Raw genomic sequence first — 57083 nt, 5'->3', positions numbered from 1 at the left:
CATGTGATTGCACGCGATGACGATCCGCGCGTGGCACTTTCCGCGTTCAAGACGGCCCGCTTTGCCTACAATGATGCGATGTCGCAATCGGGGTGGGCCGCGTTGGCGTTGGAGGCACCAGAGGTCCTGCAAGGACCGCGTCTTTGCACCGGCGGGCATCGTTTGTCCGCCATTGCGGTGCGCCAGGGCGACGCCGATTTCGCAACGATTGATGCGGTGACATGGCAGCATCTGGATGCGGCAGGTGAAACCGGGGGCCTTAAAATCCTGCACAGCACGTCTCCGACACCGGGGTTGCCCTATATTACTTCTAAATCGGGCCCTGTTGACGCGCTCTTTGCTGCGACCGCGCAAGCAATCACGGCGCTCCCCTCTCAAGACCGGGCAGTTTTGCACCTAGAAGGGCTCGTCGCACTGCCGCCAAGCGCCTATGCGCTGCCCTTGCCCCCGCCAGCAGAGGCAATCCGCAGTTGACGTAGGGTTAACCCAAGTCTGACCGTTGCAAATAACTCAAGAATCGGCACTACTCTGCGCGAAACAAGAAAAGTGGCCCAAGTGACCGACGCTGCCCCCGTTATTGAAATTCGTGACCTACACAAAGCCTACGGCGACCTTGAGGTGCTCAAGGGCGTTGATATCGTGGCCCCTGCCGGGCATGTGGTGTCTTTGATCGGCTCCTCTGGGTCGGGTAAGTCGACGCTCTTGCGTTGTGCCAATCTGTTGGAAGACAGCCAGCAAGGTGATGTGCTCTTTTGCGGCGAACCAGTGAGCTGGAAAGGGACCGGCGCGCACCGCCACCCCGGCGATCATGCGCAGATGATCCGCATCCGTACAAACCTGTCGATGGTGTTTCAGCAGTTTAACCTCTGGGCGCATATGACCATCCTGCAGAACGTCATGGAAGCGCCAGTAACGGTGCTGAAACGTGACAAGGCCGAGGTCGAAGCCGCCGCCCGCAAATACCTTGCCAAAGTGGGCATTGGGGACAAATGCGATGTCTACCCAGCCCAGCTTTCGGGTGGGCAACAACAACGGGCCGCCATCGCGCGCGCCCTGTGCATGGAACCCAAGGCGCTGCTCTTTGATGAGCCGACAAGCGCCCTGGACCCCGAACTTGAGCAGGAAGTTGTGAAAGTGATCAAGGATCTGGCCGCCGAAGGGCGCACCATGATTATCGTCACCCACGATATGCGACTGGCCGCTGATGTCAGCGATCATGTCGTCTTTCTGCACCAAGGCAAAATCGAAGAGGAAGGCAAGCCTGCCGATCTCTTCGGCAAACCAAAGACCGAGCGCTTGCAGGGCTTCCTGTCCGCGACGGTTTCATAAATCATCAACTCGGGAGAAAACTGATGAAAAACCTAGTCCTCACCACGGCAGCGCTCGCTGTTGCAGGTTCCATGACATTTGCCGATGGTCATTCCGTCGTGCGTCTGGGCACCGAAGGTGCTTACCCTCCATATAACTTCCTCAACGACGACGGCGAAGTCGACGGCTTTGAGCGCGAAGTCGGTGACGAGCTTTGCGCCCGTGCAGAGCTGACCTGCGAGTGGGTCACAAACGAGTGGGACAGCATTATCCCCAACCTCGTCTCTGGCAACTACGATGTGATCATCGCTGGTATGTCCATCACGGATGAGCGTGACGAAGTCATCGATTTCTCTGAGGCCTACACACAGCCTGATCCATCCGCATACCTGGCATTGTCCGCTGATGTGGACCTCGCCGGTGGTGTTGTTGCGGCCCAAACGGGCACAATTCAGGCCGCATTTGTTGCCAATACTGGTGCGACACTGCTTGAATTCGCAACACCTGACGAAACAGTTGCAGCTGTCAAAGCCGGTGAAGCAGACGCGGTTCTGGCCGACAAATCCTTCCTTCAGCCGATTGCAGACGCAGACGGCGAAGTGATGCTGCTGGAGCAAGAAGAGCTGATCGGCGGCGGTGTTGGTCTTGGCGTGCGTGAAAGCGACGGCGAGCTGCGCGATGCGCTGTCGGCAGCGATTGCTTCGATGAAAGCAGATGGTTCGCTGAACGTACTGATCGAAAAATGGGGTGTTGGCGCAGCTTTCTAAGGTGCCAAAACCTATCAAAGACAGGGCCGTCCCAATGGGGCGGCCCTTTTTTTGTTCAACTCTCGATAAAACGGCCAGGGCGGTACGGTGCCAACATCGCGCTTTCTGCATTGCTCAGCATGCCTGCAATGTCGGTTGCGATCAGCTCGGCGACGACAGGCCCCAGCGTAATCCCCGAATGCAGCACCGCCACATAAAGCCCCTCGGCAAGCGCGCCTACAATCGGAAGGTCATCCGCTGGCACGGGGCGTTCGGCCCGCAAGGTCTCTGCCCATTGCACCTCATCCAACCCGTTTATCAGCCCTCGTAACCGCAACATGGCATCATCAGCTGCCGCGACCGGCGATTGGGTCAGCATCTCTGAACGATCGCCCTGATGTCCAACAGCCATCGGCATCAACAACTGCCCAGAGGGTTCCTGCCTGATCTCACCCTCCGGGGTGGCAAGGATATGATCAAGCATCGGCGGCAGGGGCGTAGTCCGCATGATATAGGCCGGGCGCGACACCAGTGGGACAGTGGCGCCCATGCTTTGGGCCAGCCGGGAACTGCCGGTGCCTGCCGCGACGATCACCTGATCTGCGCTGATCACCCCGGTGGCGGTCTCAACCCCCACCGCGCGGTCACCCTGCATCGCGATCCCGCTAACAGTGACGTTATTGATCAGTTGTACGCCCAGCGCCTGCGCCGCCGTCAAAAGTTGTTGCGACAGATCGGGCGAATGCGCGGCCCCTTCATTGGGAAAGAACAACGCCTGTTTCGGGCAGGTCCGCAGTGACGGCTCAAGTGCTGCAATCTGCGACTGCGATAGCACCTTAACCGGGTAGTCAAAGGCGCGGAGCTTGGCGAATGTCGCTTCAACATCCACGTCCCAGCACAAGCAGCCCGGCCAAGTGACACTGACAGGCACGGCCGCTGCAAGCCGGTGCCACGCAGCAATTCCCGCAGCCCGCAGATGATGATGATCATCGTCGATGAAAAAGCTGGCGTTGACCCAGCCAAAGGCCGCATGGGTGGCATCGGGCACCCCAGCACTGATCACCCGGACAGAATGACCGGTCTTTGCAAGTTGCAGCGCTGTGGCGGCACCGATAATGCCCGCCCCGACAATTACGACAGACTGCGTCATGTTCAGTCGCTCCTCAATTGCCACAACATGAAAACGACCTGGCAATATTGGAGACTATACGTTGACACGCAAGCGCATTTGTTGGACGGATATTCTCAAGTGCGCAAAAGGCAATTGATGTTCAGCTTCTGTACCGATCCGGCAAGCCTTGAAGGCGCGAAATGGCTTAGTTGCTACCTGACCACCGTCAAACATATGTCGATGTATTATGCCGTGGTGACGGTGTTGTTGCTATTGGCGATTACGGCGCCGACGGCATTGGCCTTTGGTTTTGTTGGTGCCTCTGCTGCGCGCAGCCAGATTGCCCCCCTGCGTTGGGTCGGCAAAACCTATATTGCCGTAGTGCGCGGCATCCCCGATATCGCTTTCTTTTTGTTCTTCGTGATCGCATTGGATCAGGCGTTTGAATACATCCGCCACCGGATCAAATGCCCTGATTGGGAAGAACCGGTGCGGCAGGGCAATGACTTCATCGTCTGCACGGCGGCCAAGCTGCCCTTAGGAAATTCCCCGCAATGGATGCATGAAACCTATGGGTTCATGCTGGCCGTGCTGACTTTTGCAATCGTGTTTGGGGCCTTCGCCGCCAACGTCCTTTTCGGGGCAATGCGTGCCGTGCCAAAGGGCCAGCTGGAAACGGCAGAGGCCTATGGGATGAGCCGTGGACAGACATTCTGGCGCGTTCTGGTGCCACAAATGTGGGTCTATGCCCTGCCCGGCCTATCAAACCTTTGGATGGTCCTGATCAAGGCGACACCGCTACTGTTCCTGTTGGGCGTCGAAGATATCGTCTATTGGGCGCGCGAATTGGGCGGTGCCAAGCAGCCGCAGTTCACCGAGTACCCGCACCCAGACTGGCGGATGTGGTACTTCGCAGCGCTGTTGATCTTCTACCTGTGCTTCACAAAAGTATCCGAGGTTGTGCTTGACCGGATCATGGCCAAGCTGACCCACGGCCAAGCGACAGCGGCTGGCGAAGCCCAGCGGAAGGCGGCGGCATGAGTTGTTGGGACACCATCGCAGATTACGCATTGCGCAGCCAAGGCATTGGTGAACGGCTGCTGCCGCGCACGGATTTCACGCTGTGCCAGCAGTTCACGTTGATCGGCTCTGGCATGATCTGGAATATCTACTTTGGTGTTGTGGCACTCCTCTCGGGGTTCTTTCTTGCCACGGCTGTGGCGATGGGCAAAGCGGTAAGCAATCCGTTGCTGCGTAAGCCGTCAGAATGGTTCATCTTCATTTTCCGCGGCTCACCGCTCTTCATCCAGTTTTTCTTTGCCTATTTCGTCTTTCTCAGCCTCAAGGGCGCCTATCCGTTCTTCAGTCCGCTGACATCCGCGTGGGCCGGGGCTTTGGTCGTGCTGTTCCTGAACACTGCCGCCTACTCCGGTGAAATTTTCTACGGCGCGCTGCAATCCATCCCAAAGGGTGACACTGAAGCCGCCGATGCCTATGGCCTGTCCGGATGGTCGCGCTTTCGCCGGGTGATCTGGCCGACGATGCTTCGGCTCGCGTGGCCAGCCTATACTAACGAGGCGATCTTTCTGTTTCACGCGACAACGCTGGTCTTTTTCTCTGGTTTTCCGGCCACGCAACAGCGCGGCGACGCGCTTTATTATGCCAACTATTTCGCGGATAAGACGTTCAACCCGTTTGTGCCTTACCCCATCCTTGCGGGGTATTTCATCATCCTGACATTGATCGTGATCAGCGTCTTTGGACTGGTCAACGCCCGCCTTAACCGCCATCTTCCGCAGGAACGGCGCAAGCCCATCAGAGTACGGCCGCAGATCATCAGATGAGCTGGCTCGACGATCATCCCGAGATACGTAACCTGCGGTGTGGTGCCGCTGACCTTAACGGTCAGGCGCGCGGAAAGCGTATGCCGCGCCGCTTTGCAGAGAAGTTGGAAAAGGATGGCACCCGCTTTCCGCTGTCGGTGCTGAACCTCGACATCTGGGGCGAAGATATCGACGACAGCCCGCTGGTTTTTGAGACCGGAGACGCCGACGGTCTGTTGTTGCCAACCGAGCGTGGCTATGTCCCGATGCCCTGGCTCAGCTCGCCTACGGCTCTACTGCCGCTCTGGTCCTTTCTTGACGATGGCACGCCTTTCTCTGGCGATCCCCGGCATGCGCTTGCGCGGGTGTTGGAACGCTATAAGGCGCGCGGTTTGACACCGGTGGCCGCTACCGAGATGGAGTTCTATCTGGTTGATGACTCTGGCCGCGAAATCCGCCAACCCAAATCACCACGGTCGGGCAAACGCCGCGCAGGCGCTGAAATCCTGTCACTGCGCGCGCTGGACGCATTTGATGCGTTCTTTAACGACCTCTACGATGCATGTGACGCGATGGATATCCCCGCAGAGGCCGCGATCTCGGAAGGTGGTGAAGGCCAGTTCGAGGTGAATCTGGAGCACGTGCCAGACGCGCTGAAGGCTGCCGATGATGCCTGGCTCTTCAAGATGCTGGTGCGCGGGTTGGCGCGCAATCACGGGATGGCGGCCAGCTTTATGGCTAAACCCTATGAGGACTATGCAGGTAACGGGCTGCACACGCATTTTTCGGTTCTGGATGCCGCTGGAAACAACGCCTTTGCCAATGATACCTTTGACGGCACGCCGCTGCTGCAAAACGCCATTGCAGGGTGTCTTGCAGGCATCCCTGATCTGGCGCTGATCTTTGCCCCGCATGGTAACAGTTATGAACGGCTGGTACCGGGGGCGCATGCGCCGACAAATATCTGTTGGGCACATGACAATCGCACGGCCACTGTGCGTGTGCCCGGTGGCAGTTTTGCCGCGCGCCGGATTGAGCACCGCCTTGCAGGGGGTGATGTGAACCCCTACCTTTTCCTTGCTGCTGTCCTTGGCTCTGCCTTGATAGGGATTGAAGACGGCATGACCCCGCCCGCCCCGATCACCGGCAACGCCTATGATCAGAAACTGCCGCAGGTGCCCAGCAAATGGGACGACGCAATCAATGCGTTTGAGTCCAGCGCGCTTGCCCGCCGCATTTTTGATCCGCAACTGGTCGACAATCTGATCCGCACCAAACGCCAAGAGATGGCGCATTTCGCCGAGATGACGCCGGAAGAACAAATCGACCACTACCTTGATCTAGTGTAAACTTGCACCCAGACCATCCATCAAAGAATGAGACCGCCATGAAGATCGGTATCCTGCAATCAGGCCACGCCCATAAGCTCCTTAAGCCTGTGACGGGCGACATCGATGTCCATTTTGAGCGGATGCTGGATGGCAACGGCTTTGAATTCACGACATTTGGCGTGGTCGATATGGAGTTCCCAACCTCGATCAATGACTGTGACGGCTGGATTATCACCGGCTCCAAACATGGGGCCTACGACGATCTGCCGTTCATCGCACCACTTGAGGCCTTTATCCGCGATGTCTATGCGGCCAATATCCCTCTGGTCGGGATTTGCTTTGGCCACCAGATCATTGCGCAGGCCTTGGGCGGCAAGGTCGAAAAATTCAAGGCAGGGTGGGCCGTCGGCCGCACCCAATATGATTGGAACGGAGAAACGCTTGCACTGAATGCCTGGCATCAGGATCAGGTTGTTGAGCGTCCGGTAGATGCGACGGTGCATGCAAGCAATGAATTCTGCGAGAATGCGGCGCTGGTTTATGGCAACCGCGTCTTTACCACCCAGCCACATCCGGAATATGGCGCGCAGTATATTGACGGATTGATCAAGTACCGCGTCAAAGGGTCTATCCCGGATGATCAAGTGGCCGCTGCAAGTGCCAACCTCGACAAACCCGTGGACAACCCCCGCATCGCCCAACAGATCGCACAATTCTTCAAAGAAAGAACACTGGCATGAGCTGGATGAAAAAAATCCCCGAAGCGGCACAAACCTATCTTGCCGCCAATCGTCTGGATGAGGTCGAATGCGTCGTCGCCGACCTGCCCGGCATCGCGCGCGGCAAGGCCGTCCCTGCGGCAAAATGGGAAAAACAACAGCAGTTCCATCTGCCGAACTCGATCTACTTTCAGACCATCACCGGTGGCTGGGGTGAAGCAGCGGGGCCTGACGGGTTTCTTGAACCCGATATGATCCTCAAACCTGATCTGTCCACGGCAACGGCAGCCCCTTGGGCACATGATGGCACCTTGCAGGTGATCCATGACGCCTTTGATCAAAAGGGCAACCCGATTGCCTTTGCCCCCCGCAACGTGCTGCGCCGCGTTTGCGATCTTTATGCCAAAGAAGGCTGGAGCCCCATCATCGCCCCCGAGATGGAGTTCTATCTGGTGGCCCGCAACACCGACCCTGCCAAACCCATTGCGCCGATGATGGGGCGCACCGGCCGTCCTGCGGCAGGGCGGCAGGCCTATTCCATGACCGCTGTGGATGACTATGGCCCGGTGATTGATGACATTTACGAATACGCTGAAATTCAAGGGTTCGAAATTGACGGCATCACGCAGGAAGGCGGCGCGGGCCAGCTAGAGATCAACCTGCGCCATGGCGATCCGATCAAACTGGCCGATGAGGTCTTTTTCTTCAAACGGCTGATCCGCGAGGCCACGTTGAAGCACGATTGCTTCGCCACTTTCATGGCCAAACCGATTGAGGGCGAACCGGGGTCGGCCATGCATGTTCACCATTCGGTTGTTGATGCCGATGGGCATAATATCTTTACCGGTCCAGAGGGTGGCGAAACCAATGCATTCTTCCACTTTATCGGCGGTTTGCAGGAATACATGCCAAGCGCCATCGCGTTGATTGCACCTTATGTGAACAGCTACCGCCGCTATGTGCCCGATGAGGCGGCACCGGTGAACCTTGAATGGGGCCGTGATAATCGGACGACAGGCATTCGCATCCCAATCTCTGACCCCGCAGCGCGGCGGATCGAGAACCGGCTGCCGGGTATGGATTGCAACCCTTACCTGTGTATCGCCGCGTCCTTGGCCTGTGGTTATCTGGGAATGAAGAATGAAATCCGTCCGGACAAGCGCTGGCGCGGCGAAGCGCAGGACTCAGAAGCGGCCATAGCTGAATCGCTTTGGACCGCACTTGACCTCTTTGATGAGGCGAAAGATCTGCATAAGGTCCTCGGCCCTGATTTCGCCCGCGTCTTTTCTATCGTCAAACGCGCCGAATATACCGAGTTCCTGCAAGTGATCAGCCCGTGGGAGCGTGAGCACCTTCTTCTGAACGTCTGATGGCAAGCCCGCTGTACCGCAACGACCGGCCAGGGCAACTGCCCAAAAGCTGGTATGTAGCCAGCACTGACGTCCCACCGGAACGTCCCCCGCTTTATGGCCATACCACCGCTGATGTCTGTATCGTTGGCGCTGGCTTTACGGGGCTATCTGCGGCAAGGCATCTGGCCGCAAAGGGGCTGGAGGTTGTGGTGCTTGATGCCCATCGCGTGGGGTTTGGCGCATCTGGGCGCAATGGCGGTCAGGTTTGTAGCGGCTATAACATGCCGCAACGGGCCTTGGCCGCCAAATACGGGGCCGATCATGCCGCCCGCCTTTGGGATCTGACCGAAGAGGCCAAGGACGACATTCGCAAGCTCTGCCTTGCCGAAGTGCCAGAGGCCAACTATCGCCCCGGCCTGGCCGAGGCTGCAACCCGCCCCGGCGAGGTTGCCGACATGCACCGCGACGCGGCCTATCTGCAAGAGACATATAGCTATGACAAGATCAGTACGCTTGACCGGAACGCCATCCGTGACGTGATCCAGACCGACGACTATCATGGTGGTCATATTGACATGGGTGCGGGTCATATCCATCCGCTGCGGCTTGTCCTTGGTATTGCCCAGCTTGCTGAACGCGCAGGTGCGCGGATATTTGAACGTGCCGAAGTTCATCATATCGCCCATGGCGACCCCGCAGAGATCCGCACAGACAAAGGCCGTGTTAAGGCCAATCACGTGATCCTCGCTGGCAATGGCTATCTGCCGAATATCGAACGCAAGGTGACGGCTAAGATTCTGCCGGTGAATAGCTTCATCGCAGCCACGGGACCCTTGGGTGATCTGGCCGCAAAGGTGCTCGCCCGGGATATCGCCGTCAGTGACAGCAAGTTCGTCCTTAACTACTACCGCATGTCCGAAGACAAGCGCCTGCTTTTTGGGGGGCGGCCCAGTTACGAGATCGCATTCCCCAAGGACATTGGAACCCTGCTGCATGAACGGATGATTGCAATGTTCCCGCAACTTGACGGGACGACGATAGATTATGCTTGGGGCGGCACGTTGGGAATTACGACAACCCGTCTGCCCGCCGTGCAACGGATCGCACCAAATGTCGTTTCGGCATCGGGTTTTTCCGGGCACGGTGTGGCTTTGTCAGGGCTCACTGGGAAAGTCATGGCAGAGGCCATCGCCGGGCAAGCCGGCAGGTTTGACACATTATCAATGCTGAAAGTACCCAGTTTTCCCGGCGGGCCGGCATTGCGCGCGCCAATTCTGCGACTTGCCATGACATGGTACGCGATGCGGGATCGGCTGGGGCTATAGGCAAGACTCTGCGCATTAAGGCAACAACTGGGCCGCATCATCATAACGCCCCCCCGAAATCGGGGCGACAATGTGGGGTTGAATCATCAAACCTAGGTATTCGCGCAGAATTTCGTTAACCAAGATCAACGAAAAATTATTCGAACTCCGCGTGTTACGCTCGTCTGGCCGCGTCGGGCAGCCGAAACCAACGCACAAAACTCTGCCAAGAAATTCTTTTGAAAGAAACAATATTTGGACACAAATTGCACCAAATTAACCGCTTTGTTTCCAGTTGTGATTTAGAGCAGTCTTAAAGAGTTATTACTTCTGGCTGTTTATTTTTTGGTCTTCGGCAACGGGTCCATCCAACCTTGGCAATTTAGATAGGAGAGAAGACTTTGACGTTCAATCTCAACAAACACCTTAAGACATCTGCCGCAGCCATCGCTTTGGCGACCGGTATGCTGCTCCCGACTGCTGGTACTGCGGCAGAAGTAACATTGAAATCGACAGACGGCACAATCAACGTGTCGGGCGAATTCATCGAGCTGAAGGACGACACATATGTGATCCGTACCGCACTGGGTGATCTGCGCATCGCCGCAAGCAGCATGATTTGCGAAGGTGCCGCATGTCCTTCCTTTGATGATATCTCTGCTGACGTCACAATTGTCGGTTCCGAGGCCATCGGCCAGGGTATGATGCCTCTCTTGATGACAGGCTTTGCCGCATCGCTGGATGCCGACGCAGAGATCACCAACGCATCCGCGGGTGAGACGCTAGCAACATTGATCGACGATGGTGGTTTTGGTGACGAAATCGGCGCCTACCTTGTGTCTGCAACCTCTGATGATGACGCCTTCCAGTCATTGCTTGGCCGCAGCGCACAGATCGGCATGTCATCGCGCCGCATCACCCAAGACGAAGCCCGCGCATTGCGCGCAGATGGTGCTGGCAGCATGGTCAGCCCCAATCAGGAACGTATCCTTGCGGTTGACAGCATGGTTGTGGTGACCCACCCATCCAATCCTGTTCAGGAACTGACCAAAGACCAGTTGGGCCGCATATTTGCCGGTCAGCTGACAAACTGGTCAGAACTGGGCGGACCGGATCGCGACATCAACGTCATCACGCGTCCCACAGACTCTGCCAGCTATGACTTCTTCATGACCTATCTTTATGGCGAAGAACGGCCCGACTTCCTGCCGCAGGGTATCTCGGCGGATGATCAAGACCTGTCCAACGTCATCTACAACGACCGCAACGCAATCGGTTACCTAGGTTATGCGTTCCAGCGTGGTACCAAGCCGATGACACTGGTCAATGAATGCGGCATCGCTACGATACCTGATGCGTTCTCGGCAAAAACCGAAGAATACACGCTGAACCGCCGGATGTATCTCTACAACCGCTCCGACAACCTTGATGCCAGCAGCCAGGCGTTTCTTGACTTTGCTGTCTCGCCAGAGGCGGACGGTGTGATCGGGAAATCAGGCTTTATCGATCTAAGCATCCTACGTCGGGGCCAAGACGCCAGCGACACGCGCCGGGTCTCTTTGACAGAAGAAGCAGCGCGTTATGACGCGGGTTTCGAAGGCGAAGTGATGCAGGAAATGCTGGGTGAGATGGACAGCAACGACCGTCTGTCGACCACATTCCGCTTCCGCACCGGTTCTTCGCGGATCGACGAACGTGGTCGCCTCGATATGGCCCGTCTGGTTGAGTACTTGCAGGACGTCCCTGCTGGCACGAAAGTAACCTTCGTTGGTTTCACCGATGACGTGGGTGCATTCGAAGCGAACCGTCGTCTGGCAAACGAGCGTGCAAGCGCAGTCCGCGACCTGATCATCGAGGCTGCTGGCAGCCAGTTGAACAACGTCGAACTGGAAACTGCTGGCTATGGTGAAGTTGCGCCATCCGCCTGCAACGTCTCTGATCGCGGTCGTTCCATCAACCGTCGGGTCGAAGTGTGGATCTCCACCACGATCGAGAGTTAAGCGGTCCTCAGCGATGCGCACCCAGACTGCGCGCATCGCTGAACCAACCGCCCTACGACGCCGGCAAAGCCCTGATAAGTAACGAGTTCTCCCTGTTTCTTTACCCGCGGCAACAATAGCAGCCTTCACCGGTTGTCCGGCACTCTCAAGCCCCACATCAACTTGGTTTGCCCACTCAGACTGTCCACGCACCCCCCCTGCGGTGACCTGACGTTCGGGCCCAGAAAACGGAAAAAGCAATGCAAACAAGACCTTCCAATTCGTTCCGCCAAAGGAAGACTGGTTCTCTGACGGCGCAACTCCTCAAAAGCATGACATGCTGTGCCGCATTGGGATTGGCCCCTGCCGCACTGACCCTGACTGCAACATCCGCCGATGCACAGCAGTTTAGCGACGCACTCTATGACGGTGCCAAGGCACGCGTGAACCGCTCTGCCAGCCTGCGGTCGCTGAGTGAAGCCGTCGCCTCGGCCAGCTGTCAAATTGGTGCAAACTTCAATGTCGACGCGGCCGAAAGTCACCTCGCGACCTACCAAGATGATTTCACGCGTATTCTGGACGGTCTGGAAAACGGCAGTGCCATCCTCGGGATGCCTGGCGAAGAAAGACGTATGCGCACGCTGAACACCATCCAGCAGACCTCCGCAAGCTGGGCACCCATGGATGTCGCCGCGGAAAATCTGCTGAACGGTGGCAACAGTGCCGACGCCCAGACGATCCGGCAGTCCTATGCCGATCTGTTTGAACAAACGGTTCAACTGGCGGCGGTGATTTCGGGACAGTATGCGGACCCACAGCAGTTGCTTCAAAGTGACGCGACGGTGCTGAACTTTGCCGTGCGCCAGCGCGCGTTGGGGTATCGTATGGCCCGTGCAACCTGTGAACTGGCCTCTGGCACTTCTGGTGGCGAGACGCTGGAAGAACTGGCAACCACGGTTGATCTGTTCGAGCGTTCACTGATCGCATTGCGCGATGGCTTCCCTGCGGTGGGCATCAATCCTCCACCAAACGAAGCGGTCGCCAACAGCCTCGCTGCCACGTATGAGTTGTGGGTTGCTAACCGCGGTATGTTCGACTCTGCCTTGGCTGGTGTCGTACCAACCGAAGCTGATGTGATCGCAGCAACCGACCTCTCGCAAGAGTTGTCAGTCGCGATGAACAACACCATCACGCTTTATCTGATCGCAACTCCGGGTCAGGACGGTGTCTATCGCATTCCGCTGGAAGCCTATTCGCGTGAAGAACTGACAGGTTGGCTTGATAACCCTGCATTGATCGAAGCGATCAAGGCGCAGAACGTGCGCCATGCCGACCTGACAGAAGATGAAATCATCGCCCTTGACCAACAATGGCGAGCAGAGGCCGGTGAAGGCGGTGGTCCATTGATTTCGCAGCTGCTGGAAGGTCCGGTATCGAATTGGCTTTTGACGCAGCAGATAGAGACTGCCGGTTTTGTGACCGAAGTCTTTGTGATGGACAACAAAGGCCTGAACGTCGCGCAAAGTGTCGAGACATCTGACTACTGGCAGGGTGACGAATCCAAATGGCAACAGACCTATCCTGTCGGACCGGATGCGCTGCACATCAGCGAAGTCGAATTTGACGACAGCACCGGGTTCTATCAATCGCAGGCATCACTTTCGATCAAGGACCCGGAAACCGGTGAAACGATCGGCGCTGTGACCTTTGGTATCAACGTCCAGAACCTGATGTAATGTTACGCAACGCGGGCGAGCAACAGCTTGCCCGCGGTTCATATCGAACCTATGCGCCTGAGTGGTTGGGAAGATAACGCCCAACACCTCGGGCGCATTTCGTTTGAGAGGCCAACAACGTTGGCCATGCCCCACCGCCAAGAAAGCGATGTGATGTCAGTTAAGATGCAAGAGTGTAGGTTTACCGGCCCCTACTTGCCCATCTTCGAGAGTTTTTCTTGTAGGGCCGCAAGCTGATCCTTGATCTCGCCAAGGTCGTCAGCGCCCTTAGGATCGTCAGAGCTTGCATTGTCTCCCATCATCCCACCGGTCATCGCCTTAAAGAACGCTTGCTGCTGGGCGCGCATGGCCTCAAATCCGGGCATGCTTGCCATCGGGTTGGCTTTGCCCATGTTCTCCATCGCTTTGGATTGCCCCTCGCGGAGCATCTCAAAGCTGGCCTGCAGGAACTCTGGCACGACGGATGCGGCCTGACTGGTATAGCTGCGGACCAGATCGGTAAGCACATCAACCGGCAACACATTTTCGCCGCGGCTTTCGTGCTCTGCAATGATCTGCAACAGATACTGGCGGGTCAGATCATCACCTGATTTCAGGTCCACAATCTGCACTTCGCGCCCTTCGCGGATGAAGATAGCAATGTCTTCCAATGTGACGTAGTCACTGGTCTCTGTATTATAAAGACGCCGGCTCGCGTAACGCTTGATCAGCAGCGGTTTGTTCGTATCGGCCACGGGCGTCCCTCCAAGACATGTTGCGGTGCAGAGAAGCCTATGCCGCGTCTGCTAAAAAAGAAAGAGAATTGGTAAAAACAAAAGGCGACCCGCTTGCGCGGACCGCCTTTGTTAAATCGAACCCTTCGGGAGGTTAGGGCGATTTATATGTCGCTTACTTCGCGGCAGTTGCCTTTTTGGCAGCAGCTGTCACTTCGCTTGTTGCTTTCTTAGCAGCAGCGTTGATGTCTTCGGACAGGTCTTTGCCAGCGGCCATGACCAGTTCCATTGTTTGTGTCTGAACTTTTTTCGCGATTTCAGCGAAAGCAGACATGTGCGCTGCAGCGGATTCAGCGGATGCAGATGCGAAGTCTGTCATTGCTTTTGCATAGTCAGCAGGCTCTGCCTTTGCTTTGGACATTGCTTCTACTTTAGCAAGTGTGTCCTGTGTCCATTTTGCGGACAGTTCAGCAGATTTGCCAGCAGCGTCGATTGCAACTGCGGACATTTTTTCGGCCAGGGCAGTCTGGTTCTTGAACTGCTCTTCCATTGCTTTGGTGTCGACTGGGAACGCGCCTGTCATTTCTTTGAAGATCGCGGTGAAGTCTTGTGTCTTAGTAGCCATTTTGATCAACCTTTCCGGTATCAGTGAATTTGCGGTGCAAGCGGTTAGCCTGCTTTTCTGTTCTGACACCAATATGCGTGCTGCACTGCAGCATTTCAAGGTTTTTTTCTGCGGTGCAGCATAGATTTTTTCTGCAATCGCGAATAATTCAGGAAAACCGCTTACTTAGCGGAAACATAGGTCCCCGGTGCGGGTGCCAAAACGGGGTGTTTGGCGTCTCCGGGTTCTCTTGCTGTGACTTTTTTGCCCGATTTTTTAGACAACCAGGCATCCCACCGCGGCCACCATGACCCTTCATGCCGGTCTGCTGAATCTTGCCAATCATCCGCCTCCAGCCCCAGTTCCGGGTTGGTATAGTGGCCATATTTGTTTTTGCTGGGTGGATTCACGATCCCCGCGATATGCCCGCTTTCGGACAAGATAAACGTCTTATCCTTCGATCCCATCTGCGTCACACCAGCATAGCTGCTTTTCCATGCGGCGATGTGATCGGTCTCGCAGGCAATCGCGCAAAGCGGCACAGTCACATCTTTGATCTGCACGGTCTCACCGGCAATCTCAAACCCTGTAGTCGCAAAAAGATCGTCCTGACATAGCCCCCGAAGGTATTCGACAGACATGCGTGCTGGCAGGTTCGTCCCATCCCCGTTCCAATAAAGCAGGTCAAAGGCCGGGGGTGCCTTGCCCATCATGTAGCTTTTGATCGCGGGGCCATAGATCAGATCATTGGAACGCAGATAAGAAAAGGTGCGCGACATGAAGAACGAGTCGAGCACACCGTTCTCTTGCACTTCCTGTTCGATGCCATCAACGAAATCGTCGTCCAGAAACACCCCAACCTCGCCCCGGTCCGAGAAATCAGTCAGCGTCGTGAATAATGTGGCAGAATTCACCGATGTATCTTTGCGCTTTTTCATCAGCGCCAATGTCATCGACAAGGTCGTGCCCGCGATGCAATAGCCCACCGCATTGACCTTTTTGACGTCGCAGATTGCCTTCACCTCTTTGATGGCGGTGAGATAGCCGTCTTCGACGTAATTGGTCATCGACGTATCGCGGTAACCTGCATCGGGGTTCACCCAAGAGACGACAAAGACGGTATACCCCTGCTCTACCGCCCATTTGATCAGGCTGTTCTGCGGCTTGAGGTCTAGAATATAGAATTTGTTGATCCACGGCGGGAAGATGATCAGCGGGGTTTCATAAACCTTCTGCGTGGTTGGCGCATACTGGATCAACTCAAACATATGGTTGCGAAAAACGACCGAACCGGGGGTCGTGGCAAGATTTTCACCCAGGTTAAAGGCCTTCTTATCAGCCAAGGTCACAACAAGATCACCATTGTTGGCTTCAAGATCAGCGATCATGTTCTCTAGCCCTGCCACAAGGCTTTCGCCTTCGGTCTCGGCGGCAAGCGCCAAGGCCTCGGGATTGGTGGGCAAAAAGTTGGTGGGGCTGATCATATCGACCAACTGCTGGCTGAAATAGCGCAGCCGCTTCTTTTCCTCAGAATCGAGCGTGTCGATATCCTCGACCGCTTGCTGCACCGCAGAGGCATTCATGAGGTATTGCTGCTTGATAAAGTTGAAATAGGGGTCTGTTTCCCACATCTCGTGGGCGAACCGCCGATCCTTGGGCGTTTCATCTGTTGGCGGCTCAAGCTTACCTTGGGCCAAAAGATGCTGCGCCTCGACGTAATGTTTGACGGATTTACCCCAGAATTCCAGTTGATGCTCGATCAGCTTGGCAGGATTGTGCATCATTTCAGTCATATAGGCGGTGGCAGCCTTCATGTAGAGCTCTTGGCTGGGCCCTTGCAGTGACGGGCCGATGTGACGCCCCTGCCCCATGACTTTCAACAAACGCTGGGTCAATTCCTCAACGCGGGCAAGGTTTGCTTCCAGCTTTGCAACACTAGGGGTTTCAGTGCTGTCGGACTCCAAATCGTTTGTTGTCATCTCAACCTTCCTATGCGTATGCTGCACTTGCAGCATTCCCTGCGCCGCCCATCGGAGACCCGTACCATGAAGTATATGATGACCTATGACGTGATGGAAAGCATGCGCAACACCAATCAATGGTTGGGGGCCACGGCGCGCGCCTATGCATCCTATCCGGTGATGTCATGGGGCGCCAACCCGGCGATGGACTGGCTCAAGGCCTGGGGCGAAGTGACAGAGCGTACTTTTGCCCGCATGGTGGCGAAACCCGACTGGAACATTCCGATTCAGACCAATCTTGACGGCACCGATATGGTTGTCACCACCGAAACCGTCGTAGAGCGCCCCTTTGGCGATCTGATCCGTTTTCGCGTAGGCAACCGCCCCGACCGCTCCCGGCAAATCCTTTTGGTGGCCCCGATGTCGGGCCACTACGCGACGCTCTTGCGCAAAACCGTGATCAGCCTGCTGCCAGACGCCGACGTTTTTGTCACTGACTGGCACAACGCCCGCGACATTCCAGTCAGCGCCGGCAAGTTCGATATCGAAGATTACACTCTCTACCTGATGGATTTCATGAAGGCGCTTGGCCCGGATATCCACGTCATCGCTGTGTGCCAGCCGGTGCCGCTGGCGCTTGCCGCGACGGCATATCTGGCTGAATTGGAACCAGATGCACAGCCACGTACGCTGACACTGATCGGCGGGCCGGTTGATCCAGAGGCAAACCACACCGAGGTGACCGACTTTGGTCGTTCTGTCACCATGGGGCAGTTGGAAGAAACCATGATCCAGCGGGTCGGTTTCAAATATGATGGCGTCGGCCGCATGGTGTATCCAGGTCTGCTGCAACTGGCATCGTTCATTTCCATGAACGCCGAAACCCACACCAATTCCTTCCGTGATGAGATCATCCGCGTGGCCAAAGGCGAAGCGTCAGAGCATGATCGCCACAACGCCTTTTATGACGAATACCTTGCTGTGATGGACATGACCGCCGAATTCTACCTGTCCACGGTCGAACGGATATTTAAGGGCCGTGAGATCGCACAGAACAAATTTGTGGTCGCAGGTCACGAGGTCGACATGGGCAAAGTCACGACAGTGGCCGTGAAAATTGTCGAAGGCGAAGATGATGACATCTCTGCCCCCGGCCAATGCCTTGCGGCACTTGACCTGCTAACCGGGTTGCCCGACGACAAGAAGGCCGCGCATCTGGAATCGGGTGCCGGGCACTATGGTATCTTTGCCGGGCGCAGCTGGCGCAACAATATCCGGCCTTTGGTTTTGGATTTCATTGATGCGAACTCTGGCGCGGCTAAGCGTAAGCCGTCCAAGGTTGTAAAGCTCAAATAATCCGCGCGTTACTGGCGCAACATCAACGGCAGTTTGAGCCAGCGGCGCAGCGCATCTGTCGTCGCCTCCGGCGCTTCCAACGTGGGCAGATACCCCGCCCCTTCGATGATTTCTAACTTTGCATCCGGGATCAGCTCGGCCAAAAATTCGTGCCGCTTAAGGTGATACTGCCCATCATGCCGCCCACAGATCACAGCTGTTGGGGCTTGCGTTTTGCTGAGCGTTGCTTGCTGATCCTTGCGGCGCTGCATCGCGCGGGCCTGCTTGAGGTAAACATCGCGCCCGATGACGTGACCCATATCCGTCAGCAACCTGACTAGTTCAACCTTGTCGGTGCCGGGGGCCATCCAAGTGGAATTTATCTCGTGCTGTAGCACATCTTCCCAACGGCCTGCCTTGGCCGCGATCATATGCGGCTCGCGTGCGGCGGCGTTTTCGGGGGTGTCGGCCTGCGGGCTGGTGCTGATCAGGGCCACCCGCGCGATCCGTTCGGGTGCGCGGCGCAGCAGTTCCATCGCGACCATGCCGCCAAGCCCCATGCCAACAAGCGCAAATTTCGACGGGGTCCATGACAAGATCTGGCTTGCGATCTCTTCCATCCGTTCACCACAGGTGGGCGGGGCAATCATCACGGCATGATCACGCGACAGGTCTTGCATCTGATGCGCGAATACACGCGCATCACTCAGCATCGGCGGAATGAAGACCAACGGATCACGCGACATGGCGCTTTTGCCCTAACTACTGCTCACCTTTTGCGGCTTTTGTCAGAGTGTGACGCGCGAAGTGCGTTCGCGCAAGCCCCTCAACTGGCTGGCAAACTATGCACCCAAGCTAAAATTCGCCGGGCCAGTGGCAAGGTTTGGCCGGGTGAAAACACATTGCCCGCCATGACATGGCCCATCTCATCGTCATCGGGGGTCTGGATCAAGTTGATCTCATCCACAGGCCCGCCCCAACGCACCATAGTGGTGCGTATCTGGTCAGGGTGAACCACCTGATCATCTGCGTTGAAGCAAAACAGTGCAGGCGTTGTGACCTGCGAAAGGTCAGCGCGTCGGGCCGCACGCACCGCATCTGCCATGACATGCACGGCCTTGGTCGGATACGTCACGGTCCAGTATTTCGCATGGGCCTCATTAAGCACTGGAAAGTTCCGTTCGCGCCCAGCCACATATTTTGCCCAATGGCGCGATCCCGGCAAGTCCAACAGGAATTGCACGGCCCTGTGCCGCAATCCGAAATTGGGCGAGACATGGACCATCGCCTTCACCGGTGCACCACCTGCCAATGTCAACGTCGCCAGCGTACAGCCCGTTGAACACCCCATGATGATCACTTCATCACCGATGGTCTGTGCGACGGCAATCGCCTCTGCAACGTCGCGCGTCCATTCTTGAAACGTGGCGCGCCCCATGGCGGGCCCGTCCTGCCCATGCCCTGACAGGCGCGTGAAATGCAGGTTCGCACCCAGTCCTTCGGCCACCAGATCAGGCAACGGGCGCAGTTCCTCGCCCGTCGCAGAGAAGCCATGAATGTAAAGCAAAGACACAGCCGTCTTCGTCGCAGGCTCTCCAGCCCAAGATATCCGTTTCTCGCAACCGGGGCGCAAGGCGGAAACCTGCGCCTCTGCGCGGGCCAGATCGGCCTCTATTGTTAGCAGATCAAGCAAGGGCACGCGCCGCCATGGGCCGGTAAATCAACCACAGGCCCAGGATCGCCACCACCAGAATGCCTGCCGGAAACAAGGTGATCGACATCTGCAATGTCGCGAGCGCTTCATCCGATTGAGGCACAACACCTTCGGTTGCCTCTTGCCAACCCGCCGCGGCGAGCGTCACGCCCAGCACCGCGGGGGCCACAGCATTGGCCAACTTTTGGCCAAACAGCCAGATCGCCGAGAATGCCCCTTCAATCGCCGCACCTGTTTCGCGCCGCGTGACATCCATCAGGTCTGGATAAATCGCCCAGGGGATCTGCTGATAGGCCCCGTTTGTCATGCCCGCGAGCACAAACATCCCAGCGATGGCCGTCACATTCACCGATGGCAACATGGTATAAAGCGCATAGAGCAACACCACATAAAGCACCAATCCAACGACCAGCGCCTGCGGTTTGCCCAATCGGTGGGACAAGAGCACCCAGACGGCCTGACTGAGGATTGAGCCCACCACAAAGGCCGCAAACATTAGGCTGAGTGTGCCCAGCGCGGCCGCCGCCCCTGATAGGGCGGTATCCCCGCTATCGACGATCAGATAGAGCGCCGCAAAGGGCAAACCTGCGGTGATCATCGCAATCGCAAGGGTCATCACCCCATAAAGCAGCACCAACACGACAAAGGCTTTGTTGGAGAAGACCAATCCAAACATCCCCGACAGATCGACCGTTGCCGCCTGTTCAATACGCGGGGCCTTGCGCGTCGCCCAAAGCGACAGCCACACCGCACCCACCATCAACGGCGTGACGGCCAAGGCCGCACTCGCGTATCCGATTGACCCGGCCAAACCGGGGATCAGCGCCCCTCCGATCAGAATACCAATGCTCGCAAATGCCATGCGAAACCCCGTCATGGCCGAACGTTCCTTGGGGTCTTGCGTGATCTCACCCGATTGGGCGCCATATGGGATCGCCACCATCGTAAATCCCACCGTGGCCAACACAAAGAACCCCACAACCCAGGTCAGGTTACCGGTCATGGCCAGCCCTGCCGGGGTTGCGAACATACCCACCATGCCTGCTGCCATTACGACAACACCAACAAACATCCAAGGCGCACGCCGCCCCCAGCGGCTTTGTGTGCGGTCACTCAGGTAGCCGATCAACGGGTCGGTGATCATGTCAAAGATCAGCACCGCAGTGGTGACAAACCCCGCAATCCCCACAGGCACTCCCAGAAAGGCGGTAAGATAAGTCAGGATCAGCAATTGCTTGACGATGACAAAGACGACGATGCCCATATCGGCCAGTCCCCAGCCCGCCTTTTGTCCCAGTGACAATGCCATGATGTGGTCCCTCCCCAGGGTTTTGCGCAGGTTAGCCAGAGCGTGGCCACGTCCCAAAGCAGAACGTAGCGTCAACCTGTAGGGTGGGTGCTAACCCACGCGCTCCAAAACCTCTTTGACAGAAGACACAATAAGATCGAGGCATGTATCATCCGAGAACCTGTGATCGGCTCCATCCACCAGCGTTAGACGCATATCGGGACTGTCGGCGTGATCAAGCAGGCGCAAGGCCACCGACATATCAACGTCGGCGTCTGCCGTGCCTTGCAGCGACCTGACAGGAAACGAGAGAGGCAGCGGATCGCGCAGCACCAAGCGGTTGCGTCCTTCCTCAATCAGGCGGCGGGTGATGATGTAGGGCTCACCATAGTCCGAGGGCAGCGCCACCTGCCCGGCCATCAGTTCTTCTTTCTGGGCGTATGTGAAACCGCCCCACATGCTATCTTCGGTAAAATCCGGGGCAGCAGCGATTGTGACCATCCCTGCCACCCGCTCTGGCATCTCACGCGCGACCAGTAAGGAAATCCAACCGCCCATGCTGGACCCAACCAGAACGACCTGACCTGCTAGCAATCCGATAGCGGCACAGGCATCCTCGAACCAGTCGCCAATCGCGCCGTCGGTGAAGTCTTCGCTGCTCTCACCGTGGCCGGAATAGTCAAACCGCAAGAATGCCCGACCGGCCTCGCGCGCCCATTGCTCAAGATGGACAGCCTTTGTGCCGCCCATATCGGATTTGAAACCGCCCAGAAATACGATCGCTGGACCCGTTCCATCGGTAAGGTGATAGGCAAGGCGCCGGCCCTGCGGTGAGACAAATGAAGGTGTGGTTTCCATGGAAGCGACAGCATCATAACGCCCCAAGAGCCGCAAGGTTTTTGTCACGCGCCGTGCCAAAGAAAAATGCACGCGGCGATCTGGCGCTGCGTGCATTTCAGGTGTTCTTGAAAATCGGCTTAGCCGCTGACGTAAACCGCCTTCTTGGGGCGATAAAATATCTTTTGATCATGCATCCGACCCAGCAATTCCTCGTTTTTGCGTTGATCGCGCTCGATCACCCGGATCGATTCCAGATGGGCGGGGTTATCGCCAGACAACGCCAAACGCATGCTCGACAATTCCCGGCCGCGTGCGCGCAATGCTTCTTCGATCAACTCGACGTCTCTGATATTCAGGTCGAACTTTCGATTGTAGCTTGGCATCTGTCATCCCCTAGATGTTGGTCGGCGCCCGGTGTTGATGTCGTATTTAGCCGTTCGGATGTCGCAGTCAACGTCTATCTGGGTATACCGGGCAACCGGTGCTGCAGCAGACCTCTTGACCATCCGCTGACATCACGTCATTTAGCCCCCAGACATAACCCGCAACCGGGCGTTTTGTAGGCGCCAAACAGACGAGGAGCTAGGCCCACGATGGCACAGATATCCCTGACATTTCCCGATGGTAACAGCCGCGCTTACGAAGCAGGCGTCACAGCTGCTGATGTTGCCGCTGACATCTCTTCTTCGCTGCGCAAAAAGGCGATTTCGGCAACCGTGAATGGCCAGCACTGGGATCTGCAATGGCCGATTGAGGCCGACAGCAGCATCGCGATCAACACCATGAAAGACGAAGCGCCTGCGCTTGAACTGGTGCGCCACGATCTTGCGCACATCATGGCCCGCGCGGTGCAAGAGATTTGGCCAGATACACAGGTGACAATCGGCCCAGTGATCAAGGACGGCTGGTATTATGACTTTGAGCGCAAGGAACCCTTCACGCCAGAGGACCTCGGCCTGATCGAAAAGAAGATGAAAGAGATCATCAACAAGCGCGAACCTGTACGGACCGAGATTTGGGACCGTGCCCGTGCGATCAAACATTATCAGGACAATGGTGAGCCTTATAAAGTCGAACTGATCGAGGCGATCCCCGGCGATGAGCCCCTGCGCATGTATTGGCATGGCGATTGGCAGGACCTCTGCCGCGGACCGCATTTGCAGCACACCGGTCAGGTGCCTGCGGATGGCTTCAAACTGATGTCCATCGCGGGTGCCTATTGGCGTGGCGACAGTGACCGCGCGATGTTACAGCGGATTTACGGAGCGGCGTTCACCAACAAGGAAGGCCTCAAAGCGCACCTGCACATGCTCGAAGAAGCAGCCAAACGCGACCACCGCAAGCTGGGCCGCGAAATGGACCTGTTCCACATGCAGGAAGAAGCCCCCGGTCAGGTGTTCTGGCACCCCAATGGCTGGACCGTCTACACTGAATTGCAAGACTACATGCGCCGCCGTCAACGCAAAGGCGGCTATGTTGAGGTGAACACGCCGCAAGTCGTGGACCGCAAATTGTGGGAAGCATCAGGTCACTGGGAAAAGTATCAAGAGCATATGTTCATCGTCGAGGTTGACGAGGAACACGCGCGGGAAAAAGCGGTCAATGCGCTTAAGCCCATGAACTGCCCCTGCCACGTGCAAATCTTTAATCAGGGCCTGAAATCTTATCGCGACCTGCCCTTGCGCATGGCCGAGTTTGGATCGTGCAACCGCTATGAACCTTCTGGCGCGCTGCATGGTATCATGCGTGTGCGTGGGTTTACCCAAGACGACGGTCACATCTTTTGCCGCGAAAACCAGATCGAATCCGAGACAGCGGAGTTCATCAAATTCCTCAGTGCTGTCTATAAAGACCTTGGGTTTGAGAACTTCAAAGTGAAGTTCTCTGACCGCCCCGAAAAGCGGGCGGGCAGTGACGAAGTTTGGGATCGGGCCGAAGAGGCGCTGCTGGTGGCGACGCGGGCTGCCGGGATCGAGCCAGAGCTGAACCCCGGCGAAGGTGCCTTTTACGGGCCAAAGCTGGAGTTCGTGCTAATCGACGCCATCGGCCGCGAATGGCAATGCGGCACCCATCAGGTTGACTTTGTGCTGCCAGAGCGTTTGGACGCGACATATATCGGTGAAGACGGCGCCAAGCACCGCCCCGTTATGTTGCACCGTGCTTTGCTGGGATCGTTTGAGCGGTTCATCGGTATTCTGATCGAAGAACATGCAGGCAAACTGCCGTTCTGGCTGGCCCCGCGCCAGGTGGTTGTGGCAACGATTGTGTCAGATGCCGATGACTATGCGATGGAAGTCGTCGCAGCGCTAAAGGCCGCTGGTGTGCGGGCCGAGGCCGATCTGCGTAACGAAAAGATCAACTTCAAAGTCCGCGAACACTCGGTCGGCAAAGTGCCGGTGATTCTGGCATTGGGTGCGCGCGAAGTCGAAGAAAAGACGGTCACGGTGCGGCGGCTGGGCGAGAACAAGACAACTGTAACATCCTTGGATGAAATTGTTTCAACCCTGGGGGTAGAGGCCACACCGCCTGACCTTCTGTAACATTCCAGCGCTGGATATTGTAACAAACCCGCCGATGGCAACATCGGCGGGTTCCTTGTTTTCTAAGGCAAATTTCAGACCAACAGCCTGTCGCTGGCAAAGCCCCGCTCACATCACCTCACGGACTTGCGATGCACGGCTCTGTGAATGGCCGACGGCGTGTTTGGGCGGTTAGGGTTTGGGCATCGCCAAAACACGGTGACGACCCAAAATTGACCAAAACCAAGGAACCTTACTTATGTCCAACGCTACAAAAACACTCGTTCTTGCTTCCGCTGTTGCTTCTGCTGTTGCTGGCCTGACAACTGCCGCTCACGCACAAGAAAACGTCAAGTGCTACGGCGTCTCACTTGCTGGTGAAAATGACTGTGCGGCTGGCCCAGGCACAACATGTGCCGGTACATCCACAGTTGATTATCAGGGCAACGCCTGGACATTCGTGCCTGCTGGCACATGCGAAACAATGGAACTGCCTGCCTCTGACGATGGTGCAGACCGCATGGGCTCGCTCGAAGCACTTGAGCGTGATATCCCTGCATAAGCGATCCTCGGCGTAAGGTGGATCTTGATCCATCTTACGCCACACCACTCAAGGGGCCATTCCGATGCTTGACGCGACACATCCTGATTCTCTCCCTGCCCGTCCCGGCGTTGGATACAAGCCTCAGCATTACACAGCGATTATGGCTGACCCCGGCCCTCTTGGGTGGCTCGAAGTTCACGCCGAAAACTACATGGGTGACGGCGGCCGTCCGATTGCGCAGTTGCGCCACCTGGCCGAACGCTTTCCCATATCGGTTCACGGTGTTGGCCTGTCCATCGGGGCCGAGGGCGATCTGGACAAAGATCATCTTGCCCGCCTCAAACACCTTGTCTCTTGGCTAAACCCCGCCAGCTTTTCCGAGCATCTGGCATGGTCCACCCACGACAGCCATTTCTTCAACGACCTTCTTCCCCTGCCCTACACGCCCAAGACGCTCGACCGCGTCGCCGCTCATATCAATGAAGTCCAAGACACTGTCGGTCGTCGCATGCTGTTGGAAAACCCATCCAGCTACCTCGCTTTCGCCGAAAGCACTTTGTCCGAAACCGATTTCCTGCGTGAGCTGACCCAGCGCACTGGCTGCGGCCTTCTGCTGGACGTCAACAACGTCTTTGTCAGTGCGACTAACCTGAAAACTTCACCACAGGCCTATATCGATGATTTTCCGCTAGAGGCTGTGGGCGAGGTTCACCTTGGCGGCCATGATGAAGACGAAGATGAGACCGGCGCGCCCCTGCTGATCGACAGCCACGGCAAGGCGGTGGTTGATCCGGTCTGGGCATTGCTGGACTACACCCTCGCCAAATCCGGACCCAAGCCACTGCTGATCGAGTGGGACACGGACGTGCCCGAATGGCCGGTGCTGGCCGAAGAAATAGCGCGCGCTGACAAAGCCCTGTCGTTGGTGACGGCATGACCGTCACCCAAGCCCAATTTCGCACCGCCATGCTTGACCCCAACGCCGCCGTGCCGCCGGGCATCGTCAACCCCGATGGCGCGCAAGCCAGCAAACGGTTCAACGTCTACCGCAACAATGTGGCCGTCAGCCTGTCCGACGCGCTTGAGGCGGCTTTCCCTGTTGTGCGCAAACTGGTCGGCGATGAATTCTTTCGTGCCATGGCGGGGGTTTACTTGCGCAAACATCCCCCCAAATCGCCGCTGATGATGTTTTACGGTGACGCGATGCCGCAGTTCCTGCATCGCTTTGAACCCGCCAAATCAGTGCCTTACCTGCCCGATATCGCCGCGATGGAGCTGGCATTGCGCCTCGCTTATCACGCAGCCGACGCAACGCCTGCACCACCAGATGCCCTTGGCGCTATCGCCCCGGACGCATTGATGAGCACGCGGCTGCGGCTTGCCCCGGCTGTGCAGGCGGTCAACTCAGAGTATCCAATCCACGCCATTTATCGCGCCAACACGCAAAGCGATGCGCCCAAACCTGTGATGCAGGCCGAGGCCGTGCTGATCAGCCGCCCTGGATTTGACCCCGATATTCACCCGATCAACGCTGCCGCCGCCAAAGCCATCAGCCTTTTACAAAAAGGCCAAACGTTGGGCGAAGCCATCGCAACCGCTGACGATACCCTTGACCTGGGTGCTGTACTGGGGTTGCTTCTGGCCCAAGGTGCGATCACTGAAATTTACTGAAAGGCCCCATCCCATGTCCACAGCCCCCATTGCGCATCTGGCGCAGCCCCTTAACCGTGCCGGTGACCAAATCCTACCACTACTGGCCCGCTTTGTTTTTGCCGCGGTTTTGCTGCTGTACTACTGGAATTCTGGCCTGACAAAGATTGGGGATGGTATTTTCGGGGTCTTCTCACCTTCTGTTGGTGGCTACGCCCAGATCTTCCCTAAGGCGATGGAGGCCGTTGGCTTTGATACGTCACAGATGAACATCTTTCACTGGGCTGTGGTTGTGGCAGGCACCATTGCTGAATTTGTGCTGCCACTGTTGATTGTCATCGGCCTGCTGACCCGTTTGGCTGCTTTCGGCATGATTGGCTTCATTTTCGTGCAATCGCTGACCGATCTTTATGGCCACGGCGGGATTGAGCATGCAGCCACTGTCGGCGCATGGTTTGACCGGATGTCAGATGCCGCGATCCTTGACCAGCGCGCATTCTGGGTTCTGTGCCTGCTGATCCTTGTGTTCAAAGGGGCTGGTGCGATCTCAGTCGATCGCGGTCTTTTCAAAAATGCGCCTTAGGCTCATCAGGTTTGCCAGCGGCCACGGCCAACAGGCCACCCAAAGCAGCAAAGCCAATCGGGAACATGGTAAAGACATTGAACCCAAACGCCGTGTGAAAGCACAACGCGGCAAGGATCATCAGAATACCACCCCATAGCGCGCGCGCCTTGGCCATTGCCCCACCGGCGATGGCCAGCAAAGGTGCCATGAAGCTCGCGAATTGGATAAAGGCGGGGTTTTCAAGCAGGCCAAAGATTTCGCCCACTTCTGGCCGACGCTCGGACAATTCGGCATATCCAAAACCAAACAATCCAACAAATATGCCCATAAGGCCTGCGATCAGGCCAAGTGTCATTGCGGCGTTGCGCATAGCGGTCTCCTTACTGCTCTGACATGGACATAAGCATGCAAAGGCTATGCGCCAAGGTATTTAGCCTGCACATCAGCTTTCCAGCCAATGGTCCATGCGCCATCACGTTCAATCGCAGGGCGTTTCAACAATGTCGGATGGGCCGCGATCAGAGTGGCGGGATCGCCTTCTTTTTCGGCATCTGACAGCCCGCGCCATGTGGTCGAGGCCCGATTCACAGCTTTGTCACCGAAAATCCCGACAATCGCGGCGATATCTGCTGCGGGAATACCATCAACGCGTACATCAATCACGTCGGGTATCTGTCCGGCGACTGCCAAAGATTTCAGCGCCTTGCGGCAGGTATCACAGTTTTTAAGACCAATAAGACGCATGATGCCTCCAGATTGTGCAAACTCTTGCCTGATCGCCGCCTGCGACGATCAATCATTTGATTTTTGCGTAAAACACCCAACCTTAGGAATATCAAGTGAAGGAAGGTCCGCTGTCGCGGGACCCAAGACCTCACGACACGAAAGGGAGAGCGGACAATGCCAAATGGCACCGTCAAATGGTTCAATACAACAAAGGGTTACGGTTTTATTGCCCCGGACGAAGGGGGCGCGGATATTTTCGTGCATATCTCTGCGGTGGAGCAATCCGGCCTGACCGGCCTTGCGGATGACGAAAAGGTCACTTTTGATCTGATCGAAGGTCGCGATGGCCGTCAGATGGCCGGAAACATAGCAAAAGCAGGATAGGGCAGCGCCTAGCTGTCTTTGTTTTGCATCCGACTGCGCACCAGCGCCATCACGTCGATATCCTCGGCGGTGGGTTGGTTGTCGCTCAACTCAACTTCTACTGTCTTGGCGTAGGCGTTGTCAGCTTCTGCTACAGCGTCTTTGTGGCGCATGTAGACGAGGACACCGCCTGCGCATTGCAGGCTGAAGAAGAGCAGATAGAAGAACACGCAAAGGCCTGCAAAGATCAGGCCTTCTGTGCCAAAGATCGCAAAGTCATTGAACGAGTCGAGGTTGCCGGCCCGTTGCAATTTCTTGTTCAGGCTGTCGGCAATACCCAACGGACCCGATAGCAGTACCACAATCGGGATCACCAGCATCGCCCCGATTTGCGAGATAACCACCAGAAAAAACAGCGAAAAGAAGTTGCTGCCAAATCCATAAAACGGCGTATGTGGGCGCCCGCTTGGATCTGCGCCAACGGCGGCCCCAGCCATGGGCATCAGCAAAGCCGCATGCAGCCCCAAAACCAAACCACCACCGATCAAACCCACAGCGAGCGTCAAAACCGGGCTTGTCTGAAAGAGCAGCCCCAGAACAGCGCTTGTGTTGTCTGGATTAATCGCCTCGAAGTCAGCGGGCGTCAGGGGTGTGAAGAACACAAATGCCGCAACGCCCCCCACCAGAATGATCAGCGCGGTGAACGCTTCAAAGAAACCATAGCCGATTGCTGGCAGCATCAGGCCGGGATAGCTGTTGCGCGGCCGGACCCGCTTGGCTTGCAAGCCCACGCGCATGCCCACCATGATCGGTACAACGCCGGCAGCAGCACCACAGGCGGCCGCAACCAAGACCCCCACAAAAGGCGATACGAGCATGATAACCGCCACCGGGATGATCGCTACGATCCCAAAGAAGAACAGGGCGATGATCAGCAGCGGCAGCACAATCACATAACGCCACAGAATCGAGAAAGAGAACGGGAGTGCGCGAAGGAAGATCATGCCAGTCTCCGGGCGGTTGAGTTTTACCGATTATGCGCGCCTGTCACCTTGGGGGGAACCCAATACATGAAGGTGCCGGGTAATTGTGTCATTCGCCGCGCATACATGCCGCGCAAAGGGCAATGGGCGCATTCGCCCGCTCTACCGTTGGCGCAGCAGTTACGCTTCCGCTTCGATTCCCGGCCCCCATCGCGCGATCAGCCGTTCCTTGATCTGATCACGGGCCTGCCGATAGAGCGCCAGACGTGCTTCGCGGTCATCGCCCAGCCCTGTGGGGTCAAGGATGGGCCAGTATTCGACCTCTAGGTGGTAGAACTGTGTCAGGTCCAGTGCACGGCGCTGACTGGCGGGCGAAAGCGCCAAGACAAGATCAAATGAGGACAAGTCATCGCCCCATTGCTCCATTTCGTCGAAAGAGCGGGACCGATGGCGTGACAATTCCACCCCAATCTCCGCACAAACGGCAATCGAAAACCCGTCAATCTCAAGGTCATTCTTCACGCCAACCGATTGAATATAGCACTCCGTCCCATAAAGCTGCTTCATGATACCTTCGGCCATGGGCGAGCGGACAGAGTTGTGGTCACAGCAAAATAGTACCGATTGTGGAAGGTCCAAATATTTGCCGCCGTCCGCCATCATCAACCCCCGAAGTGCAAGACACAGATGAGAGTAAAGAGGCGGCGGGCAGTGTCGGTATCGATGTCTGCTTTGCCTTCCAATCGTTCCTGCAGAACCCGCGCCCCTTCGTTGTGGATGCCTCGGCGGGCCATATCGATGGTCTCGATCTGGCTGGGAGGCAGGGTTTTGACGGCGTCGAAATAGCTTTCACAGATCTGAAAGTAGTCTTTTACCACCTGCCGAAATGGCCCAAGGGACAGGTGGAATTCACCCGCAGGATTATCATCTTCCTGTTTAATATCAAAGACAAGACGGCGTTCCTTGATAAACAGGCCGAGCTTGTAGGGCCCCGGCGACACATCGCGATCTTCGCGCGCGGGCATCGCAAAGCTGTTGTCTTCGAGCAGATCGAACATGGCCACTTTGCGTTCTTGGTCGATCTCGGGCGTTGGGGGAGGCAGATTGCGGTCGTCAATCTCGATATGGATGATCTTGCTCATGGCTCACCTCGGTTCAGCCGATCCAGACGGGCGCGTACGGACAGGCCGTGCGCCTCAAGGCTTTCTGAAATGGCCAGACGTTCGGCTGATGGTCCGATGGCGGCCAGCGCATCCGGGGTCATGCGTGACAAGGTGGTGCGTTTGATGAAATCCATAACAGACAACCCGCTTGAGAACCGCGCCGACCGGGCGGTCGGCAGCACGTGATTGGGACCGCCAATGTAGTCACCGACGGCCTCTGGTGTCCAACCTCCAATGAAGATGGCCCCTGCGTGGGTGATCTTTTCCGACAGGGCATCGGCGTCAGCGGTACAAATCTCTAGATGCTCTGGCGCGATACGGTCCGACAGGATGACGGCCTCATCAAAGTCTTTCACGGTGATGATCGACCCGAAATCACGCCAGCTAGCGCCCGCAATCGCGCGGCGCTCCAGCGTCTTCAGTCGTGTCTCAACCGCTTCCGCTACTGCCTGCCCAAAGCCCGCGTCATCGGTGATCAGGATCGACTGCGCGCTCTCGTCGTGTTCGGCCTGGCTTAGCAGATCAAGAGCAATCCAGTCGGGATCATTGTCTTTATCTGCAATCACCAGAATCTCGGACGGCCCTGCTATCATGTCGATGCCAACCTTGCCAAAGACGCGGCGCTTTGCAGCAGCAACAAACGCGTTGCCCGGACCAGTGATTTTGTCCACCGGAGCAATCGTCTTGGTCCCATATGCAAGTGCTGCCACAGCCTGCGCCCCGCCAATGCGGTAAACCTCATCCACGCCGGCGATCTTGGCGGCCATCAGCACCAGTGGATTTGTTATGCCGTCTGGGGTTGGGACAACGATGGCGAGGCGGCCCACACCAGCCACCTTTGCCGGGATCGCGTTCATCAAGACGGACGACGGATAAGAGGCCAGCCCACCGGGCACATAAAGCCCCGCAGCAGAAACGGGCGTCCAGCGCCAGCCAAGCTGCGCACCGGCCTCATCCGTCCACATCGCGTCATCAGGCACCTGACGGGCGTGATATGCGCGGATGCGCTGTGCGGCCAGTTCCAACGCGGCACGATCCGCATCGTCAACCTTGGCGCATTCGGCGTCAATCTCGGCGGCGCTAAAGCGCATCGTCTCTGCCGTCAGCTCCAGCCGGTCAAACTTTGCAGTAAGCTCCAGCACGGCCGCATCACCGCGCGCCCGCACATCCGCGATAATCTCTGCTACGACATGATCCACATCCGGGCTGTCCTCGCGTTTGGCACCCAGCAGGGCGGTAAAACGAGCCTCAAAATCGGCGTCAGATGTAGATAGAAACTGTGGCATCACGCGAACTCCTTGCCCGGCAGGACATAACTGTCCGGGTGGAGGGCTTCAATGGGGTGTCGGGGCGATGCGTAAGACGCGGTGTCTGGTTGAAATTACAGGCATTGCTGAAATCCCGCAGCACCGGTTCAATTTGCCCGACGCGGAACGAGAAATGCATCAATAGCCCAGTTGGGCGCGTGTTCTGGTGCCCAAATATTTGCAAGTAGATCTAAAGATCGCGTCCCACTACTTTGCGAGCTTCTAATTCCATCTTCGTGCACTATTCCGGATGCGAAGGTGCCTTTTTCGCAGGCGCCACATAAGGCCGCGTCACATCACGCAACAGCACTTCTAGCGCTTCAACCTCAACGCCAATCACACCGTCACCTGCCAGTGTCAGCTCGACCTGCCCCGTGCCATCCTCGCCGGGGACAAAGGCAATCGACAGCAGCGAAAACACCATATCGGCGTCGGATTTATCCACGCCTTGGGTTTGGACCTTTACAACATCCTCGATTGCCAGAACCGCTTGCACGCGCTCATAATCGCGCTTGCGCAACCGGGCCTTGTCAGCGTCTTCCCAACGGAACCGGTTCAGCAAAATGGCAAAGCGGCGCGCCCTGCGGTCCCACGTCATTTCAGCGACCGGAAAGACCGCGTCCTGTACCAAGGCGGCCAGAACTTGCAGGTCTTCGGTATCCAGTGCTTTCAGGCGCAGCGGCTGTTCGCGGCCATCCTCAAATGTGGCGTCTTGCGTCATGACGAAACCCGTTCGATTTTGGCACCTACGGCGCTCAGTTTTTCCTCGATATGTTCGTAGCCGCGATCAAGGTGGTAGATCCGGCTGACCGTGGTTTCACCCTCTGCCGCCAAGCCAGCAAGGATCAGTGACACCGAGGCGCGAAGATCAGTAGCCATCACCGGGGCACCCTTCAGACGTTTCACCCCGGTCACGGTGGCTACACCGCCCTGGACCTCGATATCGGCCCCCATGCGGATCAATTCGGGGGCATGCATAAAGCGGTTCTCGAAAATCTTTTCTTCCAGAACCGAAGTACCGTCAGCTGTACACAGCATCGCCATCATCTGCGCCTGCAGGTCCGTCGGGAAGCCGGGAAAGACTTCGGTAGTAACATCCACGGCCTTCGCCCGTTCAGATCGGCGCTTGACCTTCAAGCCGCCCGCCGTTTCGGTCACATCCACACCGGCGGCATCCAGTTTCTCGACAAATGATCCTACCAGATCAAGGCGTCCACCAAGGCATTCGACCTCGCCGCCGGCAAAGACCGGAGCGAGCATATAAGTGCCCAATTCAATGCGGTCCGTCACAACCGGGTGGGTGGCCGCGCCCAAACGGTCCACACCCTGAATAGTGATCGTGCTGGTGCCTTCGCCTTCTATCTGCGCACCCATCCGGCGCAGACAATGGGCAAGGTCCACGATTTCGGGCTCGCGCGCGGCGTTCTCTATCACCGTGGTGCCCTTGGCCAGGGTTGCGGCCATCAGCACATTTTCGGTGGCTCCCACGGAGGCAAAGCGCAGCGGCACCTTGGCCCCTTTCAGGCCGCCCTTGGCCGTGGCATGCAAATAGCCGTCCTTTAGCTCAATCTCGGCGCCCATGGCCTCAAGCGCTGTGACGTGAATATCCATCGGCCGGGCACCAATGGCACAGCCGCCTGGCAGGGATACGACAGCCTGATGATGCCGGGCAAGCAAGGGGCCCAAAACAAGGTTAGAGGCGCGCATCTTGCGCACGATCTCATAGTCAGCCGTGGTCGAGGTCATGGCATGGCTAGACAAAACCTGCACCTTGCCATCCTGCATCGACGTCACCTCAACGCCCAGTGACTGCAAAAGAGCGGTCATCGTGGCAATATCCGACAGGCGCGGCGCATTGGTCAGCGTCAGCGGCTCTTCGGACAGCAGTGTTGCCGGCATCAAAGTGAGCGCCGCATTCTTGGCCCCCGCAATCGCGATTTGCCCCTTCAGGGGCGTGCCGCCCGTGACTACGATAGAATCCATGCCTGCCTACTCTCTCTCTTCTTTTTGCGCACGTGCGCGTGCCTGCGCCTTGCGTTTGGCCATGTTAGCCTTCAACGCCGCCTTCAACCGATCTTCGCGGGTCGTGGCGGTCTTGTCTGTTTTACGCTTGGTGTCTTTGTCGCTCATGGTAGCGCTCTTATCAATACGGGCAAAAACCGTCCAGAGAGGGCTTGCACCAAAGGGCGATTGCGTCTAATTCCCCGCGTTATCGGATGCTGTGGTAGCTCAGTGGCAGAGCACACCCTTGGTAAGGGTGAGGTCGAGAGTTCAATCCTCTCTCACAGCACCATCTCACACTTTTTTGATGATAACCCGCCTAACACCTTGAAGGGTAAGGCGGTTTTTGGAGTTCCATACACACCTTCTGGCGTGAATGTCAGTGGATCAGAAAATGCCAGTCTCAGCACTGTTTGACGAACCGCATAACCCCCATTTTTGTATATATCCCAAGGCCTTGAGAGGAATCGCAAGGAGAGTTCAATACACTCTTCAAATTTGCCCGCAATTGGCAGTGGTTCAGAGGTCTTCTCGACAAGCGTGATCTTCTCGCGTTCGAGCTTTTCGATCTTGGATTCTATGGCCTTGATGACTGTTGCGTTCTTGGTCTCGACCATGCGGTCGATGAGTTCCAACAAACTCTTATCAGCAGCTTCGGCCTGACGCCGCCACTCGTCCCGTTCGGCCTTGGCCAACTCCATGCGGCTGTTCCAAGCATCTTTGAACATGGCGATGGCCAGATCGAGCAGTCGATTGCTCGGCTGAAGTCGCTTGAGGATATCCTCGAAGCCGCCTTCCAGCTTGGCGCGTGCAACGGACTTGCTCTTCTGAGAGCAGCCACGTGTCATGCAGCGGTAGTAGGCGTAGTGCTTGTATTTGCCCTTCGACCACGCACCCGTCATATGGTTTCCGCACTCGCTACAAGTGACAAAACCGCGTAGCGGGAAGTCTTCGCTAAAGTCAGCGCGCGCAGGCCCACGCGCGCCTTCTTCCAGGTTCTTTTGAATCTTCTCATGGGTGGCGAAGCTAATCAGCGGCTCATGATGGCCGCGCCGGAGCGACACGCCCCACTTCTTGGCCTGAACATATCCTGCATAGATCGGGTTCTTGAGTATCTTGGTGATCTTCCAAGCCCTGATCTTGCCGTTGGGCAGGTCTTTGGGGAAATCTGGCTTACTCTCAAGGAACCGCTGAACCTCAGCTTGCGACCGAAAGCGCCCGTTCGCATATCCGTTCAGGGCTTCGCGCAGATAGTCCGCAACCGGCTCATCCGGCGCGAGTAGCTTTCCATGGATACGATCCGTTGTGAATTTGTATCCCATTGGCGCGTGAAAGACCCAATAACCTTTCTCAACGCGCGCGGTCATCTTCTGTTTGACTTGGCGTCGGTTTTGATCTCGCTCTAGCTCGCCTTGCGCTGCGATAATCGTTTCAATAAATTTTCCTTCCGGCGTATCTTCGAATGAGAAATTAAGACATTCAATTTTTGCACCGCGATTGGCGAACTCACGGCGTAGCTTGATATGAAACTCTACATCACGAGCAAAGCGCTTCAGATCATCAAATATGACGACGTAGTTCTTGCCCTTTTGGGCATCGAGATACGCAAGCATTCCGCACATACCGGGACGCTTCAGGAAGTCACCACCGCCCGACGCATCGTCAGGAAAGACCATCTCGACGTTGTAGCCCTTGCTTTCCGCGTACTGGCGGCACCGATGTTCCTGGCTGTCGAGGCCCGAGCCCGTAAGCTTTTGCTTGGTGGTCGAAACACGGCAATAGATGAGCGCGGAGACCTCTTCTGTTTCTATTTTTGGGACACCCATGAATCCTCTCTTTCTCGCGCCACTCGCTAGATGACGGGCGCGTCTGTGTCTGGGTTTTTCTTGTCTTGCTTAGGTTTAGTGGACTCCGATTTCGCCGTTAGATCAAGCGGCGTTTCGGGTTTTCCACAAGCTTGTTGGGTCGGATGGACGCCAAAGCCCAGCTCGACAAAGGCGGTTATGATCATCCACAGCGCGCCAACGATATCTTCTTTCTGGTCGGACGTTAGGGCCGGATCATCCAGATAGTTCTGGTAGTGATCGAGATCGATCTCCAGCCGACTACCGTGGCCTGCGCTGGCTGCTTTGTTCATAGCCTCGGCCAGATCGGGGCAGTCTGTTATTTCAGCATCTTTCACGACGATTGATCCTTATCATGCTGGCACGAAGAGGCCTCTCGCGGCCATCTTGGGACGGCGCGTTTCAGGGACTTGCGTGTCTAGGAGTTTTCGCAACCGGAACTTAATTCGGGTCGCTAACGGTGCGATGAAGCGTGTAACGCTTAATGAGCGGGGCTTTCGCCCTGGCACCTACTTCTAATTATACCATGGATTGCAGGCGCTTGCCAAAAACACGCTGTCGATGCGGGACGTCAGGTTTTGCCCAAACACCCCGCATTCCGGGCGATTACCGCTCGTGCTCGTCACGCTCACGGGATCGGGACGTCCTTTCGGCGCGGCCTTCGTGAGCCTGTTCGCGCAACCTTCGGATGCTCTCATAGGCCTTGTGATCCAGACGGGCCGCTTTCAGAAGGTCGCGCTCGGGGATCGAGTGCGACTTCCGCCATTTGCCGTCCTGGTCCTGATAGGAGCGTGTCCGTTCTGTATTATAGACAGTCCCTTTGTCGGTTTGACGCTCCCATACAGCGACTTCGACCAAACCGTCGCGATGCCTTGCCGCCGGACGTTGCTTTTCGTCACGATCATTCGTCACATTCTTCTCCATTTTGTTGAAATCAACGCGGGCGATAGCCTTGGACGTATGACCAAGAACCAGCGTCATATTGTGGGAAGTGCGCGAACTTGCTCGGCACCGCTTCCGTAACCACTTTAGCGGTTCCACGCCCCCATCTGCGGGGGATAGAAACGCGATCAAGCGGCGGATGAAACGGATTTGGCAGGAACCGCCCCGCGAATTCGGGTCTCGTGTAGTACGGGTATTTGTGACCGAGGATCGGGCCGAGGCTCTTGCCGGACACAAAGCAAATTTGCCGGTCTTCAGGCATCGCCAGAATTTCGTCAGGCGTCATCAAGGCGCGCGCCTGCTTTGTTCGGTGTGTCTCCTCGAAGGCGTGATGGCGAAAGCTCTGCGCAGCGGCAAACGGATCGCTGCCGCCAAGGATATTCATGGCCGCTTGCCGCTTTGCCTTGCGCGCCTGCGATTGACGCAACGTGTCGTCATATTCGAGGGTTTCCTGGCCAAGCATTGAGGAAATGAGCTGGGCAGTCTGGTAGTCACGCACGCCAAAGAACTGGCGCAATGCCGCCGATCCCATAAAGCCCTGCAAACCGGTCGGGCCAAACTTGCGGGTGATCTGCCCCGCATCCTGAAACAAGGCCCAGGCGCGAATGCCTGCGCCGCGTCCGAATGTGTAGGACCGCAAGAGCGCATCGAAACTGCCGAGTTGTCCGGCTTCGTCGATGATCATGTTCACTGGCGGTGAAGACGGGCTGCGCGACTTATACAGCATCTGCACCGTGAACATCGTGCGGAGCACCGGAGCCCAGATCGCTACATACTCGATTGGGACATTGATGAACCACGTTGCGGGCTGCGATGGATCACAGGTTGCCGAAAGCGAAGCACGCGGGTTTTCCAGCGCGCGTTGCAGCATCGGATCGTCGAGGAAATTCAAGTATGCATAGAGCTCCCCGACAATGCTGCCGAACTCTCTCGCGCTGTCTTGCTGCTTGGCCAGCATCTCGCCAGCACACCGCCGGACGCTTTCCATGTGTGAGCCGAGCATTAATTCAAGGATGTCCGGCCATTCACCAGTATTGGATTCAATGGCGTTGATGGTCCGGTAGAGCGACGGGAAGGACACTTCACCATCGCGTTCGACTAGCATCTTGACGAAAGCCTCGCCCCATTCCTGCGCTCTTAGCTCAAAGTACTTGCCGCTCGCCGAACCACTTACCGGAATGAGGCTCTGTAGAATGAATTTGCAGTCCGCGTGGAAAGACGGGCTTTCCAGCTTCAGGATATCCAACGGCTGCATGGCGTGTTGCGGCAGGTTGTGCAGACCCGTCGGATTCCAACAGTACAAATATGCGCCCGCTGTTGCGAAATTGAGCATCGTGACCGAGGCGATTTCAGCGCGTGGATCAAGGATGAAATTTCGATCTCCCGCTGCTTGGGCGACGGCCATGGAAAGCAAATCTCTCATTTTGCCCGACCCGGCACCCGCGATTGTGAGCCGTGGCGCATCCGTTTCAAGGGTCAGCGCAGTTTGCCCGAGATAGCCGAACTGCATGCCAGCGCCTCCCAACAGCTCGGCGCGAGATATCTGACGTTCCGTGGCCCATACCGCACTGCCAAAACGGTTAGACTCATTGTCGAAGTTCATTTGTTTCTCCCAAACAAAAAGGGTCGCCAATTGGCGACCCTTTGGTTCATGTTCTTACGCTAAGTTCAGCCGATTGCTGCGCCGATGATGATCAGGACGATCACCACGGCGATGACAGCAGGCCAAGCGCTTTCCTCTTTCTTGTAGACCGTGCCTACAGGTTTCCAGGGCATTGCACTTCCTCCTTTTTTGAGTGCTCACATGAAGCGGGTAACGATTGCCAATCCGCCGAAAATCAGTGCTGTACCGATTGTTGCGCGTGCCACGAAGAAAATGAGCAGGTAGCTCAGGCCGTACCAAACCAGCTTTGCGAGACCGATGATCTCGCCGCCGTATGTTTGGTATGTCAGTTCCAGAACATATGGCGCGGTGTAGTAGTAGAAGGTCGGACCTCCGAGAAACGCGGCAATGAAAGCCAGCACGTTGGCAAGGCCGGTGACAGAAGACATGAATAGATTCTGCCCCGCCTGCGCGTGTTTTGAGTTAGCCATTCCTTTCCGTTTCCAATGATGTGATGGGTTTGAGTTGGCCCGCCGAATAGTCGTTTCGTTTCGTCGTGGCGGATCAACTCTGATTCCAAATCTACCTCGTATTGCGCCACGCAATGGGGGGTACGCTCAGCCGGTGACAGATTGGGTGGATTGCGCGAACAGCCAGATGCTGCACAGGGCAAACATCAGACCGCCGATCTGGTGATAGGTCATGCGCTCGCCGAAGGCCGTCACGCCGATCAACGACACGATGATCAGATGAGTCATGCTGGACATGGCGGCACCTTGACCCAGCCCCTTGGCGAGCACTTGTGCATAGATCAGATTGCTGAGCGCGAAGATCGCGAAAGCACAGGCCAGGTCGATCAAAGTACCGAGATCGGCGTAACGTTTGAGGAAATAGCTCCCGCCCGCAAAACCCCCGCTGGAGGCAAGCAGGCTGAGCCAGGACACTGTGGTCATGGTTGCACCTCGATTGTCTGGATAAGAAAAAGCACCGCTCTGAATCAGGCGGTGCTTCCGACACTAGGCGATGCTTTTCCGGTTTTTGGTGGGTGGGCTAGTCGCTCGTCGGTTCGCAGTTGTCGTTGGCAACACGGACACCCCACAGCATCGCATCGAACGGGTAGTGTGCGCTCAGGACCGTCGCGAAAATGCGGACACGTTCGCGCGCTTCTTCACGGACTCTGGGCCTTGCGCCATCCCTCAGTGGCTTGAGGAAGTCGCGGAACCACTCCCTGATATTGGGGCGTTCGAACTCCTCCATGTTGAGGAATACTTCCTTGCCGTCCGGTCCGATGATCCAGCCCGGAAAATCACGGTAGAGATTGGAAAGATGCTCGTGCCAGCGACAATCGCTGACATCCAGATACCGTACAAATTCCTTGAAGTCTCGTAGGTAGTCGGGGTCGCTGAGTTGGTCGTCGCCCACAACGGTGACACTTTTATTCCGGCAGAATCCTCTGCTCGTGCAAGCAGGGCAAAGTTGATAATTCATCGGTCGATCTTGTACGGGACCGAATCCAAAGGACAGTGATAGGAGCGAGCAGTAGCTGTCGGTGCAGAACATCGGAACGCCAGCCGAAATGCGATCAGGCATGAAGGTTTTCCTCTTCGAAAGCGGTTGTTTGCGGAGGGGTCAGCGCCGATCCCGTTCTTGGAGCATCGCAAAGCTTGCGCTTGCTTCGAAGTTTTCGTTTAACCTCAGGAAGAATATTCCCCGCCGATCCGCAGCTCTCGCCATGCCCAGAAAATACACGCCGAAGAATCGTTACTGCCGGAACACAAAACTCAGCGAGGATGAGTTCGTGCAGGCATTCATGGCTTTTATTAGCGGTCTGAGTGCAGCGGCATATTCGCGGCAATCAGAGCGCACGGAGCGCACGGTCCGTGAGCTGTTCAACCGGTTCAGAGAACGCCTTTCCACAGATGAAAAGCTGACGGGCTGGCTCGGTGTCGGTGACGATTTACCCGCCAATGACGATCCGATCTGGGAGAAGATTCACTTCTGCCTGTTCGAATGTCAGGCTTATGTCGATGACCGAATATACCGAAGCCCTACTTATTCGTCGGAATACCGAGGCACCGATCCGAATGCAGATCACCGGCAAAAGGCACTGACATTCGTGCGCAAAAAGCACGGGGCGGAATGCACACAATGCCCCATTTCACTCGATTTTGACTTCGATGTTCAGGTTCGGGAAATCTGGGGGAAGCACGACCTCCGGGCTGGCGGCATCCCCAAAAAAAATTTCAAGCCGCATTACATTGAGATCATGTTGCGTTGTGCGATGGAGATCAAGAACTCCAAGTTCACGCCACCAGAAGAGTTTGGACCGGAATTTTTCTTGAAGCGGTTCGAAGAAGAGCCGCTGTGACTAGATGAACCGGAACGAGCTTTCAGGATCAAGGCGCAGACCGTTGGCGTACTCGTTCAACTTGCGTGCAATGTCGTCGTAATACTCCTTCCACTCGGGATCGAGATTTAGGCCACGCAATACTTTGGCCAAACGTTCGATGTGCTGGGCGGCAGCAAGGTGTGCCGACATTTCCTCACCGTCGAACTCGATTTCTGCCCTGTGATCTTGCGCGAGCTGTCCTGCCAATCTCTCTGATTTTTGGCCCAGTTCCCTGGCGACTTCGATGCTCTGTTCAGCGAAGAACCCTTCGTCCAGCCGCTCGCGAAAAAACATGGCTGACTGCTGCAGCTGTTGTATCACGAGATCGACCGTTCGTTCCGCAACAACATCGTCGCTGCTCAGCGCAGTTCGCTCGAAAATCTGCTTCGCAAGTGCAACATCAGCGGTCACGTAAATCCTCCTATCGGCCTTTCTTCCGCTTGTGGTCAGCCGTTGGGAAACGGGTGAAGGGCACAAGCCTAATGCGGTCGTACACTAAATGCTGCGTCGCACCAAATGGCACCGATTTCCCGATATCTGTCACCCGCAAGATGTGCGGTGTAGTACACCGCATCTTGGCAAGGGAGCCCGCTGCGCGCTCCCGTTGCATCCCTCCGGCCATGGCTCTTCTTGGGTTTTGAACCCATATCAGCGCCAGCAGACCGTATCGCCGGTCAAACACTCGCAGGGCTTGGAGACGTCCCTCTCCACCTACACCGAACCATGGATCAGGAGGCTATCGCGCCCCCTTGAAACCCACTCGCGGGAGACTTCGTTCTCCCTGCACCCATCGACTTGGTGGGCGTTCCTGCCCCCAAGACCCCTGACCATTTCATGGGGACGACTTCATCGAGACCAACCCTGCGCGGATTGGATGCCGATCAGGTCTTTCGCAACCCGATACCCACGTCAAACTTTGCGCAGGTTGGAGCCGCGTCAGAGTCACGCTGCCCTGTGGATAAGTCACCGACCTGCATCAAAGCGGATGCACCCACCAGATGTGCCTGCTACTGTTGGGGTAAGCCACAACACCTAAGAGGCAGGGCACACATTGTACGAGAACGCATTCAACAAGATCGAAAGAGACCTCCGCGCGGAAACAAGTGTTGCCAAAGTTGGCCGTCAAGAACGTAGTAAGATCATCAGATGACCCGTAAGGCGGCATACCCTGTAGTTGATGTATTTGCGGGTCCTGGCGGGCTTGGGGAAGGCTTTTCGTCGCTTAAGCGAGGCAAGAAAGACGCCTGCTTCAAAAGTGTTGTATCGATCGAGCAGGACGAATACGCGCACAAAACGCTGTTTTTACGACACTTTCTTCGTAGCTTTAGCGGGCGCGACATACCCGAGGACTACTATCGCTACCTTAACAGACAAATTACGCTTGATGAGCTCTATCAGCTGCATCCTAACCATGCTCGAGATGCCGAACAATCCGCAGTTAGAGTCTCCCTTGGACCTAACAATCATGAGTGTGTTCGGAGCCTGATTTCGAGCAGATTGGGTGATAGTAAGAAGTGGGCTCTTGTTGGAGGCCCCCCTTGTCAGGCTTATTCGCTGGTTGGGCGGTCAAGAATGATGGGTGATCCAGGCTTTGAGCAAGATGAGCGTCATTTTCTCTACAAGGAGTATCTTCGAATAATAATCGAACACGCACCGCCTGTCTTTGTCATGGAGAACGTCAAAGGCCTACTTTCTGCTAAGGTCAAAGGCGAGTTAGTTATCAACCGGATCATTGCTGATCTAACAGCTCCGAAAGATGCCTTGGGTATGTCGGCGAATGGGCTTGGCTATAAACTTTATTCCTTGTCCGAAGATGAGGCTCCGGGAATCGAGGCTGATCCTCGTATGTTTCTTGTACGTGCAGAAGAATATGGAGTGCCTCAAGCCCGACATCGGATGTTCATTGTCGGTATACGAAAAGACATAAATGTTTCACCGGGGCGCCTTCGTAGGCAAAGGCCACCTACGGTACAGCAGACGATTGGCAATCTGCCAAGAATCCGCAGCGGCATCTCTAGGGGTAAAGATAGCTACGATAATTGGCGTCGAGAGATTGGTGGCCTCAATCCCGCTGATGTTCGTAAGGAAATGAACGGGCACAGATATGCCCGTGACATCACTGATTTAATGAGCTCCGATCTCATTCAGTTTCCCAAAATTCTGATGAAGTCCTCTTCGAAGTACCCTTCGCAACCACGTATGAGACATGATGCTTTGGTGAGTATCTATGACCCCAACCTAAACGTTTTGGATGGTCATGAGTCTCGCTCGCATATGCCGTCCGATCTAAGGCGCTACGCCTTTGCTTCATTCTTCGCCTCGGTAACCGGCAAAAGTCCAAAGCTAGCAGATTTCCCTCGAAGCTTGCTTCCCGCTCATGCAAATGTAGATCAAGGACGCGCTGGAAAGATGTTTTCTGATCGCTTTCGGGTACAGATTCCAGACAGACCTTCAACGACCGTGACTTCACACATTTCTAAAGATGGCCATTACTTCATTCATTTTGACCCCAAGCAGTGTCGCAGCATGACCGTCAGAGAAGCTGCACGCCTTCAGACGTTTCCGGACAACTATCGCTTCGAAGGACCGCGCACTGCCCAATATCACCAGGTTGGAAATGCTGTTCCACCGTTCTTAGCAAGGCAGATTGCAGAAATAATCGCGGATGTTTTGGACAGTATGGGAGAAAATTCGTGATGGTGGATCGCATCTCCGTGGAACGCAGAAGTTGGAATATGTCTCGTATTCGAGGCAAGGACACGAAACCGGAAATCGTGCTGCGCTCACTTATGCATCGCGCAGGTCTTCGCTATCGGCTGCATGACAAAAAGCTTCCAGGAACTCCGGATCTTGTTCTGCCTAAATACAAAGCTGCAATTTTTGTGAACGGCTGTTACTGGCATCGCCATGCGAATTGCCCCAAGGCGACCACACCGAAAACAAATACAGCTTTCTGGACGAAAAAGTTTACAGAGACCATCGAGCGTGACGCGCGCAAAACATCTGAACTGATAGATAGCGGTTGGCGTGTCGTTACCGTCTGGGAATGTGAGCTGGAGAATGATCCGGTCGGACTCGTTGACGGTTTGCGTAGTCAATTGAAAGGGGTGCGCGATGGCTAAAGAGCATCGTCTGCCTCCAAGTGCTTCATCGTTGTCCGCATCGATGCGCGACCTTGGCTATTCGCTTGAAACCGCGATTGCTGATCTCGTTGATAACAGCATTTCTGCAGACGCAACCTCGGTCGAAATCTTCTGTGATCTCACCCAGCAGAACCCGACACTTGGCATCATCGACAATGGCCATGGCATGGACGAAGGAGGCATCATCGACGCCTTGCGTCATGGCTCGAAGAACCCTTCAGAAACCCGTTCACCAAAGGACCTCGGTCGTTTTGGTCTCGGTCTTAAGACCGCCTCCTTCTCGCAGTGTGAAAGACTCACTGTGATCAGCAAAGATGGAGGAGGGCTTCACGCAGCGGAATGGAACCTCGACATCGTTCACAAGAAAGATGACTGGCTGATTGCGATCCTTGAACCTGAAGAGATCGCCGAGCTTCCGTTCCAGGAGCTGATCACCGGCAAAGGAACAGCAGTCGTCTGGCGCAACCTTGATCGACTGTTTGAAGATGAGACCGGAGCCAAGCGCGACGAGATCGTCAACGAGAAGCTCGATGTTGTCGAGAAACACCTGTCACTCGTGTTTCACCGGTTTCTGAGTGGCGAAGTGCGTGGCCGGAAGAAGCTCTCTCTTTCCCTCAATGGTCACCCTATCGAGCCATTTGATCCTTTCTGCCGAAAGAACTCGGCGACACAGATGCTGCCGGAAGAGGTTGTCCGCATTGACGGTGTGGCAGTTCACTTGCAGCCTTACATCTTGCCCCACCACAGCAAATTGAGTGCAAAAGAGTACGACTTTTATCAGAACCGCAGCGACTTTATCTCCAATCAGGGCGCTTATGTTTACCGGGGCGGACGGCTCATGGCATGGGGCGACTGGTTCCGACTTATTCCCAAAGGTGAAGCGACAAAGCTGGCCCGAGTGCAGATCGATTTCCCCAATAGTCTCGATGAGTTGTGGACCATCGACATCAAGAAGTCTCGTGCGCGCCCTCCATCTCCGGTTAGAGCCCGGCTACGCCAAATCATCGATAAGGTCTCGACACGCAGCACGACAGTGCATCGCGGCAGAGGAAAGAAGCTCTTCGATGAGATCAAAGCGCCAGTCTGGGAGCGATACGCTGATCAAGGAAAAATTCGATATGCACTGAACAAGGAGCACCCACTGATCGAAGCACTGAGCTCCGAATTGAGTGATGAGAATATTCGCCGCCTTACGACGCTCATTGAAGCAATCTCATCATCGCTTCCGGTAGAAATGATCTACTCGGATTTCGCGACACATCCGCGCGACATCGATCAGAATAAAACCTCTCAGGATGAGATCAATGAGCGCCTAAGCGCATTGAAGGAATGCCTTTTTGGAGATGGCGAAGTCGACGTCGAGAGCTTCAGAGAAGTGATGCGGTCAACAAGATTTTTTGTAGGCTTCGAAGACGCCGCAGAGGAATACATAGCGAAAGAAGTAATAAAGTGAACTCGAACAAAATTGAAAACCAGAAAAATTTCACCAGTGGGCTTATTTCCCTGCTTGCTTCCCTTCCGGTTACGCCGTCTCGAGAGGACGTCAGTGAGCGTGCGAAACAGCTTGCAATCGCATTCGGATATGAAGGCCCGCTTGAAAGCGTCATTGAAGATGCACTTATCGCCGTGGACTCGCAGATGGGTGCCGGTGTTTCCCTCGTCGATGTCGAAGCTGATCATGACGAGGAGTGGTTATTTAAGCGTGACGATATCACGTGGACATATTCTGAAGCATATGAGGAGCATCTTAAAAAAGAACAGATGCATCCGACCATTGTGCGCTCATTGAGCGATGTGGGAAGCAAAATTCTTGGTCACTTGCAGGACCCTAAAAGCGACGGAAAGTGGGATCGTCGCGGCCTCGTTATTGGTCACGTCCAGTCAGGCAAGACCGCAAACTATCTTGGTGTGATCGCCAAAGCGGCTGACGCTGGATACAGGTTTATCGTCGTAATTGCAGGGGTTCATAATAATCTCAGGAAGCAGACCCAGGAACGCATTGACGAAGGTTTCGTTGGGCGCTCGAGCGATCCGGAAAATCGCAAAAAAGTCGGTGTCGGCATTACACCGGACTATCCGCACCCGGCCACACTAACGAACATCAACGATGACTTCAGCAAAAAGACCGCTAATCAGAGCGGATGGAAGATCAACGACCTGAACAAGCCGACGGTCCTAGTGATCAAAAAGAACGTCAACACACTCAAGGCCCTTCATGTCTGGCTGAAAGAGATGAACGCACAGGCCGATGGCGTGATTGGCGATGTTCCGATGCTCATGATCGACGATGAGGCTGACAACGCTTCGATTAACACGAAGAAGCCGGAACTTGATCCGACAAAGACGAATGCGATGCTACGGCAGATTTTAAGCCTCTTCGCAAAGTCTTGCTATGTGGGCTACACCGCCACACCATTTGCGAACATCTTTATCAATCCGGAATCATATGACGAGGAAGTCTACGATGATTTGTTTCCGCGCGACTTCATTGTCAGCCTTGATGCCCCCAACACATATTTTGGGCCGGACAAGGTCTTTCTCGATGATAGCAGCAGCGCGAGGATTGTAAGGCCGATCTGGGATTGTGAAGACTATATTCCCTTCTCGCATACGAAAGATGATCCGGTTCCGGAACTTCCGCCAAGCCTCTACCGTGCAATTGATCAGTTCATTGTTGCGAGAGCCGTTCGCAATTTAAGAGGTCAAGCCAACAAGCATTGCTCAATGATGATTAATGTGTCGAGATTTGTAGCGACGCAGAACACTGTCCGCAGCTTCGTCAGTCTCTATGAAAAGAAAGTCAGAGAAGCTGTAAAAGCAAACTATGCGATGCCGGATTCGATATCACAAAAAAACGAGATTATGATTTCTCTGAAAGCATGCCTTGATGAGGAGTTCTCGGAGTGCGGTCTTTCATGGCCCGACATCAAGCGTTCTCTGAACAGCGTTTTCGACAATCTTCGCATCTTTGTGGTGAACAGTAAGTCCGATGAGGCACTCGACTATAAAAAGTACGAGCGTGACGGCAACAGCCTGACAGCCATCGCCATCGGTGGCTTAAGTCTGTCTCGCGGTTTGACCATCGAAGGGCTTACCGTGAGCTATATGTACCGTAACACGCGTATGTACGACACGCTCATGCAGATGGGGCGTTGGTTTGGCTATAGACCGGATTTCGAGGACGTGTGCCGGGTCCATCTGTCTCAGGATTCCATCGATTGGTACGGGCACATCGCGGATGCTTCGGAAGAGCTTCGTCAGCAGATCAAGAGAATGGGGCGTGACAGAATGAGCCCGAGGCAGTTTGGGCTTTTTGTAAAGGCGCATCCCGATCAATTGCTCATCACTGCCAGAAACAAGATGAGGGCCGGTGAGAGAATTACTGTAAATCAGAACTTCAGCGGGCGGATTATCGAGAGTTATATCCTTCCGATTGATAGGAAAATCAATGAAGAGAATGAGACCCTCATTGCGGAGTATTGGAAGAAGAAGTTCGGCTGTGCCGCATTGGAAGAGACTGGCAAGGGTTGGCTGGCAAGAGACGCGAAACTCTCTGAGATAGAAGGTTTTCTCTCCAGATTTAGAAGCCATCCTGAGTTTGCGGATCGTAAGGCCGCTGGTTTGAGTTATCTGCGCGCCCTTTCCGAGCACTACGACACTGGTGATGTTCTTTTGATATCGGTGTCTTCCAAAAATGAGGACGCGGAAAGCTACCGCCTTGGCATACAGGAGCGCTTCAGCGCAAAGCGCAATGGCAGTGCGTGGATTACAAGTAAAAACCGCGTGGCAAGCCGTTCTGATGAGAAACTTGGGTTGTCTGATCTTCAAAAGAATGAAGCGATCAGGTTCGCCCGCGAGGATGGCGAGGACAAACATCCATCGGATTTTCATTTCCGTGCAGTCCGCAAAAAACCGCTCTTAATGATCCACGTTCTTGCACCCGACGAAGCCAATAAAGACGATGTGCGTGTGCCTGCATTCGGCTTGAGTTTCCCGCCAGGCCATTATCAGACCGAAATCGAAGTCGTTGCAAATCAGGTTTGGATTGAGCGTATGCACGGTGGAGCATTCGATACTCCTGAGGAAGAGGATGATTATGAGGAGTAGCAAATCACCATGGGATGATATGAAGACGCCGGACAGCGACTACACAGTCCGATACGTGACGTCCCCGGGCAATGTTTCCCTGTGCTGGGGTAAAGACGTTCGGGGTCAGTGTCTGTTCATAGTACAGCTTGAGGGCGACCATACGGAGCAGTTCCGAAAGAACGCAACCACCGTTAACGGTATTGAAGTCGATCTGCGTCAGTTGCCGGAACCCGGCAAACAGGGCCTGATCCTTACACTTGAAAAACACGTAGATCGCGATCTTTTCCACGGCCTTTGCCAAACGCTGATCGGGAATCTCGATGGGATTTCTGATCCCGCCGCTGCGTTGGGTGTTGCCATGAACCACATCAAGCGTTGGAAGGCTTTCCTTGCGGGCAAGAGAACGCGTGTTCTATCGACGGAAGAGGTGCGAGGTCTTTTTGCAGAGCTGAATTTTCTCCGACTCCTCAAGGAAAAACACCTTACTGATGCTCAAGCGGTTGAAGCTTGGTGCGGACCTGATCGAATACATCAGGACTTCATCTTTGGTGATACAGCAGTCGAAGTGAAGTCGATCAGTGGGCGGGATCGCAGTATAGTCCGTGTCTCTTCTGAAGATCAGCTGGAAACTGTCTCAGAGCACCTTTTTCTCAAAGTCTGCCGCTTGACAGAGGCACCGGACGGAACGCCCGCGCAGTCGCTCAATGAGCTGGTTTCGGTAGTAGGGCACGAACTGAGCGACGCCGATGCAATCGAAAACTACTGGCGAAAACTGGCGACCTACGGATACGTGGAGATGAGGGAGTACGATAACCCGAAGTTTCTCGTGAACGGCTCGAACTCCTACCGCGTAGCTGATGATTTTCCCCGGCTGGTGAGATCGGAACTGCCGGACGGCGTTGTTGATGTGAAGTACAATCTTCAGCTGGAGAATATTGCAACCTTCGAGTGCAACCAGAACGAAATCTGGGGGAGCTGATGGAAGAAACAACCTCCGAATTTTTTCATGGTTTTCGTCAGGAGCTTATGGCAGGAGCTGAGGCTCACGGAGCTTTTCAACTCTCCGAATTCATGGAGGCCTTCTCAACTGAGTTGATCGAAACCGGATTCATCGAGGGCTTCGATCTTTGCCACTACAGAGCGCAGCGCGGAATGCGCGTTGACGGATACTGGTTCAATGATGAAGGCGCTATTGATCTGTTCGTAGCAGACTTTGATAGTCGAGATGAGCTCCAGTCACTCACGCAGACAGATGTGAATGCAGCGTTCAAGAGGGTTGAGAACTTCTTCGAAGCAAGTCTCTCAAAGCGTCTCTTTGATGACCTTGATGAAACCACTCCGGAATACGGACTGTCGAGGCAGATATCGGATCGCAAGCCCCTCATTCGTAAGGTCAACTTCTTCCTAGTATCCGAGCGCGCGCTGAGCGACCGCATGCAAAGCGTCGAAGGTCGGCAGGTATCTGACGTCGAGGCAACATATCACATCTGGGACATCTCGCGCCTCCAACGACAGCGAAGTTCGCGCGGTCATAAAGAAGCGTTGGATATCGACTTCAAGGAAGAATTCGGAAGTGGGTTGAACAGCCTGCCAGCGCACCTCGGTTCCGGTGCCTATCAGTCATACCTCATCGTCATGCCCGGAGAGGTGCTTGCTACATTGTACGGCAAGCACGGAGCACGCCTTCTCGAACAAAATGTGCGCTCATTCCTCCAGGCACGCGGTAAAGTGAACAAAGGTATCCGCACGACAATTCTAAACGAGCCAGGGATGTTCTTTGCCTACAACAACGGCATCACTGCCACCGCTCAGGAAGTGGAGGTAGAGCAAGGCGGAGAAGGACTGGAAATCGTTCGCATCAAAGACCTGCAAATCGTGAACGGCGGACAGACAACAGCTTCGCTCTTTCATACCAAGAGACGTGATAAGGCCGCTTTGGATGGCGTATTCGTTCAGATGAAGCTCTCAGTCATCAGCCCTGAAGACAGTGAGATCGTTGTCCCGAGGATTTCGGAATATGCCAACACACAGAACCGCGTGAATGCAGCAGACTTCTTCTCCAACCACCCATTCCATGTTCGGATGGAAGAATTCTCACGGCGCATCTGGGCACCGGCTCTTAGTGGTGCCCAACGTGAAACCAAGTGGTTCTATGAGCGAGCCAGAGGACAGTACGCTGATGCACAATCCAAGCTGACACCGGGCGAGCAGAAGCGCTTCAAGGCAGAGTATCCGAAGCCGCAGATGTTCACCAAGACTGATATCGCAAAGTTCGAAAATGTCTGGGACGATCATCCAAAGTGGGTCAACCTCGGAGCCCAGAAGAACTTCGCGCGCTATGCCGCTCGCATAGGCAAAGCCTGGACAAAAAACCAGGATAGCTTCAACGAACTCTACTTCCGGCGCGCCATAGCTCGAGCAATCATTTTCAGGTGGACTGAGAAGATGGTCTCGGGCGAACCGTGGTACAACGGCGGCTACCGGGCCAACATCGTTGCCTACGCCATCGCGTCAATCAACGAGCTATGCAAGCGGGCTGACAAGGTCGTTGACTTTCCGAGGTGCTGGAACAACCAAGTGGTTTACGAGGAACTCGCTGAGGCTTTGCGCAAAGCCGCGAAGTTCGTAAACGATGACATTTCGCAGCCACCTCAGGGGATTTCGAACATATCTGAATGGTGCAAGAAGGATTCCTGCTGGGATCGGATTCAAGGAAACATTGACCAGCTGGAAAGCGACATCAGCTCAAGTTTCTTCAAAACCCTTGTTGGCATTGATGAACAAAAAACCGAGCAGAAGCAGGCAAAGAAAACTCAACAGATTGATGATGGTATTGATGCGCAGAGGCGTGTACTTGAAGTCCCCCCACAAAAATGGAGCAGAATTAGGCAAATAGGAATTGAGAGGAGGTTCTTGAGTGAGAAACAGGTTGGAATAATTAGAGTTGCTGAACAGATTCCTCAGAAAATTCCATCCGAGAAGCAGAGTGAGATACTCATTGAAGTTCTTGAGAAGGCAAACTCAGAGGGCATTGTCTAAAGGCAAAGCGAATTCATGATCTGGATTTTGAAGGGCAGAACACAATAGAATGAACGAAAAGAAACAGATGCTTTGGACTGATGAGGAATTGCAGGCTGCATTAGACGCCTATCTATATATGCTGCAAATGGAGCTTTCGGATATTCCGTTTTCAGCAGAGCAGTTGGCCAAAGCGCTGCTTTCGGGGCCGTTGAGGCGCAGAAACTCTGCTTCCATTCGCTATCGAATGCGCAATATCTCTGCCGTTGCGGCGTCAAACGGTCTACCCACGCTTTCCGCATTTTCGCCCGCGGAACAAGTTGGACGGAATGTAAGAGCGAAACTAGAGAAATTTCTAATGTCTCGCGATGAAGCCCTTGTTTCTATACGGAAGCTTCAAAGTGATACCAGACTGACCACTACAAATCAGGAGGTCCTACGAGCACTTGAGGAACTCAAGAATCGCCTCTCTGAACTCGAGGCGTCGAGGCCCATTGGGATCGGTCACAATAATCCACCAGGTGATTTCGAGTTTTCTTCGGACGAGGTGCGCGCGGTCTCGAAGTCAGTTGAAGGGATCGCCAATGTGGTGGCTCTAGACGAAAGTGACAGCGACCGGGTCAGTCAACTCTCCAAAGTGGTTTCCTCGTTCGGCCTCAAGGCCGCTGTATGGGCCGGGCAACGAATGACCGATTTTTCGAAAGCCAGCGCAATTGCGGCCGGTAGCGGTTTCGGCTTGTACCTCAGCGGGCTAGGTGAGCAGGTCCTTTCGACTCTTCGGCTTCTGTTTCAACTTTTTTGAATATTATTGGTGTTATTTGTTCGCTCTAGTCTAGCGCGGACAGCACTTCCATCCCTTGCGCGTCTTCGGCCAGACTTAAGGGGCTGAAGTCTTTTCTTTTCTGTTAGGGGTCTGCGACCCCGTCCTCCGTCAAGACCAAGCCCTTCGCATGTGCTGCGGGCGCAGCCAGCGGTCTCCCCATCCTTCCGCGCTTTGCTTGTGCAGGACGGGTGATCCCCCTCCGCTGTCTGCGGTCTTGACGGTCTCCCCCCGCTCATTGGCGCGGGCCTAGTCCGGTTGCATGCGCAACCGGCTTTGAAAGGAGAAAGGTCAATGAAACAAGATATTTACCAGAAAGTCACAGACAAGATCATCACTGATTTGGAGCAAGGCGAACTGACTTGGCTCAAGCCGTGGTCCGCCGGAAACATGGAAGGACGGATCATCAAGCCACTGCGCCATAACGGTATGGCCTACAGCGGCATCAACGTGCTGATGCTGTGGAGCGCAACCATGGAAGGCGGCTATCTCTCGCCGTTCTGGATGACCTACCGCCAAGCCAAGGAATACGGGGCACATGTCCGCAAGGGTGAGCGCGGCAACCTCGTTGTCTATGCCAACACCATCACCAAGACGGAAGAGCAGGACGACGGCAGCGAGGAAGAGCGCAAAATCCCGTTCATGAAGGGCTATAGCGTATTCAACGTCGAGCAGATCGAAGGCTTGCCCGAGCAATTCTATGCCAAGCCAGAACCGATTATCGACCCCGCGCAGCGAATTGAGCATGCAGACCAATTCTTTGCAGCAAGCGGGGCAGACATTCGCCACGGCGGGAATTCAGCCCACTACAGCGGCGGAACGGATCATGTGCAAATGCCGCATTTTGAGAGCTTCCGCAGCCCCGAGGCCTACTATGCCACGCTTGCCCATGAGCTGACCCACTGGACAAAGCACAAGAGCCGCCTTGATCGGGACTTTGGACGCAAGAAATGGGGCGATGAGGGCTATGCCCGAGAGGAACTGGTTGCCTTATCTTGACAGTCTGTACCATCCGTTTGTCTTCTGGTCTCATGGCCATTTGCGGGACGCAGGGGGTGGTCAGGCCAGCCGCCGCGCTCCCCACAAAGCTGGCGGTGGCTGGCCTGATCACCGCCGTAGGGTGATGTGCAAGGGTGAGGGTTTTTGGGATGGGCTTTTGGGACGCGAGATCAGGTTACTGGAGACCCGCGAAGCGGATGGACTAGACCGGCATATCCCAAGGATCGTGTCGGATGGTGAGCTTTATGATCCCGACCTGGATCGTTTTTTTGTTGAACTTCCGCTGAACGGGACCCGGTCGCCCCATTCATTGCGGGCGATCGGATACGACATTGTTGTTTGGGTCCGATTTTTGGATCAGGCATGCGGCAAGACGATCTGGCTGGTTTCACACGAAGACATCGTTGCTTTTCATGGTGCCCGGCGGCGCGGTGTCGCCTCTCATCGCATTTCGGGATCTTCGTGGAATCGCTCGGTGGCTTCGCTCGACAAGCTCTATCGGTGGGGCGTGGATCAAGGAATGATCGCTGACAGCCCCTTTCGGCACCGGCAGGTTTGGCGGAGAGGTTTTGGCGGTCGTCGCGCTGCTCATGAAGACCGCAATATGGCTTATGAGCCTTCATCGGAAGTGTTCCAGCCGCGTTTCGTATCGCTGGAGACCTATCGGCTGTTCAATCGGGTTGGCCTACGGGGTTTGACCCGGACAGGCCACGAACGCCCGGGTGCCCGGGATCGCAATGGGGTTCGCAATGCACTCTTCGCTGACGTGTTGGTGTCGACAGGATTGCGTCTGGAAGAGGCCGGATCGTTGCTGGCCCGCGAGCTGCCCAAGATGGGCACCGCTGATGGCTCACAGCGGCAAATCAGATTTGACCTGCCAACGCCCATTTCCAAAGGCAATCGTGGGCGAACGATTCTGTTGCCTCGACGTATTGTTGCGCGGCTTCAGGACTATCTCGACATTGAGCGGTCCCGTGCCGCTTCCAAATTCAAGGCGCGCTCCGGGGTATTGCAAATCTCTCGACCGATACTCCTGGAACGCAGCACAAATGACCCGCAAATGGTCCAGCTTTTGGATGGATCGACGGCCCGCACAGATCGGTTCACGCCGGAAGAACGCTTGCGTTTGGTCCTTTGCAGAGAAGGCATTCCAGAAGCGCCAGCAGCGCTTTGGCTGTCCGAGGTAGGGCTGCCGGTCCGCTCCAATTCGTGGGAGGCGATATTTCTGCGCGCAAGCCGCCGGTGCAACGAAACAGGCCTCGATATCCGCATTTCCCCACATCAGCTTCGGCACACATTTGCGGTGCATATGCTTGCCATGCTGATCGAACAGCAGATCGGTCAAGCCGTGCCTGACACCAGAGGTATGGAAGCCTACCGCCAGCTCCTGAGCGATCCGTTGCGGCAGGTGCAGCGCCTGCTTGGCCATGCCAGCATCACGACCACCTACGTCTATCTGGATCAGATCGCCACACAGGCCGATACGGTCGATACTGCAGTGGCGCGTCTTCTCAGCGCTTTGACCGAGGATGCAATCCTATGAGCGGCAGACCTCGCAGGGGACATGTCGCCCGGTTTGGACCTGAAGATGGTGTCTTGGAAGAACCGGCACCCAGTTCAATCACCGGGTTGCGTTTTTGCGTGAACGCCCGGTCGGGCGGAGCGGCAGAACTAGATTTTACGGACCTCAGACCAAGGGCGTTGGCCATTGAGATGGCACAGGCCCTTCGAAGGCTGAGCGAGGTCGGCGGACCGCTTGGCGCGCGATCAACAATTCTGGCCTATGCCAGAACGGTGCGTATCTTTTTCCGCTACATGGCAGTAGAGGCGCCGACAGTTTCATCAAGCGGCCAACTCGTCGCCCAGCATATCGACGGTTTCGAGGCCTGGCTGGAGGCCGACGGCAAGAGCGGGGTCCATGCGTTCACACAATTGTCGAAGATGGTCGTGGTATTCCGCGAGATCGATGCCGACGACCCCGATAGGGTATCACAAAGTCTACGTGCTCGACTGCGCTACACGAGCGCGCGGCCCTTCGAACGTTCCAAACCACGCGATGCCTACAGCCCCTATGTCGCAAGGCAGCTGCGCGATGCGGCTCGTGCGGATGTCGCTGCGATGCTCCGGCGTCTCGACGGGTGCTTGCCAGAGACGATCGCCGCACACAGCGATCCTGTCGTTTGCCAGCGGGCTGTTGTGTTGCATGAAGCCGTGCGCAGCCGCGGTTTTCTTCCTCGCGATGACAAAGCCACCCGAGACCTCTATCGCGCGTTGTATATACGCGGCCTGCCAACATCATCGCTTCTCGAAGATGTTTATTCGCACTTTTATCTGACGGTTCACGACCTCCCACCGCTGCTGACGCTCCTGAGCCTCGATACCGGACTGGAGATTGAATGCGTCAAAGCGCTCAAAGCCGATTGTCTGAGCAGCGGCTCTGCGGGGTCTGTGACGCTGCACTACACCAAGCGTCGGGCGCATGGGCTGGCACAAAAGACCATGCGGGTGCGGGATGGCGGGCCGACAACGCCCGGAGGCTTGATCCGGGCCATCGTGACCAGGACAGAGCGGGCACGCCAGTTTCACCCATCAGATGCGTTGTTCGTTTTCTATCACGCCTGCGGTTTTCGCGATGTCGTGCGGCATCCAGAACCCACACTGCGTCATTGGATTGCGCGCCACAGCATCGTCGATGATCACGGCCAGCCCCTCAAACTGCTGCTTTCGCGCCTTCGCAAGACACACAAGGCGCTATGGTATCTCAAGACCGGTGGTCACATGACGCGGTTCGCGGTTGGTCATACGACCGAGATCGCGGCCAGGCACTATGCTGATATTCCGTCGCTGCGTCCACTTCACGAGGCGACGATTGCAGGGGGTCTAGAAGATGCGATTGGGCTGTCGACGTCGACAAAAGACGACCAAGTTTCCGATGTTTCATTGTCCGAAGATGTGGTGGATACTGGCAAAACCCCTGCAACTGCAACTGCTCAAGAGATCTGGCTGGCACGCTGTTCCGGCTTCTATGACAGCCCGTTTTCCAAACCCGGCTCGCCGTGCGCTCGTCCGTTCTGGGGATGCCTGGATTGCCGCAATGCGGTGATCACCGAGCGCAAGCTTCCGGCTATCCTGAGGTTTCTGGACTTCATTCTGTCGCAGCGCATGTCGATCGGCGCGCAGGATTGGGCGGCCAAGTTTGGCCACGTCCATGAGCGGATAACGCGCCAGATCCTGCCTGCCTTTTCAGACGAGGTGATTGCGTCGGCGCGGGCAACCTTCAAAGCCCACCCTCCAATGACATACCTGCCGCCCGAGGCCGCGCAATGAGAGGCGTGCAAGCAGCCCGTACCGCATACGATATCGAGGATCGCAGCACATGGCCAGTGTTGTCTCATTCCCCCTTGCGCGCCGGATACGACCGCGCAGAGTTGTCGCGATACGCCGATGAGTTTTGGGACCTGACCCCGGCGGTGTTTCGCCAGAATGCGCGGCGCTGTCACTGTACGGTCAACTTTGACACGCTGCCGGATCCGGGCCTGGCAACAATGATGCGGTCTTATCTCCACGCACGGCTCAATGTGCGCCTGCCGGGTTGGGCACCAGAGCTGCCGCCTGCCAGCATTAGGCAGGCCTTCAACCACGTCCGCCCGTTCTTCGAGTTTGTGCTTGAGGAGCTTGATACGCTCGATCTGCCCACGCTCGATCAGGCGCTTCTGGATCGATATGCAAAGGCGGTCACGGCCTCGAAGGCACGGCAGCCGGCGGTCAATGCCCTACTGCTCAAGCCGATCTGGCACCTCTATCACTATCGTGACCATCTGCCGGGCGGTGGCCTTCGGTTCGAGCCTTGGCCTGGCCATAGTTCGGCATCTGTCGCCGGATATTCGTCCCGGCGGTATGAGAACCGAACAGCTCGCATTCCCGAGCCGATCCTCGCGCCGTTGCTCAGTTGGGCACTTAAATACGTGCAGGTGTTTTCAACAGACATCTTTGCCGCGCGTGCCGAGTATTCCGCGCTTGCTGATCGCGCGGACCGATTGGCGCGCGACGATCTGCAAAGGGATAAGGGCGACCTTCACGCTTTGCATATTTCCCGAGTTAAACGATGGCTGGCTGCGCGAGGGCGCGAAGGCCGTGGAGTGCCTTGCTGGACCCAACCGATGAACAAGGCAACGCGCGACAAGATCAAGGATGACCCGGTCAATTGGCACCGGATCAATCTCGCCGCCGGGGTCATTGTGACTGAGAACCCAAGCGGCCACTTGCGGCTGCGCAAATCCGCCCGCGATCTGATCGCGCGGCATATCGCAATATATGGCGTTGAACGGGGCGGATTGGATACGCCTGTATCCTTGAACCCGGATACCAACCGACCCTGGCGCTCCGGATTCGACCATGTGGCGGTCAAACGCGAGGAGCGGATGCTGCAAACAGCAGCCTATATTATTTGCGCCTATCTGACAGGGATGCGGGATTGCGAAGTTCAAGCGATGCAGCCCGGCTGTCTGGACATCACGCGCAGCAAAGATGGTCTGATCGACCGCTACAGGG

General features: G+C 55.8%; 55 protein-coding genes, 1 tRNA gene and 1 pseudogene (1 of these 57 running past the window's edge). 31 read left to right on the top strand and 26 right to left on the bottom strand.

Annotation, left to right across the window (positions count from 1 at the left end; genetic code table 11):
- From DHN10_RS07230 to DHN10_RS07220, 3 genes are all read left to right on the top strand, one after another.
- Nucleotides 1-474: the 3' portion of a phosphate/phosphite/phosphonate ABC transporter substrate-binding protein gene (locus DHN10_RS07230; protein ID WP_108814604.1), read on the top strand. The gene continues 279 nt to the left of window position 1, outside the view; only the last 474 of its 753 coding nucleotides appear in the window; the start codon falls outside the window, past its left edge; its stop codon occupies nt 472-474.
- Nucleotides 475-555: 81 nt separating this feature from the next.
- Nucleotides 556-1329: an ABC transporter ATP-binding protein gene (locus DHN10_RS07225; RefSeq protein ID WP_108814603.1), complete on the top strand. Its 774-nt coding sequence runs from the start codon at nt 556-558 to the stop codon at nt 1327-1329.
- A 23-nt stretch (nt 1330-1352) separates the two neighbouring features.
- The gene (locus tag DHN10_RS07220; RefSeq protein ID WP_108814602.1) at nt 1353-2075 is read left to right on the top strand and encodes a transporter substrate-binding domain-containing protein; all 723 of its coding nucleotides are present in this window, start codon (nt 1353-1355) and stop codon (nt 2073-2075) included.
- 55 nt (nt 2076-2130) lie between these two features.
- Here the strand turns inward: DHN10_RS07220 and DHN10_RS07215 are convergent, their stop codons facing one another.
- A complete protein-coding gene (locus DHN10_RS07215; protein WP_108814601.1) occupies nt 2131-3204 on the bottom strand; it encodes an NAD(P)/FAD-dependent oxidoreductase in 1074 nt (357 codons plus the stop codon).
- Between the two features lie 117 nt (nt 3205-3321).
- On the opposite strand from DHN10_RS07215, the gene DHN10_RS07210 reads away from it, so the two are divergent.
- The 8 genes from DHN10_RS07210 to DHN10_RS07175 all read left to right on the top strand — a co-directional run bounded on the left by DHN10_RS07210 (nt 3322) and on the right by DHN10_RS07175 (nt 13409).
- A complete protein-coding gene (locus DHN10_RS07210; RefSeq protein ID WP_108814600.1) occupies nt 3322-4206 on the top strand; it encodes an ABC transporter permease in 885 nt (294 codons plus the stop codon).
- Complete coding sequence (locus DHN10_RS07205) at nt 4203-5009, top strand: ABC transporter permease (RefSeq protein WP_108814599.1); 807 nt, start codon at nt 4203-4205, stop codon at nt 5007-5009. The genes DHN10_RS07210 and DHN10_RS07205 overlap by 4 nt, the downstream gene beginning before the upstream one ends.
- Nucleotides 5006-6337: a glutamine synthetase family protein gene (locus DHN10_RS07200; RefSeq protein ID WP_108814598.1), complete on the top strand. Its 1332-nt coding sequence runs from the start codon at nt 5006-5008 to the stop codon at nt 6335-6337. The genes DHN10_RS07205 and DHN10_RS07200 overlap by 4 nt, the downstream gene beginning before the upstream one ends.
- Nucleotides 6338-6375: 38 nt before the next feature.
- Complete coding sequence (locus DHN10_RS07195; RefSeq protein WP_108814597.1) at nt 6376-7059, top strand: type 1 glutamine amidotransferase; 684 nt, start codon at nt 6376-6378, stop codon at nt 7057-7059.
- Complete coding sequence (locus DHN10_RS07190) at nt 7056-8408, top strand: glutamine synthetase family protein (RefSeq protein ID WP_108814596.1); 1353 nt, start codon at nt 7056-7058, stop codon at nt 8406-8408. The genes DHN10_RS07195 and DHN10_RS07190 overlap by 4 nt, the downstream gene beginning before the upstream one ends.
- Nucleotides 8408-9715 (top strand): NAD(P)/FAD-dependent oxidoreductase, encoded by a 1308-nt coding sequence (locus DHN10_RS07185; RefSeq protein ID WP_108814595.1) that lies wholly within the window; start codon nt 8408-8410, stop codon nt 9713-9715. The genes DHN10_RS07190 and DHN10_RS07185 overlap by 1 nt, the downstream gene beginning before the upstream one ends.
- A 380-nt stretch (nt 9716-10095) precedes the next feature.
- A complete protein-coding gene (locus tag DHN10_RS07180; protein ID WP_108814594.1) occupies nt 10096-11694 on the top strand; it encodes a phosphate ABC transporter substrate-binding/OmpA family protein in 1599 nt (532 codons plus the stop codon).
- Nucleotides 11695-12005: 311 nt separating this feature from the next.
- Nucleotides 12006-13409: a type IV pili methyl-accepting chemotaxis transducer N-terminal domain-containing protein gene (locus DHN10_RS07175; protein WP_159086948.1), complete on the top strand. Its 1404-nt coding sequence runs from the start codon at nt 12006-12008 to the stop codon at nt 13407-13409.
- Between the two features lie 191 nt (nt 13410-13600).
- On the opposite strand, the gene phaR is transcribed toward DHN10_RS07175, so the two are convergent.
- From phaR to DHN10_RS07160, 3 genes are all read right to left on the bottom strand, one after another.
- The gene (phaR, locus tag DHN10_RS07170) at nt 13601-14143 is read right to left on the bottom strand and encodes a polyhydroxyalkanoate synthesis repressor PhaR (RefSeq protein WP_108814592.1); all 543 of its coding nucleotides are present in this window, start codon (nt 14141-14143) and stop codon (nt 13601-13603) included.
- A gap of 154 nt (nt 14144-14297) precedes the next feature.
- Nucleotides 14298-14747 carry a phasin family protein gene (locus DHN10_RS07165; RefSeq protein ID WP_108814591.1) on the bottom strand — a complete coding sequence of 150 codons (450 nt, stop codon included), beginning with the start codon at nt 14745-14747 and terminating at the stop codon, nt 14298-14300.
- 161 nt (nt 14748-14908) lie between these two features.
- Nucleotides 14909-16705: a PHA/PHB synthase family protein gene (locus DHN10_RS07160; protein WP_108814590.1), complete on the bottom strand. Its 1797-nt coding sequence runs from the start codon at nt 16703-16705 to the stop codon at nt 14909-14911.
- A gap of 66 nt (nt 16706-16771) precedes the next feature.
- Here DHN10_RS07160 and phaZ point away from each other — a divergent pair, with 66 nt between their 5' ends.
- Nucleotides 16772-18043 carry a polyhydroxyalkanoate depolymerase gene (gene phaZ, locus DHN10_RS07155; RefSeq protein WP_108815120.1) on the top strand — a complete coding sequence of 424 codons (1272 nt, stop codon included), beginning with the start codon at nt 16772-16774 and terminating at the stop codon, nt 18041-18043.
- 8 nt (nt 18044-18051) lie between these two features.
- On the opposite strand, the gene DHN10_RS07150 is transcribed toward phaZ, so the two are convergent.
- The 5 genes from DHN10_RS07150 to DHN10_RS07130 all read right to left on the bottom strand — a co-directional run bounded on the left by DHN10_RS07150 (nt 18052) and on the right by DHN10_RS07130 (nt 22247).
- Nucleotides 18052-18768, bottom strand: coding sequence for an alpha/beta fold hydrolase (locus DHN10_RS07150; RefSeq protein WP_108814589.1), 717 nt, complete (start codon nt 18766-18768; stop codon nt 18052-18054).
- An 80-nt stretch (nt 18769-18848) separates the two neighbouring features.
- Nucleotides 18849-19715, bottom strand: coding sequence for an alpha/beta hydrolase (locus DHN10_RS07145; protein ID WP_159086947.1), 867 nt, complete (start codon nt 19713-19715; stop codon nt 18849-18851).
- Nucleotides 19708-21045 carry an MFS transporter gene (locus DHN10_RS07140; protein WP_108814587.1) on the bottom strand — a complete coding sequence of 446 codons (1338 nt, stop codon included), beginning with the start codon at nt 21043-21045 and terminating at the stop codon, nt 19708-19710. The genes DHN10_RS07145 and DHN10_RS07140 overlap by 8 nt, the downstream gene beginning before the upstream one ends.
- A gap of 90 nt (nt 21046-21135) precedes the next feature.
- The gene (locus tag DHN10_RS07135; RefSeq protein WP_108815119.1) at nt 21136-21882 is read right to left on the bottom strand and encodes an alpha/beta hydrolase; all 747 of its coding nucleotides are present in this window, start codon (nt 21880-21882) and stop codon (nt 21136-21138) included.
- 119 nt (nt 21883-22001) lie between these two features.
- Entirely contained in the window at nt 22002-22247 is a 246-nt protein-coding gene (locus DHN10_RS07130) for a hypothetical protein (RefSeq protein WP_108814586.1), read from the bottom strand.
- Between the two features lie 210 nt (nt 22248-22457).
- On the opposite strand from DHN10_RS07130, the gene thrS reads away from it, so the two are divergent.
- The 5 genes from thrS (at nt 22458) to DHN10_RS07105 (ending at nt 27160) form a co-directional block, all read left to right on the top strand.
- Entirely contained in the window at nt 22458-24404 is a 1947-nt protein-coding gene (gene thrS / locus DHN10_RS07125) for a threonine--tRNA ligase (protein ID WP_108814585.1), read from the top strand.
- Between the two features lie 238 nt (nt 24405-24642).
- Nucleotides 24643-24945, top strand: a complete 303-nt coding sequence (locus DHN10_RS07120; RefSeq protein ID WP_108814584.1) for a BufA1 family periplasmic bufferin-type metallophore — start codon at nt 24643-24645, stop codon at nt 24943-24945.
- A 64-nt stretch (nt 24946-25009) separates the two neighbouring features.
- Nucleotides 25010-25864, top strand: a complete 855-nt coding sequence (gene bufB / locus DHN10_RS07115) for an MNIO family bufferin maturase (RefSeq protein WP_108814583.1) — start codon at nt 25010-25012, stop codon at nt 25862-25864.
- Nucleotides 25861-26598 (top strand): HvfC/BufC N-terminal domain-containing protein, encoded by a 738-nt coding sequence (locus DHN10_RS07110; protein ID WP_108814582.1) that lies wholly within the window; start codon nt 25861-25863, stop codon nt 26596-26598. Before bufB ends, DHN10_RS07110 begins: the two co-directional genes overlap by 4 nt.
- 13 nt (nt 26599-26611) lie before the next feature.
- Complete coding sequence (locus tag DHN10_RS07105) at nt 26612-27160, top strand: DoxX family protein (RefSeq protein WP_108814581.1); 549 nt, start codon at nt 26612-26614, stop codon at nt 27158-27160.
- Here the strand turns inward: DHN10_RS07105 and DHN10_RS07100 are convergent.
- Entirely contained in the window at nt 27144-27512 is a 369-nt protein-coding gene (locus tag DHN10_RS07100) for a hypothetical protein (protein ID WP_108814580.1), read from the bottom strand. The two genes, DHN10_RS07105 and DHN10_RS07100, sit on opposite strands and share 17 nt — an antisense overlap.
- Nucleotides 27513-27556: 44 nt before the next feature.
- Entirely contained in the window at nt 27557-27886 is a 330-nt protein-coding gene (locus tag DHN10_RS07095) for an arsenate reductase family protein (RefSeq protein WP_108814579.1), read from the bottom strand.
- Between the two features lie 156 nt (nt 27887-28042).
- Between DHN10_RS07095 and DHN10_RS07090 the strand changes: the two genes are divergently transcribed.
- Entirely contained in the window at nt 28043-28252 is a 210-nt protein-coding gene (locus DHN10_RS07090) for a cold-shock protein (RefSeq protein WP_108814578.1), read from the top strand.
- 8 nt (nt 28253-28260) lie between these two features.
- On the opposite strand, the gene DHN10_RS07085 is transcribed toward DHN10_RS07090, so the two are convergent.
- The 7 genes from DHN10_RS07085 to DHN10_RS19870 form a co-directional block, all read right to left on the bottom strand.
- Entirely contained in the window at nt 28261-29235 is a 975-nt protein-coding gene (locus DHN10_RS07085; protein ID WP_108814577.1) for a hypothetical protein, read from the bottom strand.
- A 159-nt stretch (nt 29236-29394) separates the two neighbouring features.
- A complete protein-coding gene (locus tag DHN10_RS07080; RefSeq protein WP_108815118.1) occupies nt 29395-29874 on the bottom strand; it encodes an arsenate-mycothiol transferase ArsC in 480 nt (159 codons plus the stop codon).
- 2 nt (nt 29875-29876) lie between these two features.
- On the bottom strand, nt 29877-30356 hold the full coding sequence (locus DHN10_RS07075; RefSeq protein ID WP_108814576.1) for a UPF0262 family protein: 480 nt from the start codon (nt 30354-30356) through the stop codon (nt 29877-29879).
- Entirely contained in the window at nt 30353-31663 is a 1311-nt protein-coding gene (gene hisD / locus DHN10_RS07070) for a histidinol dehydrogenase (protein WP_108814575.1), read from the bottom strand. Before hisD ends, DHN10_RS07075 begins: the two co-directional genes overlap by 4 nt.
- Nucleotides 31664-31925: 262 nt before the next feature.
- Nucleotides 31926-32405: a DUF2948 family protein gene (locus DHN10_RS07065; protein WP_108814574.1), complete on the bottom strand. Its 480-nt coding sequence runs from the start codon at nt 32403-32405 to the stop codon at nt 31926-31928.
- A complete protein-coding gene (gene murA, locus DHN10_RS07060) occupies nt 32402-33667 on the bottom strand; it encodes a UDP-N-acetylglucosamine 1-carboxyvinyltransferase (protein WP_108814573.1) in 1266 nt (421 codons plus the stop codon). The genes DHN10_RS07065 and murA overlap by 4 nt, the downstream gene beginning before the upstream one ends.
- A 6-nt stretch (nt 33668-33673) precedes the next feature.
- Complete coding sequence (locus tag DHN10_RS19870) at nt 33674-33814, bottom strand: hypothetical protein (protein WP_199910644.1); 141 nt, start codon at nt 33812-33814, stop codon at nt 33674-33676.
- A gap of 88 nt (nt 33815-33902) precedes the next feature.
- Here DHN10_RS19870 and DHN10_RS07055 point away from each other — a divergent pair.
- Nucleotides 33903-33977 (top strand) — tRNA-Thr (locus DHN10_RS07055).
- Here the strand turns inward: DHN10_RS07055 and DHN10_RS07050 are convergent.
- From DHN10_RS07050 to DHN10_RS07020, 7 genes are all read right to left on the bottom strand, one after another.
- Nucleotides 33967-35511: a recombinase family protein gene (locus tag DHN10_RS07050; RefSeq protein WP_108814572.1), complete on the bottom strand. Its 1545-nt coding sequence runs from the start codon at nt 35509-35511 to the stop codon at nt 33967-33969. The two genes, DHN10_RS07055 and DHN10_RS07050, sit on opposite strands and share 11 nt — an antisense overlap.
- A gap of 26 nt (nt 35512-35537) precedes the next feature.
- A complete protein-coding gene (locus DHN10_RS07045; RefSeq protein ID WP_159086946.1) occupies nt 35538-35867 on the bottom strand; it encodes a hypothetical protein in 330 nt (109 codons plus the stop codon).
- Nucleotides 35868-36135: 268 nt separating this feature from the next.
- A complete protein-coding gene (locus DHN10_RS07040; protein WP_159086945.1) occupies nt 36136-36441 on the bottom strand; it encodes a hypothetical protein in 306 nt (101 codons plus the stop codon).
- A 22-nt stretch (nt 36442-36463) separates the two neighbouring features.
- Nucleotides 36464-38074 (bottom strand): type IV secretory system conjugative DNA transfer family protein, encoded by a 1611-nt coding sequence (locus DHN10_RS07035; RefSeq protein ID WP_108815117.1) that lies wholly within the window; start codon nt 38072-38074, stop codon nt 36464-36466.
- Between the two features lie 197 nt (nt 38075-38271).
- Nucleotides 38272-38523 (bottom strand): hypothetical protein, encoded by a 252-nt coding sequence (locus tag DHN10_RS07030; RefSeq protein WP_234417075.1) that lies wholly within the window; start codon nt 38521-38523, stop codon nt 38272-38274.
- Between the two features lie 168 nt (nt 38524-38691).
- The gene (locus DHN10_RS07025; protein ID WP_108814568.1) at nt 38692-39027 is read right to left on the bottom strand and encodes a hypothetical protein; all 336 of its coding nucleotides are present in this window, start codon (nt 39025-39027) and stop codon (nt 38692-38694) included.
- Between the two features lie 97 nt (nt 39028-39124).
- Complete coding sequence (locus DHN10_RS07020) at nt 39125-39664, bottom strand: hypothetical protein (protein WP_199910643.1); 540 nt, start codon at nt 39662-39664, stop codon at nt 39125-39127.
- On the opposite strand from DHN10_RS07020, the gene DHN10_RS07015 reads away from it, so the two are divergent.
- A complete protein-coding gene (locus DHN10_RS07015; RefSeq protein ID WP_108814567.1) occupies nt 39663-40442 on the top strand; it encodes a hypothetical protein in 780 nt (259 codons plus the stop codon). The two genes, DHN10_RS07020 and DHN10_RS07015, sit on opposite strands and share 2 nt — an antisense overlap.
- Here DHN10_RS07015 and DHN10_RS07010 read toward each other — a convergent pair whose 3' ends face one another.
- Nucleotides 40443-40874, bottom strand: a complete 432-nt coding sequence (locus DHN10_RS07010) for a hypothetical protein (RefSeq protein ID WP_108814566.1) — start codon at nt 40872-40874, stop codon at nt 40443-40445.
- A gap of 735 nt (nt 40875-41609) precedes the next feature.
- Here DHN10_RS07010 and DHN10_RS07000 point away from each other — a divergent pair.
- The 11 genes and pseudogenes from DHN10_RS07000 to DHN10_RS06950 all read left to right on the top strand — a co-directional run.
- The gene (locus tag DHN10_RS07000) at nt 41610-43160 is read left to right on the top strand and encodes a DNA cytosine methyltransferase (protein ID WP_108814564.1); all 1551 of its coding nucleotides are present in this window, start codon (nt 41610-41612) and stop codon (nt 43158-43160) included.
- Nucleotides 43160-43585, top strand: a complete 426-nt coding sequence (locus DHN10_RS06995; protein ID WP_108814563.1) for a very short patch repair endonuclease — start codon at nt 43160-43162, stop codon at nt 43583-43585. Before DHN10_RS07000 ends, DHN10_RS06995 begins: the two co-directional genes overlap by 1 nt.
- Entirely contained in the window at nt 43578-45059 is a 1482-nt protein-coding gene (locus DHN10_RS06990) for an ATP-binding protein (protein ID WP_108814562.1), read from the top strand. Before DHN10_RS06995 ends, DHN10_RS06990 begins: the two co-directional genes overlap by 8 nt.
- A complete protein-coding gene (locus DHN10_RS06985; RefSeq protein ID WP_108814561.1) occupies nt 45056-47713 on the top strand; it encodes a Z1 domain-containing protein in 2658 nt (885 codons plus the stop codon). The genes DHN10_RS06990 and DHN10_RS06985 overlap by 4 nt, the downstream gene beginning before the upstream one ends.
- Nucleotides 47697-48674, top strand: a complete 978-nt coding sequence (locus tag DHN10_RS06980) for a PD-(D/E)XK motif protein (RefSeq protein ID WP_306419257.1) — start codon at nt 47697-47699, stop codon at nt 48672-48674. The genes DHN10_RS06985 and DHN10_RS06980 overlap by 17 nt, the downstream gene beginning before the upstream one ends.
- The gene (locus DHN10_RS06975; RefSeq protein ID WP_108814559.1) at nt 48674-50734 is read left to right on the top strand and encodes an AIPR family protein; all 2061 of its coding nucleotides are present in this window, start codon (nt 48674-48676) and stop codon (nt 50732-50734) included. The genes DHN10_RS06980 and DHN10_RS06975 overlap by 1 nt, the downstream gene beginning before the upstream one ends.
- Nucleotides 50735-50783: 49 nt before the next feature.
- Complete coding sequence (locus tag DHN10_RS06970) at nt 50784-51515, top strand: hypothetical protein (RefSeq protein WP_108814558.1); 732 nt, start codon at nt 50784-50786, stop codon at nt 51513-51515.
- Between the two features lie 312 nt (nt 51516-51827).
- Nucleotides 51828-52532, top strand: a complete 705-nt coding sequence (locus DHN10_RS06965) for an ArdC family protein (protein ID WP_108814557.1) — start codon at nt 51828-51830, stop codon at nt 52530-52532.
- Complete coding sequence (locus DHN10_RS06960; protein ID WP_234417073.1) at nt 52501-54075, top strand: tyrosine-type recombinase/integrase; 1575 nt, start codon at nt 52501-52503, stop codon at nt 54073-54075. Before DHN10_RS06965 ends, DHN10_RS06960 begins: the two co-directional genes overlap by 32 nt.
- A gap of 251 nt (nt 54076-54326) precedes the next feature.
- Complete coding sequence (locus DHN10_RS06955; RefSeq protein ID WP_234417072.1) at nt 54327-55859, top strand: hypothetical protein; 1533 nt, start codon at nt 54327-54329, stop codon at nt 55857-55859.
- Nucleotides 55856-57083, top strand: a pseudogene (locus DHN10_RS06950) (integrase); the annotation flags it as partial. The gene DHN10_RS06955 and the pseudogene DHN10_RS06950, both read left to right, overlap by 4 nt.

It is taken from the genome of Loktanella sp. Alg231-35 (genome assembly GCF_900143545.1).
Lineage (GTDB): Bacteria > Pseudomonadota > Alphaproteobacteria > Rhodobacterales > Rhodobacteraceae > Yoonia.
The sequence above is the reverse complement of the archived record's forward strand: the minus strand, read 5'-3'. Positions and strand labels throughout refer to the sequence as shown.

Bases quoted from the DNA above. Each gene is read 5' to 3' on its own strand.
- DHN10_RS07220 (WP_108814602.1), top strand. From the start codon at position 1,353: ATGAAAAACCTAGTCCTCACCACGGCAGCGCTCGCTGTTGCAGGTTCC.
- DHN10_RS07215 (WP_108814601.1), bottom strand. From the start codon at position 3,204: ATGACGCAGTCTGTCGTAATTGTCGGGGCGGGCATTATCGGTGCCGCC.
- DHN10_RS07210 (WP_108814600.1), top strand. From the start codon at position 3,322: ATGTTCAGCTTCTGTACCGATCCGGCAAGCCTTGAAGGCGCGAAATGG.
- DHN10_RS07205 (WP_108814599.1), top strand. From the start codon at position 4,203: ATGAGTTGTTGGGACACCATCGCAGATTACGCATTGCGCAGCCAAGGC.
- DHN10_RS07200 (WP_108814598.1), top strand. From the start codon at position 5,006: ATGAGCTGGCTCGACGATCATCCCGAGATACGTAACCTGCGGTGTGGT.
- DHN10_RS07195 (WP_108814597.1), top strand. From the start codon at position 6,376: ATGAAGATCGGTATCCTGCAATCAGGCCACGCCCATAAGCTCCTTAAG.
- DHN10_RS07190 (WP_108814596.1), top strand. From the start codon at position 7,056: ATGAGCTGGATGAAAAAAATCCCCGAAGCGGCACAAACCTATCTTGCC.
- DHN10_RS07185 (WP_108814595.1), top strand. From the start codon at position 8,408: ATGGCAAGCCCGCTGTACCGCAACGACCGGCCAGGGCAACTGCCCAAA.
- DHN10_RS07175 (WP_159086948.1), top strand. From the start codon at position 12,006: ATGACATGCTGTGCCGCATTGGGATTGGCCCCTGCCGCACTGACCCTG.
- DHN10_RS07165 (WP_108814591.1), bottom strand. From the start codon at position 14,747: ATGGCTACTAAGACACAAGACTTCACCGCGATCTTCAAAGAAATGACA.
- DHN10_RS07160 (WP_108814590.1), bottom strand. From the start codon at position 16,705: ATGACAACAAACGATTTGGAGTCCGACAGCACTGAAACCCCTAGTGTT.
- phaZ (WP_108815120.1), top strand. From the start codon at position 16,772: ATGAAGTATATGATGACCTATGACGTGATGGAAAGCATGCGCAACACC.
- DHN10_RS07150 (WP_108814589.1), bottom strand. From the start codon at position 18,768: ATGTCGCGTGATCCGTTGGTCTTCATTCCGCCGATGCTGAGTGATGCG.
- DHN10_RS07140 (WP_108814587.1), bottom strand. From the start codon at position 21,045: ATGGCATTGTCACTGGGACAAAAGGCGGGCTGGGGACTGGCCGATATG.
- DHN10_RS07135 (WP_108815119.1), bottom strand. From the start codon at position 21,882: ATGGAAACCACACCTTCATTTGTCTCACCGCAGGGCCGGCGCCTTGCC.
- DHN10_RS07130 (WP_108814586.1), bottom strand. From the start codon at position 22,247: ATGCCAAGCTACAATCGAAAGTTCGACCTGAATATCAGAGACGTCGAG.
- thrS (WP_108814585.1), top strand. From the start codon at position 22,458: ATGGCACAGATATCCCTGACATTTCCCGATGGTAACAGCCGCGCTTAC.
- DHN10_RS07120 (WP_108814584.1), top strand. From the start codon at position 24,643: ATGTCCAACGCTACAAAAACACTCGTTCTTGCTTCCGCTGTTGCTTCT.
- bufB (WP_108814583.1), top strand. From the start codon at position 25,010: ATGCTTGACGCGACACATCCTGATTCTCTCCCTGCCCGTCCCGGCGTT.
- DHN10_RS07110 (WP_108814582.1), top strand. From the start codon at position 25,861: ATGACCGTCACCCAAGCCCAATTTCGCACCGCCATGCTTGACCCCAAC.
- DHN10_RS07105 (WP_108814581.1), top strand. From the start codon at position 26,612: ATGTCCACAGCCCCCATTGCGCATCTGGCGCAGCCCCTTAACCGTGCC.
- DHN10_RS07100 (WP_108814580.1), bottom strand. From the start codon at position 27,512: ATGCGCAACGCCGCAATGACACTTGGCCTGATCGCAGGCCTTATGGGC.
- DHN10_RS07095 (WP_108814579.1), bottom strand. From the start codon at position 27,886: ATGCGTCTTATTGGTCTTAAAAACTGTGATACCTGCCGCAAGGCGCTG.
- DHN10_RS07090 (WP_108814578.1), top strand. From the start codon at position 28,043: ATGCCAAATGGCACCGTCAAATGGTTCAATACAACAAAGGGTTACGGT.
- DHN10_RS07085 (WP_108814577.1), bottom strand. From the start codon at position 29,235: ATGATCTTCCTTCGCGCACTCCCGTTCTCTTTCTCGATTCTGTGGCGT.
- DHN10_RS07080 (WP_108815118.1), bottom strand. From the start codon at position 29,874: ATGGCGGACGGCGGCAAATATTTGGACCTTCCACAATCGGTACTATTT.
- DHN10_RS07075 (WP_108814576.1), bottom strand. From the start codon at position 30,356: ATGAGCAAGATCATCCATATCGAGATTGACGACCGCAATCTGCCTCCC.
- hisD (WP_108814575.1), bottom strand. From the start codon at position 31,663: ATGCCACAGTTTCTATCTACATCTGACGCCGATTTTGAGGCTCGTTTT.
- DHN10_RS07065 (WP_108814574.1), bottom strand. From the start codon at position 32,405: ATGACGCAAGACGCCACATTTGAGGATGGCCGCGAACAGCCGCTGCGC.
- murA (WP_108814573.1), bottom strand. From the start codon at position 33,667: ATGGATTCTATCGTAGTCACGGGCGGCACGCCCCTGAAGGGGCAAATC.
- DHN10_RS19870 (WP_199910644.1), bottom strand. From the start codon at position 33,814: ATGAGCGACAAAGACACCAAGCGTAAAACAGACAAGACCGCCACGACC.
- DHN10_RS07050 (WP_108814572.1), bottom strand. From the start codon at position 35,511: ATGGGTGTCCCAAAAATAGAAACAGAAGAGGTCTCCGCGCTCATCTAT.
- DHN10_RS07035 (WP_108815117.1), bottom strand. From the start codon at position 38,074: ATGAACTTCGACAATGAGTCTAACCGTTTTGGCAGTGCGGTATGGGCC.
- DHN10_RS07030 (WP_234417075.1), bottom strand. From the start codon at position 38,523: ATGTCTTCTGTCACCGGCCTTGCCAACGTGCTGGCTTTCATTGCCGCG.
- DHN10_RS07025 (WP_108814568.1), bottom strand. From the start codon at position 39,027: ATGACCACAGTGTCCTGGCTCAGCCTGCTTGCCTCCAGCGGGGGTTTT.
- DHN10_RS07015 (WP_108814567.1), top strand. From the start codon at position 39,663: ATGAAGGTTTTCCTCTTCGAAAGCGGTTGTTTGCGGAGGGGTCAGCGC.
- DHN10_RS07020 (WP_199910643.1), bottom strand. From the start codon at position 39,664: ATGCCTGATCGCATTTCGGCTGGCGTTCCGATGTTCTGCACCGACAGC.
- DHN10_RS07000 (WP_108814564.1), top strand. From the start codon at position 41,610: ATGACCCGTAAGGCGGCATACCCTGTAGTTGATGTATTTGCGGGTCCT.
- DHN10_RS06995 (WP_108814563.1), top strand. From the start codon at position 43,160: ATGGTGGATCGCATCTCCGTGGAACGCAGAAGTTGGAATATGTCTCGT.
- DHN10_RS06990 (WP_108814562.1), top strand. From the start codon at position 43,578: ATGGCTAAAGAGCATCGTCTGCCTCCAAGTGCTTCATCGTTGTCCGCA.
- DHN10_RS06980 (WP_306419257.1), top strand. From the start codon at position 47,697: ATGATTATGAGGAGTAGCAAATCACCATGGGATGATATGAAGACGCCG.
- DHN10_RS06975 (WP_108814559.1), top strand. From the start codon at position 48,674: ATGGAAGAAACAACCTCCGAATTTTTTCATGGTTTTCGTCAGGAGCTT.
- DHN10_RS06970 (WP_108814558.1), top strand. From the start codon at position 50,784: ATGAACGAAAAGAAACAGATGCTTTGGACTGATGAGGAATTGCAGGCT.
- DHN10_RS06965 (WP_108814557.1), top strand. From the start codon at position 51,828: ATGAAACAAGATATTTACCAGAAAGTCACAGACAAGATCATCACTGAT.
- DHN10_RS06960 (WP_234417073.1), top strand. From the start codon at position 52,501: ATGCCCGAGAGGAACTGGTTGCCTTATCTTGACAGTCTGTACCATCCG.